The sequence below is a fragment of the Pacificoceanicola onchidii genome (genome assembly GCF_004804335.1).
Lineage (GTDB): Bacteria > Pseudomonadota > Alphaproteobacteria > Rhodobacterales > Rhodobacteraceae > Pacificoceanicola > Pacificoceanicola onchidii.
Genome location: NZ_SRXY01000005.1, coordinates 110,945 through 167,110, shown reverse-complemented (window position 1 = coordinate 167,110; position 56,166 = coordinate 110,945). Strand labels below are relative to the sequence as shown.

Here is a 56,166-nt window from a genome sequence, read left to right as displayed (position 1 = left end):
CGATGAGTGGCAACCTGTGCCGCTGCGGCACCTACCCGCGCATTCGCGCCGCGATCAAATCCGTCAGCGAAGGAGCATAAGACATGGCCAGCATCGGAAAAATTGCCCGTCGCACCTTTCTGTTCGGATCGCTTGCCGTTGTGGGCGGCGCGGCCTTTGGCGCGTGGTATGTGAGCCGCCCTGCCCCGAACCCGCTGAAACCGGGCGCGGATGAGGCCAGCCTCAACCCCTTTGTCATGATCACCCAAGACGGCATTCACCTGATCGCGCCGCGCGCGGAGATGGGGCAAGGCACGCACACCACCTGGGCCGCGCTTTTGGCCGAGGAACTGGATGTGGAACTGGAGCAGGTCACGGTGATCCACGGCCCGCCCGCCAAGGCCTATTACAACAGCGCGCTGCTCGCTGAAGGGCTGCCGACCAAAGGCTATGATGCCAGCGGTTTCATGCATTCTCTGGGCGAGGCCATGGGACATCTGGGCAAGGTCTTTGACATGCAGGTGACGGGCGGGTCGAGCGCGATGAAAGACGGCTTCGAGCGCATGCGGGTCATGGGCGCAGGCGCGCGCGAGATGCTGAAGGAAGCGGCGGCGCGGCGGCTGGGCGTGGATCGCGCCTCGCTGAAAACCGCGCGCGGCGTGGTCATGGCCCCGGATGGGACCGAGATCGCCTATGCGGATCTGGCCGGAGAACTGGAGGGGATCGAGGCGCCGAAGGTGCGGCTCAAGAACCCGTCGGAGTGGCGGCTTCTGGGCAATGCGCAAAAGCGCATCGACATTCCCGGCAAGTCCACCGGCACCGCACAGTTCGGCATCGACACGCGCCTGCCGGGGATGAAATACGCCGCCGTGCGCATGGCACCGACGCGCTCGGGCATGAAATCCTTTGACGGGTTTGAAGCGGGGCGCATGGCCGGAGTTGAAAAGGTCGTCGACCTTGGCGACGGGGTGGCGGTGATTGCAAGCAACACATGGCTGGCGATGCAGGCGCTGGAGGCCATCGACATCGAATGGCTGCCCGCGAATTACCCCAAGACCACCGAAGACGCCTATGCCGCGCTGGAGGCCTCGTTTGACGAAGAGGCGGATTCGCTCATGCGCGACGACGGTGCGCCGGATGACATGCCGGAGGGGGCCACAGAGCTGGCGGCGGAGTATCGCGTGCCTTTCCTGTCCCATGCGCCGCTTGAACCCATGAACGCAACCGCCTGGTTTGATGGGGAAAAACTGCGCCTGTGGTGTGGCAATCAGGGGCCAACCTTCCTGCAGGCCGCCTGCGCCGATGCGGCCGGGATCGACCCGGAGGATGTGGAGGTCAATGTCACGATGATGGGTGGCAGCTTTGGCCGCCGGGGCGAGTTTGACTATGCGGTTATCGCGACGAAGGTCGCCGCCGCCCTGCCCGGCACGCCGGTGAACGTGACGTGGTCACGCGAAGAAGACATGACACATGATTTCTACCGCCCGCCCGCCATTGCGCGCATGAAAGGCGCGGTCAAGGACGGCATGCCGGTGGTTTTCGACGGCAAGATCGCCTCTCCATCGATTGCGGCGCAGGCGATGAACCGCTGGATGGGCTTTACGCCTGCCGGGCCGGATCGTTCGATCGTGGATGGCGCGTTTAACCAGCCTTATGGCATCCCCAACTACCGGATCGCGGGTCACCGGCCAATGATCGAGCCGCCGCTGGGGTTCTGGCGCGCGGTGGGGGCGAGCTTCAACGGTTTTTTCCATGAGAGCTTCATGGATGAGATGGCCGTAGCGGCTGGCGAGGATCCGATGGAGATGCGACTCAAACTGACGCGCGATGAGTGGCTTCCGGCGTTTTACTGCCTTGAGGCGGTGCGCGACATGAGCGGCTGGACCGGCGAGACGCCGGAGGGCGTCGGGCGCGGGCTGGCCATGGTCTACAGCTTTGGCACGCCCGTGGCCGTGGTGATCGAGGTCAAGGATACGGAAGACGGCATCCGCCTGACCGGCGCATGGATGGCGGCGGATGTGGGCGTTGCGCTGGATCCGGGCATTATCGAGACGCAATTGACGGGGGGTCTGGCCTATGGGCTGTCTGCGGCAATGGGTGAGGAGATCACCTTTGACGGCGGCGTGGTGCAGCAGCAGAACTATCCCGACTATGAGCCGCTGCGCATGAGCCAGATGCCCCCGGTTTCGGTGAAAATCCTGCAAAATCAAGAGCGTCTGAACGGAATTGGCGAGCCGGGCACGCCGCCTGCGGCCCCGGCGCTGGCCAATGCGATCTTTGATCTGACCGGGCAGAGACACCGTACGTTGCCGCTTGGCAAACACGTGGATTTCTTTGTGTAATCCCCTGAGGCGAGCCAGTCGTCGAACCGCTGGTTCGCCTCCTTTTACACCCTGAACCCACCCCTGTTTCAGGCCGGGAAATCCCGGCCTGTTTCCCCGTAAACCCGGGCAATTTTCCGCAAATTTGCCACAATTGTTGGCTAATCCTGCACCAATCTCTGCGTTCCGCTTTTGAAATCAAGCACTTCAGGGCATGATCGCAGAAAGAGGTTCAATGCCTGACCGGGAAAACCCCGGCGGGTGCTCTGTCACCGGTCTACGCACCGGTCCTGACGAGGCAGGAGTAACGGTATGCCCAGCGGGTATCTGGTCACCCTTGGTGACAACAGTCTGGATTCCGGCGATGTGATCAGCGGCGCGCTGATCACCTTTACAACCGACACCAATCTTGGTGCCGGGCAATGGATCTGGTCCGGCACGTGGGGTGGCTCGACCTTTACCGATGTGCAGGAACCGGGGGTTTATTACCTCGGCACGGACGGCAACGTCTATTTCGTGCCGGACTTTGGCCCGGTTGATACGCTGACCTCATCCTCGGTGGTGACCGCCCCGACCTACGTTGTCCCATCCGATGGCATCGTCACCGGCACCAGCGGCGATGATGTCATTGATCCCGATTTCGTGGACGGCGACGGCGACAGTCCGGACAGCGCGGGCAATGCCGATGATATCCGCTCCGGCGCAGGCAATGACACGGTCACCGCCGGGCAAGGCGGCGATACGGTGGACGCGGGCGCGGGCGACGACCTCGTTTACGGCGATTACGGCAATTACACGCCCGGCAACGTGGACGAAACGCTGGACTGGTCCGCTGAGGGCGGCAACGGCACAGATTTGTCTGCCGGATTCACGCAGGACACCGGCAGCATCGACGTCACGGTGGGCTTCACCAACACCGGCAACAACAACCCGACCTTCGAAGTGGACACCGGCACCACGCAATATGCGGTGGGCGGCTTTGATCCCAACTCCGCGTTGTACCTGTTTGGCCAGGGCGACGGCGCGACCTCCACAACCACGATCAACTTCTCCTCAAGCTCCGAAGGAGAGGCCGAGGATGAGGTGGAGAACGTCGAATTTCGCATCAACGACATCGACTGGGGCAATGCGAACCACACCGATGTTGTCACGGTCAACGCCTATGACGCGGACGGAAATCCGGTTTCGGTCACCTTTACCTTGGGCGGGGGCGATACGCTTGTCGGGAACACGATCACCGCCGAGACGGTGGCCGAGAACCCCAACCAGGTCGGTGGCTCCGTGCTGGTGCAGATCGCGGGCCCCGTGTCCGAGATCGAGATCATCTATGGCAACGCGCAGGGCAACACGCAGGCCATCTGGGTCACCGATCTGAGCTTTGAGGCCGTGCCCGTCGCCTCCGGTGATGACAGCCTGATCGGCGGCACCGGCAATGACACGCTGTTTGGCGAAGGCGGCAATGACACGCTGGAAGGCGGCGCGGATGATGACAGCCTGAACGGCGGGCTGGGGAATGACACGCTGGACGGCGGCACAGGCGACGACACGCTGGAAGGCGGCGTGGGCGCGGATACGCTGACCGGCGGCGCGGGGCTCGACTTTGCCACCTACGAGAATTCCGACGCGGCGGTAACGATCAACCTCGGCACCAACACGTTCAGCGGTGGCCATGCGGATGGCGACGTGGACGGCGGCGGTGTGGAAGGCATCATTGGCTCCGATTTCGGCGACAGTCTCACCGGCTATGACGGGTCGGGCGCGACCGGGACCAACGTCTTCTACGGCGGTCTGGGGGATGACACTCTGGACGGCGCGGGTGGCGACGACTCGCTCTATGGCGAAGAAGGCGCGGATTCCATTCTCGGCGGCGCGGGCGCGGACTACATCGACGGCGGCTCCGAGAACGACAGCCTGGATGGCGGGTCGGGCAGTGACACGATCCTTGGCGGCAGCGGCGATGACACCATCGCGGGCGGCCTTGGCGCGGACAGCCTGAGCGGCGGGACCGGCAATGATACGATTATCGCGGGTGTCGGCGATACGGTCTTCGGCGGCGACGGGGACGATGTCATCCAGATCACCGACACCGGCGAAGCGCCGGGCGTGATCACCATCGAAGGCAACACCACCGGCCAGACCGGCGGCGATACGCTGGACCTGAACGGGCTGGCGGATCGCTCGACCATCACCATCACCGACAACACCGGCGGCGAGCTGACCGGGACGGTCACGCTGCTCGATGGCACGGTGGTGAATTTCTCCAATATCGACAGCGTGATCTGCTTCACCCCCGGCACGCGCATCCTCACAGACACCGGTCCGCGCCCGGTGGAAACACTGGCCCCCGGCGATCTGATCATGACCCGCGATCACGGGCTTATGCCTCTGATCTGGACGGGCGCACGGCGGATGCTGGCCCGGGGCGAAAACGCCCCTGTTTCCATCGCACCGCACCTGTTTGGCGGGGCGCGGCCTCTGGTTGTCTCGCCCCAGCACCGCATGCTGATCGAAAGCCCGGAGGCAGAGCTGTTGTTCGGCGCGCGCGAGGTCTTTGCAGCGGCGCGCCACCTGATCGACGGCGAGACCGTGACGCGCGGGCGGGCTGGCGAGGTGACTTATCACCACCTGCTGCTGCCCTGCCACGCGGTGATCTATGCCGAGGGCATGGCGACCGAGAGCTTCTTTGCAGGCGACACCGGGCTGGAGGCGCTGGACGCCGCGTCTCGCGAGGCCCTGTTCACCGCCCTGCCCGACCTGCGCAGCGATCCCGGCAGTTACGGCGCGGCGGCGCGGGTTTGCCTGCGCGGCTATGAGGCGCGCATGTTGCGGAACGGCATGGGCAGCCGGATTGCTTCGGTGGCGTGAGGCCCGCCGGGCATCTCGACCCGTCCCCAAAGCGCACCCTGAGGTCAGACCCTGCCGTTACTGCTGGCTTTCCTTCAGCACCAGCGAGACCGGCACCAGAGCCACCGTCGACGCCCGGTCCTGCAAACCCCAGAGCATCAGCGCCGAGATCGTATCCGCGCGCAAACGCCCGAGCATGATCGCGGAGCCGTCCTGCCCGGAGCGGAGCGCGGCCTGGTTGAGGAACCGCCGGATCACGGTTGCATCCTGCCCTTCCCCGTCGAAATCGCGGAACAGCGTGGCCGAGGGCACGCCTGCCTTGGCCGCCAGCTGCTGCGCGGTGTTCAACCCTTTGGGCAAGGTTACAAGCCCGTGGCCCGTGGCCGCCAGAACCGCCGTCACCTGATTGGAGATCGCGCGGTCACTCTGCAGGCTGCCGTTCGGGTTTTCGATCACCCCGATCGCCTCGGGCACCGCGTCGAGCGTCCCGGCGAGGATCACCTCCACGTCCGCAGCCTGCGCGCCGTCCGGCACGGCGGCCATGGCCATGACTTCGAAGCCAAACTTGCGATAGGCCCGCGCCGCATTGGCGGCATCCGGGTGGCTCGGCGCGATGGCAAAGGTCACCGGAAACGGGAAGGATTCGAGCGCATCCGGCCCCAGTGGCCCGCTGCCGTCGTCGATCAGCACAATCGCAAGGCGCGGCTGGTCGGGGTCAACCTGAACCTTTGCGCCGTATTGCACCAGCGGCCCGTCCGCCGCAGGGCTTGCCGCTGTCTCCTCGGCCTCCGGCGCATCGCCAATACTGGCCAGACGCCCCTGCGGCACCGCCGGGCTGCGGCTGAGCAGACCGGGTGCAGGTGTGCCCGGACCGTCCTCGGAGGCCGCAGGCGCGGAGTCGCGCGGCGACTCGGCCGCCTGCTCTACCGGCTTTGGCTCTGGCTCGGGCAGCGGTGCCGGGGTCTCGGAGACCTGCGGCCGGGAATCTGTTTCAACCGTTTCGGCCACCGCCTCCGGCGCATCGGTACGCACCGCCGTATCGGCAGTCACCGGTGCAGGCGTCGCCCCTTCTTCCTCGAAGGCGGGCAAAGGCGCTTCCGGGGCCTCGCCAATCTGCGGGGCCGGTGTCGGGCGCGCATCCGGGGCCGGAGCCTCGGGGCTGGCAGGCTGGTCCAGCGGCTCTGCCTCTGTCGTTGCAATCTCGCGGTCCGTTTCTGGCGCAGGCTGTGCGGCGCTGTCCTCAGCGCTCGGGGCCGGTTCCGGCTCTGGCGCGGTGTCCACGGTCTCGGGCTCTGGCGGCGGGCTGGCCTCAGCGAGCCCCTCGGGCGCGGCGTCTTCCTGCGGTTTTTGCATCGGCGCAGGGGCGGTCTCGGAGACCGGCGCGTCCTCGCCTGCAACCGGCGCTTCGGGTGCGTTGGCCGTCTCGGGCGGCGATGCAAGAGCCCCGCCCTGAACATCCGGGCTGGGTTGCACGCCTCTGTCCGGCGTGCCCAACATCAGCGACATTGCCCCGGCCCCAAGGCCCGCAACCACTGTTCCCCAGAGCGCTCCCAACACAAATCCGCGTGCCATGTCCGATCGATGCCTCTCTGCCTGACCCTGCTCCGCTTAACGGTTGCAAAAGGGTCTGTCTGCCGCATGCGGGGTGCCTCACCTCCCGGTGGTCTTGACGCCAGCGGGCCCGCCTGCGCATGTATACCGCGACCCGGCCCCGCGCCGCCACCCCTGAGTAGAGAGCCATGCCGCAACTGCATCAAATTTGTGTCTGTTTGTCGCGGCCTGCCTCGGAAACCCTCCCCCAACGAAGAGCCCCGGCATGAGCACAGACATCAAACCCCTGATCGGCGCTGCCGCCGACCGCCCGCTGACCCGCGCCGAGGCTGAAGACGCCTTTACGATCCTGTTCAACGGCGAAGCCACACCGGCCCAGATCGGCGGCCTTCTGATGGCGCTGCGCACACGCGGCGAGACGGTGGATGAATATGCCGCCGCCGCCGCCGTGATGCGCGCCAAGTGCAACGCCATTACCGCCCCAGATGGCGCGATGGACATCGTTGGCACCGGGGGCGATGGCAAGGGCACGCTGAACATCTCCACCGCCACCGCCTTTGTGGTCGCAGGCGCGGGCGTGCCGGTGGCCAAACACGGCAATCGCAACCTGTCGTCCAAATCCGGCGCGGCGGATGCTCTGGGGCAGATGGGCATCAACGTGATGTCTTCGCCCGAGGTAGTGGAAAAAGCACTCGCGGATGTGGGCATCTGCTTCATGATGGCCCCCATGCACCACCCGGCCATGGCCCATGTCGGCCCGGTGCGCACGGAGCTGGCCACACGCACGATCTTCAACATTCTCGGACCTTTGACCAACCCCGCAGGCGTCAAGCGCCAGCTGACAGGGGCCTTCTCCCGCACCCTGATCCGGCCCATGGCCGAAGTGCTGGGCCAGCTGGGGAGCGAATGCGCATGGCTGGTACACGGCTCGGACGGCACCGATGAGCTGACCATCACAGGTGTCTCCTGGGTGGCCGCGCTGGAAGAGGACGGCAGCATCAAGGAGACCGAGATTCACCCCGAAGACGCGGGCCTTCCAGTGCATCCGTTCGAAGCGATCCTCGGCGGCACTCCGGAAGAAAACGGCAAGGCGTTCCGCGCGCTGCTGGACGGCGCGCAAAACGCCTACCGCGACGCGGTGCTGCTCAACGCCGCCGCCGCGCTCTGCATCGCGCGCAAGGCCAGCACTCTGCGCGAAGGCGCTGAGATGGCACGCGAAAGCATCGACAGCGGGGCCGCCCTGTCAAAAGTCACGGCTTTGGCCAAGGCTACAAATCCTTAACGCACAAGGACCATCGAGTTGGATATCGTTTTCTGGTTGTTTAACCGCAAAAGCCCCTACATCGCCCTGTTTTTTCTCGCGCTTTCCCTTTGGTTCACCTTTGACGGTTACCAAACGCTGCGCGAACGGAGTTTTCTCGACCGCGAAGGCCTGATCGCGACAGCAACGGTCACAAACCGCTATATCAAACCCGCAACCTGCCCCGGTGAAACCGGTCTGACGGCGGCCCTGTGCAACACAGACTTGCCCTATGCCGATTTCACCTTTGAGGTAGACGGCGTGACTATTGAGGGCAGCAAGAGCACCAGGGCCGTGTTCAATTTCATGGAAACCGACGACACCTTTGATGTGACCTACGCCCCCGGCAATCCAGAAAACTACCGGGTCGAAACCGGCCAGCCGCGCGAAAGCGGGTGGATGCACTGGCCGCTCGGGCTTGCCTTTGGGCCGATTCTGATGGCAGTTTTCCTGGCTCTGTTCTGGCGCAAAGGTGGCTTGGTCAAGCTGCGCGGCACAGCGTAACAGACCATGACAGCGCTTGCGGACCTCAACGGCTGGCAGACCCTGCCGTTCTTCTCGCGGATCTGGCCTGATCTCAGTGCCGCCATTGCCGCCGACACCCGTCAGATTCTGCCTCCCGAGCCGCAGCGCTTTGCGGCACTGGCGGCTTGCCCACCGGATCAGGTGAAGGCCGTGATCCTCGGGCAGGATCCCTATCCCACACCCGGCCACGCCCACGGCCTTGCCTTTTCGGTGGAGCCGGACGTACGCCCCCTGCCCCGCTCTTTGAAAAACATTTACAAGGAGTTGCAGGAGGATCTCGGCGCCACCCCGCCCAATGGCGATCTGCGGTTCTGGGCGGCGCAGGGTGTTTTGCTGCTGAACACCTGCCTCACCGTCCCCGCCGGTGAGGCCAATGCCCATGCCAAGCTTGGCTGGAAACACCTGACCGCCGATGTGCTGCAAAAGCTCTCGGATCGCCCCCGCGCCTTCCTGCTCTGGGGCAAGCCAGCACAGTCGTACGAGAAACACATCACCGGCCCGGATCACCTGATCCTCAAGACCGCCCACCCCTCGCCGCTCTCCGCCCGGCGCGGCTTTTTCGGCTCGCGCCCCTTTTCGGCGGTGAACGAGTGGCTTAAAGCCAATGGGGACACGCCCATCAACTGGACGACACCGACATGACCACGACCATTCTGGACAAGATCAAGGCCTACAAACTCGAAGAGGTCGCCGCCGACAAGGCGGTGAAACCCTATGCGGATATCGAGGCCGAAGCCAAAGCCGCCGCGCCCATCCGCCCCTTTGGCGAGGCGCTCTTCAAGGCCGCCGCCGCAGGTTATGGGCTGATCTCCGAGGTCAAGAAAGCCTCCCCGTCCAAAGGCCTCATCCGCGCCGATTTCGAGCCCGCGAAACTCGCCAAAGCCTATGAGATGGGCGGCGCAACCTGCCTCTCCGTTCTCACCGACACGCCGTCCTTTCAAGGGGCCAAAGACTTCCTCGTTCAGGCCCGCGCCGCCACCAACATGCCGGCGCTGCGCAAGGATTTCATGTACGACACCTATCAGGTCGCCGAGGCCCGCGCGCTGAATGCGGACTGCATCCTGATCATCATGGCATCGGTTTCCGACGCCCAGGCCACCGAACTGGAGGCCGCCGCTTTTGAATGGGGCATGGATGCGCTTATTGAGGTACATGACGGCGAAGAACTCGACCGGGCGCTTGAATTGAAGTCAAAGCTCATCGGCGTAAACAACCGCAATCTCAAGACCTTCGAGACCACTCTTGAGACAACACGTGAACTGTCGAAACGCATTCCCGAGGGGCGGTTCCTGATCTCCGAGTCCGGCCTCAACACTCCGGAAGATCTTGCCGACATGGCCGCCCACGGCGCGCGCGCCTTCCTCATCGGCGAGAGCCTGATGCGCAAGGAAGACGTCACCGCCGCCACGCAAACCCTTTTGAAAAACCCGGTGCCCGCATGAGCGATCTGACCCATTTCGACGCCTCCGGGAACGCCCACATGGTGGACGTCTCCGAAAAGGCCGTGACCTCCCGCATCGCCACCGCCGCGGGTTGGGTCAGGATGGCCCCCGAGACTTTTGCCCTGATCACCGAAGGCCGCGCCAAGAAAGGCGACGTGATCGGCGTCGCTCGCCTCGCGGGCATCATGGGGGCCAAGAAGACCCCCGAGTTGATCCCGCTTTGCCATCCCTTGCCCGTGACCAAGGTCACTGTCGATCTGACCCAGGACCCGGACCTGCCGGGCCTGCGCATCGAGGCGACGGTCAAGACCACCGGCCAGACCGGGGTTGAAATGGAGGCTCTGACAGCCGTCTCCACCGCTGCGCTCACCGTCTATGACATGGTCAAAGCTGTTGATAAGGCTATGGAAATCGGCGGCATCCATGTGACTTTGAAGGACGGCGGCAAATCCGGGCGGTACGAGGCGGAATGATCACCGTCACAGACGCCCTCGCCCGACTGTTCGAACTGGCCCCGGTGCTGGAGATCGAAGAGGTGCCGCTTTTGGAGGCCTCTGGCCGGGTGCTGGCGCAGGACGTGTTCAGCACGCGCGATCAACCGCCCTTCCCGGCCTCCGCCATGGATGGCTACGCGGTTCAGAACGCCGCCCCCGGCGACCGCTTCACCGTTATCGGCGAAAGCGCAGCAGGGCATCGGTTTGACGGCTCTGTCCATGCGGGTGAAGCGGTGCGCATCTTTACCGGCGCGCCGGTGCCGCAGGGCGCAAATCGTGTGGTTATTCAAGAGGATGTCATCCGGGATGGCGAGTCGATCACGGTTCAGGAGGGCCTTGATCCGAAACCTTATATTCGCCCCGCCGGGAATGATTTCCAGACTGGCAGCAGCCTGACTGCCCCCCGCGTCCTGACCCCCGGCGACATCGCGCTTCTGGCGTCCATGAATATCGCCCGCGTGCCTGTGCGCCGCCGTCCCATCGTGGCGCTCATGTCCACCGGTGACGAACTGGTCATGCCCGGCGAGACCCCCGGCCCCGATCAGATCATTGCCTCCAACACCTTCGGCCTGCACGCGCTGCTGAGCGGTATCGGCGCAGAGCCGCGCATGCTGCCTATCGCCCGCGACAATGCCGCGTCGCTCAAGACCGTGTTTGGCCTGATTGATGATGCGGATCTTGTGATCACAATTGGCGGGGCGTCGGTGGGCGATCATGATCTGGTTGCGCCGGTCGCCGCTGAGCTGGGCATGCAGCAGAGCTTTCACAAGGTCGCCATGCGCCCCGGCAAGCCCCTGATGTCAGGGCGGCTGGGCGAAGCCATGATGATCGGACTGCCGGGTAATCCGGTGTCCGCCATGGTCTGCGGGCATGTCTTTGTCGCGCCGGTGATCCGCGCGATGCTGGGCCTCGGTGCAGAGCCGCAGCCGCGCCTGACGGCGCCGCTCACCAAGCCTCTGGGCGAGAATGGCCCGCGCGAACACTACATGCGGGCAGTTTGCACCGATGCGGGCATTCACGCGGCGGATCGGCAAGATTCAGTGCTTCTGAGCGTTCTGGGCGCATCAAATGCGCTTCTCGTGCGGCCCGTGCGCGACCCCGCGCGCGACGTTGGCGAGAGGGTCGAGTACATCCCGCTCTAAGCCGCCTCTGAACAGCAAGAGTTCGTAAACCAAGATGAAGGGACACCCTTTTCATCCAGTCACCGCGCGCCTTACCCAGAGGAAATTGTTGACACAAAACGTGAACAGGCGTAGAACAAACGTTAACAAATAACCTCCCGAGGGGACGAGCATGCTGACTAAGAAACAACTCGATCTGCTGGATTTCATTAACAAGCGGATGATCCGCGACGGGGTTCCGCCAAGCTTTGACGAGATGAAAGACGCGCTGAACCTGCGTTCGAAATCCGGCATTCACCGTCTGATCACCGCGTTGGAAGAGCGCGGTTTCATTCGCCGTCTGGCGCATCGGGCGCGGGCCATCGAGGTGGTCAAACTGCCCGAAAGCCTGGGTGGCCGCCCCGCCGGGTTCTCGCCTCGGGTGATTGATGGCGACCGTCCCGATCACACACCGGCCGCCGCGCGGGACTTCCAAAGCGAAGCGAGCGAGCTGCCGCTGATGGGCCGCATCGCCGCCGGTGTGCCGATCGAGGCGATCAACGATTCGCCCCCGATGATTTCCGTCCCGCCCGCCATGCTCAAAGGGCAAGGCAAGCATTATGCGCTTGAAGTCAAAGGCGATTCCATGATCGAGGCCGGGATCAATGACGGCGACGTGGTGATCATTTCCGAGACCAGCGTGGCGCAGGAAGGCGACATCGTCGTGGCACAGGTCGAAGGTTATGAGGCGACGCTGAAAACCTTCCGTCGCAAGGACGACATGATCGTTCTGGAGGCGGCCAACCCCAAGTATGAGCCGCGCATTCTGCCCGCCGGGCAGGTCAGCGTTCAGGGCAAGCTGATCGGGCTGATCCGCACCTACTGAGCGGCGGCCACGTCCCTCGGCGCGGGTCTTGTCCCGTGCCAGAGCCTGTGACCGGAGGCCTGCGCGGCTGTGAGCATGCGCGGGCCGTCCTCTCCCATCCAGAGCGCGACGGAGCCGCTCGCCTTGAGTGCAACCGGATCAAATCGCGTACAAGGCCCTTTCAACGCAAGATCGACGCTTGAGATGATGATCTGGCGCGGGCGGCACGCGTTCCAGGCCCTTGCCGCGCGTTTGCCTTGCAGGTGCACCACCTCGAAATCCCCGAACTCCGCGCGCCGCGTGCGCCCACCCTCTCCCGGCCAAAGCGCCCCGGCGCTGGCCTGCGTTGCCCCCTCGCCGTCGTTTTCAAGCCAGGACCCGGCGACAAAGCCGGACCCTTTCGGGCGGGAGAGCGCGCGGCCTTCCTCTGTCATCAGCCCCACAAGTGCACCATTGTCCGCGATCAGCAGCGCCGGGCGTTCGGATTGGGTCCAGACAAGGGTGGCGAGCGCCATGGGCACGAGGCCCACCGCCCTTCCCCATCCGCGCCAGATACACAGGATCAGCCCGCCCATTGCCAGCACCGGCAAGACCCATGCGGGGGGCGCAATGATCGGGCGCACCGCGCCGGGCCAGCCTGCGATGGTCTCTGCCACGCCAAGGATCCAGTCGAGCCCCAGCCCCATGGCCCAGAGCGGAATCCAATCAAGCCCGAAGGGCATCAAAAGCCCCGCAACCACGCCCATCGGCACCACGATCAGCCCCATGACCGGGACCGAGATCAGGTTGGCGATCAGGCCGAAGGTGGCCGATTGGTTGAAATGCGCCATGCCAACGGGGGCTGTGGCGAGGCCCGCAACAGCGGAAGAGATCACCAGCCCAATGACGGGCCCCGTCCAACGCGGCAGATCGCGGCCCACGGCGCGCCAGCGGTTCACCGCCTCGAACACCGCCACAAGCGCCGTTGTCGCCGCAAAGGACATCTGGAAGCCGGGGCTGAACAGCGCCTCGGGGTGCAGGATCAGGATGATCAGCGCCGCCATGGCCACCGCGCGCAGGGAGATCGCCCGCTTCTCGAAGATCAAAGCACAGAGCGCCACCGCTGCCATGACAAAAGCGCGTTCGGTCGCCACGTTGCCGCCCGAGAGCAGCAGGTAGCCGAAAGCCGCGAGCAAGGCCCCGCCTGCTGCCCATTTCTTCACCGGCGCATGGTAGCGAAAGCGCGGGACAAGCAGCAGGCCGACGCGCAGGACGGCAAAGACAAACCCGGCGAGCAGCCCCATGTGCAGACCGGAGATGGCCAGAAGGTGCGCGAGGTTGGTGTCGCGCAGGTACCCGAGCGTCGTCTGCCCCATTCCGGAGCGATCGCCGGACATGACGGCAGCGGCAAAGGCCCCGGCTTCTCCGGGCAAAGCGCTTTGCACGCGGGAGGACAGCCACATACGCGCCTTGAAGACCCAGAGCCCGCGCGAGGGCGGCTCAAGCAGCAGGACCGGCGTGCGGGTATAGCCGATGCCGCCGAGGTGCAGGAACCATGCGTGGCGTTTGAAATCAAACCCGCCGGGCTCCACCGCGCCGCCGGGGGCATTGAGATGACCGGTGAGGATCACCGTCGCCCCGGGTTTCGGCTCGATAAACCCTTGCTGGCCATGCAAGGAGACGCGCACGCGATGCGGTGTGTCGGCGGGGTTCATCCGTTCGAGCACCACCCGGTCCAATGTCAGCCGAACCGCATCCGAGGCGGAGCGGTCGATCTTGACGATGCGCCCTTCGATGCTGCCGTAATAGCGAAAATCGAGCACTGGCCCCGCCACCCAATGCGCCTTGGCCCCCGCGAGGCCAAAGCCCGCGGCGATCAGGGTGAAGGCCACAAAAAACGGCCCGAAAACATCGCCCGCCAAACGCATCAGGAAAAATCCCGGCACCAGTGCCAAAAGCCCCAAGGCCAGCAGCCACACAGGCGGCTCCACCCGCAGTCCGAAATAGAGACCAATTCCCAGCGCAAGGCACACCGGCGCCCACGGGAAAAGGAACCCGCGCTGCATCAGCACCGTATTCGCGGCCATGGAAAAGAGGCCTGCCATCGCTTGCCCCGCGCCCTAGGGGTAGATAAGGAACGGCCCAAGCTACCCTCGCCACCGTTATCAAAAGGTTAACCAAGATGACCGAAGTCGTAACCCGTTTCGCCCCCTCGCCCACGGGCTACCTGCATATTGGCGGCGCGCGCACCGCTCTGTTCAACTGGCTGTTTGCGCGTGGTCGCGGCGGCAAGTTCCTTTTGCGCATCGAAGACACGGACCTCGCCCGCTCCACGCCGGAGGCCACGGCGGCGATCCTGAAAGGCATGGATTGGCTTGGCCTTGATCACGATGGCGAGGTTGTCAGCCAGGCGGCGGGGGCCGAGAGGCACCGCGAAGTGGCGCTGGCTCTGCTGGAGAAAGGCGCGGCCTACAAGTGCTTCTCGACCCAGGAGGAGATCGAAGCCTTCCGCGAGGCGGCGCGGGCCGAAAAACGCTCGACCCTGTTCCAGTCGCCCTGGCGCGATGCGGATTCGGCCACGCACCCGGACGCCCCTTATGCGATCCGCCTCAAGACCCCGCAGGACGGCGAGACGGTGATCGACGATCAGGTTCAGGGCAAGGTGACGATCCGCAACGATCAGCTGGACGACATGATCCTGCTGCGCTCGGACGGCACGCCGGTGTATATGCTTGCGGTTGTTGTGGACGATCACGACATGGGTGTGACCCATGTGATCCGGGGCGACGATCACCTGAACAACGCAGCCCGCCAGATGGGCATTTACATCGCCATGGGCTGGGACCTGCCGGTCTATGCGCATATCCCGCTGATCCACGGGCCGGACGGCAAGAAAATGTCGAAACGCCACGGCGCGACCGGGGTCGAGGATTACCAGACGCTGGGCTATCCGGCGGCGGGCATGCGCAACTACCTCGCCCGGCTTGGCTGGAGCCATGGCGATGACGAATTCTTTACCGATGATCAGGCAAAGGAATGGTTCAATCTCGAAGGAATCGGAAAATCGCCGGCGCGGTTCGATTTCAAGAAACTGGACAACATCTGCGGTCAGCACATTGCCGCGGCGGAGGATGCTGCACTGCTGCAAGAACTGGAGGAATTCCGGGCTGCCAAGGGGGAAGATGCGCTCACAGTGTCGCAGCGCGACGGCCTGTCGCGGGGCATGTATTGCCTCAAGGAACGCGCCAAAAACTTCCCGGAACTGCTTGAAAAAGCGCACTTTGTTATGACAGAGCGCCCGATCGAGGTGGAAGAGAAGGCCGCGAAACACCTTGATCCGGTATCCCGTGGTATACTGGATACATTGACGCCGCATCTGCAAAATGCTAGCTGGTCGCGTGAGGAACTGGAGGCGGTCATGAACCGCTTCGCTGAGGATCAAGGGACCAAGTTCGGAAAGCTGGCTGGACCGCTGCGGGCGGCCCTCGCCGGGCGAGCTGCAACCCCGAGCGTCTTTGACATGATGCTCGTTCTGGGCCGGGAGGAATCCCTTGCCCGCATCAACGCGGCCGGAGGCGCGGACTAACCGCACCGTCGGCCATCGCGACATAGAATGGTGTGGGCCGCCGCGCGGCCCCGCCCCACCGTATATAAAGGGATGATATGCATGGCTGACACAACAAAAACCGCGACGCTCACGATCGACGGGACCAGCTACGATCTACCGATCCATTCGCCGACCGCTGGCCCCGATGTCCTCGACATCCGCAAGTTGTACGGTCAGGCCGGTGTCTTTACCTATGACCCGGGCTTCACCTCCACCGCCTCCTGCGACAGCACCATCACCTTTATCGACGGTGACAAGGGTGAACTTCTGCACCGTGGCTACCCGATCGACCAGCTGGCGGGCAAATCGCATTACCTCGAAGTCTGCTTCCTGCTGCTTTACGGCTCGCTCCCGACCGCGGCCGAGCTCGAAGAGTTCGAAAGCACCATCACCCGCCACACCATGATCCATGAGCAGATGCACAACTTCTTCCGCGGCTTCCGCCGGGATGCGCATCCGATGGCAACCATGGTCGGCGTCGTGGGCGCCATGTCCGCCTTCTATCACGACAGCACCGACATCGCCGATCCGCGCCAGCGCGAGGTTGCCTCGCACCGCCTGATCGCCAAGATGCCCACCATCGCGGCGATGGCTTACAAGTACTCCATCGGTCAGCCGTTTGTGTATCCGCGCAACGATCTCGATTACGCGGCCAACTTCCTGCACATGTGTTTCGCGGTTCCGGCCGAAGAATACCACGTGAACCCGATCCTGAGCCGCGCGATGGACCGAATCTTCACCCTGCACGCGGACCACGAGCAGAATGCTTCGACCTCCACCGTGCGTCTGGCCTCCTCCTCCGGTGCAAACCCGTTTGCCTGCATCGCGGCCGGCATCGCCTGCCTCTGGGGTCCGGCCCACGGCGGTGCGAACCAGGCCTGCCTCGAGATGCTCAAGGAAATCGGCACCCCGGACCGCATTCCGGAGTACATCGCCCGCGCCAAGGACAAGAGCGATCCGTTCCGCCTGATGGGCTTTGGCCACCGCGTCTACAAGAACTTCGACCCGCGCGCGACGGTGATGAAGCAATCCGCCGACGAGGTGCTGGATCTTCTGGGTGTCGAGAACAACCCGATCCTCGCCACCGCCAAGGCGCTGGAACAGGCTGCGCTGGCCGACCCCTACTTCTCCGAGAAGAAGCTCTTCCCGAACGTGGACTTCTACTCCGGTATCATTCTCGAAGCGATGGGCTTCCCGACCTCCATGTTCACCCCGATCTTCGCGCTGTCGCGGACCGTCGGCTGGGTGTCCCAGTGGAAAGAACAGCTCGCCGATCCGGGCCACAAGATTGGCCGTCCGCGTCAGCTTTACCTCGGCGAGACCGAGCGCGATTACGCGGATATCGAAACCCGGTAAGCCAACGGCGCACCGCGCGAATCTCAAAGGGCCGCCCCAACCGGGCGGCCCTTTTTCATGCCCGTGCCACATTCGGGCGGGTCCCGGCCCGGCAACAATAAACCCTGTGGGAACAGACTGTTAAAGAAGAGGTTAACAAAGCCGGGGCAATTGTGGCGCAAAGAGGGCCGAAACAGAGTGTTTCCGTCAAAAGCCGGGTGCTTGCGGCGAAAACAAGGCAAAAACCGGACGAACCGCCTGACGTTTAACGAATTCATTGGAGCCCACCCATGTCCACCACCGGCAGCACCGAGATCCTTCTCGGGACAAACCCGCAGGTCCGCCTTGTCATCACCGAAGATGGCGGCAATCTGGTTTTTCAGGTCTTTTCCGAAGACCCGGACAACACGGACATCGATGCGCTCTTTTTCAACTACAATGACCCGGCGCTGGCGGACACGCTGACCATCTTCCCCGAGTATGACGAATCCATCGGCTCCAACGGGCAGAACGTTACCGGCTTCGACGTGACCACCGGCACGATGAACCAGACCAACAACGGTGCGCAGATACAGGACACCTATGATGTGCGCATGGAGTTCGGCACGGTGCCTTATTCCTCGAACGGCGACGTCGATCAGGCCATGGTCACCATGTATATGGATGGCGGCGATTATAACCTGTCGATTGCAGATCTTGACCTGTCGAACTTCACCGCCGTGGTGAACACCGAAACCGGCAATGGCCTTGCCCTGACCGGCGGTATCGGCGGCGAGCCGGAGGTGGTCTATCAGACCGTCACCGCGATCAGCGAAGACATGAGCGGCATGGGCCGCTGCGGCTATGGGCAAACCAATGAGAACATCGTCGAGAACGATTTCTTCCAGTATTACGGCGAGTTGCTGACCAATGGCCGCTATGACGGCAACCTGCAGCTGGCCGAAGTGGAAACCGACGGCCCGGTGACGCTGAGCTTTGACGCGCGCACCTATAACATCCACGAGTTCGAAAACTCCGGCCATTACGCGGATTCGCTGGAGGTGCAGGTGCGTCTCGACAATGGCGAGTGGATCACTCTGGACACCTTCCGCGTCAACGACGAAGGCACCGAAATGGTGGGCGATCAGACCGGCCAGACCTTCGGCAATCAGAGCGAGACGCTGGAATATTCCGGCGGCGTTCTGGATGGCGCGTCCGGGACGGCCGAGTTCCGCATCGTCTCGGACATTTCCGCCTGCAACGAGTACATCCTTGTCGATGACATCGAAGTGACCGTGACCGAAGCGGTCGAGGCGGAGACGGGTGAGAACCTGCTGGTCAACGGCAGCCTTGAGTCGGACACCGCCGATCACACATGGCAGGCCAACGGCAATCCCGAAGGCTGGACCAACGACAATGGCGGCATCGAGACCTGGGGCAACGGGTTCCTGGGCTACGACACCGCCGATGGCGGCAGCTTTGTCGAGCTGGACCGCCACGCGGGCGGCGAGGTGGACAACCTTTACCAGGACGTCCAGACCACCGCAGGCCAGTCCTACACGCTCGAATTTGACGCCGCACAGCGCGGCATGGACAACGAGAGCATCGAGATCTACTGGAACGGCACGCTGGTGGATACGGTTTCACCCGAAGATGACGACTGGGAGACGTTCAGCATCGAGGTTGTCGGCACCGGCGGCGAAGATCGCATCGAGTTCCGCGAACTGGCCTCCGAGAACGACAGCCTTGGGCCGATCCTCGACAACGTCACCCTCACGGCCACCGAAGCCGGAGAGGCAAACCAGGGCCAGTACGCGGTTGTCTACGACGATGTCATGGTTCAGCAGAACCAGAGCGAAGAAGAGCAGAACGCGGATCAGACCGACGAAGAGGACGATGGCGCAATGGCCATGGCCTGATCCCCGGCGCTCCGGACCCATGAAAAAGGCCGCCCCGTTTGGGCGGCCTTTGTCTTGTGCAGCGTTCGATTTGGGGGCCACGCGCGCTCTGCGCGCGGCAAAAATTTTCCAAAATTTTTGTCCGGGGCGCTGCCCCGTCGCGGCAGGGCCGCGACTCCCCGAGGTATTTACCGGCCCAAAGAAGCAGGGGGCGGTCAGTTTCCTTCGTAGGCCGCCGGGCGTTTTTCGAGGAAAGCCATCACGCCTTCCTTGAAGTCGCGGGTTTTGCCGCATTGCCCCTGCAGTTTGGCCTCCACCGCCAGCTGCGCCTCGAGGTCGTTCTCGAAAGCGCCCCGCAGCGCCACCTTGAGGTTCTGGTAGGCCACCGTCGGTCCGTTGGCCAGATGTGCCGCGCGGCTGCGCCAGTGGGCGTCAAAGCCGGCGTCCGGTACCGCCTCCCAGATCATGCCCCAGTCGTCCGCCTGCTGCGCCGTGATCTTGTCGCCGAAGAGCGCGGCGCCCATGGCTTTGGCCAGACCCATCTGGCGCGGCAAAGCCCATGTACCGCCTGCGTCCGGGATCAGGCCGATGCGGGTGAAAGCCTGCAGGAAGAAGGCGCTTTGCGTGGCGATGACCACGTCGCAGACCAGAGCAAGGTTGGCCCCTGCCCCGGCCGCGGCGCCGTTGACGGCGGCGATGACGGGCACCGGGCAGTCCGTGATGGCCTTGAGCATCGGCACGTATTCCTCGCGCAGCACCCGTTCGAGATCGAGCGTCTCGACGCTGCCCGCGTCCCCGAGGTCCTGGCCTGAGCAAAAGCATCCGCCCGTGCCGGTCAGAACCACCGCGCGCGCCGCCTTGCCCGCGCGGGTCAGAGCATCGGTCAGCTCGGCCCGCATCTGCGTGTTGAGCGCGTTCATCACGTCGGGGCGGTTCATTGTCACCACAGCGACCCCATCGGTCACGTCAAAGGTGATGGTTTCATAGATCATGGCGGCCTCATTCCTGATTTGCCGCCATGAAATACCGCCTTGCCGGGAAAGGCAAAGCGAAACGCGGCGTCACGGTTTGAGGATGCGTTTGATCAGGGCGAGCCCTTCCGTCTCCGGCTTCTGTTCGCGCCGCAGGTAGACCGATCCGTCGCGCGCGCGCGTGACCATGCCATGCTCGACCAAGGCCCGCCGGATCTGCGCCGCATCCCTGAACGCGGCCAACGCGTCGATGCGGGCGCTGATCTGGCGTTCGGTCAGAGGCTCTTTGGGCAGTTGCGCCCAGAGCACCCAGAGGCAGAGGCGCTGCACCGCCGTTTTACCGGGCCAGCGGGCAAAGCGGGCCTCGCCATCGAAGTGCCGTGCGGCGCGGTCGACCTGTTTGAGGTCGGGCGCGGCGGCTGGCGCGTCCGAGAGCCGCGCGCGCATATGCTGCCAGTTGCGGTAGCCCGCAGACCGGGCAATCAGGCCGAGCATCTCCACGTGGGAGGGCGGCGCGGAAAGCTCCGCACGCAGGCTCTTGGCAAACCCCGTGACATCGGGAATCGTCAGGGACAGTGTTTCTTTGGACATCAGTTCAGGTTCCTGCATCAGGATACCGCGCCCCGGGAAGGGGTAAGGAGGTCCGCCCTTGTCCTTTGGGTATCGCTTTTCAGGACAACCAAAATCCGATGAATGGCAGGTTTAGCACGTGGCGGAGCCTGGGTGATCTGCCGACCCTTCGGGCACTGTCACACAGCAGCCCGGCAGGATCAAGCCTGACCCGGGCCTTACCCTTTGAGGATTTCCTCAAGCCGCTTGCGCTCTTCCTCGCTCAGCCCTTCCTCGGTGACCGGGGCTGCCGTGGCCCGGCGCCGCAGGTAGACAGCCGCCATGGCGATGGCCATCAGGAACAGCACCGGCCCCGTGGCCCAGAGCATCCAGTTCCAGCCGCCCGTGGTTGGTTTGAGCAGGACAAACTCGCCGTAGCGGTCCACCACGAAGGCCACCACTTCCTCGTTTGTATCGCCTTGCGTGATCCGCTCACGCACAAGGATGCGCAGATCGCGGGCGAGCGAGGCGTTGCTCTCGTCGATGCTTTCGTTCTGGCAGACAAGGCAGCGCAGCCCGGCAGAGATGTCGCGCGCCCGCGCTTCCTGCGCCGGGTCGGGCAGGATTTCATCCGGCTCGACCGCCATGGCCACTGTGCCGACCACCGCCAGAAGCGCACCGATCATGTAGGCCGGGGCTTTGACCCGGCACCGCGCCAGAACACTCATTCCGCCGGAACTCCTTGCAGTTTCGAGGACTTCCGCGCCCCCGCCGCGACGCGGTAGCGCCGGTCGGTCAGGCTCAGAAGTCCGCCCAGGGACATGATGATGCAGCCCGCCCAGATCCAGTTCGCCAGCGGTTTGATATAGGTCCGCACAACCCAGCCGCCGCCGTCCTGCGCATCGCCAATCACCAGGTAGATGTCGCGCATGATGCGGTAGTCGATGGCCGCCTCGGTTGTCGGCATCTTGGCCACCGGATAGTCGCGTTTCTCCGGGTAAAGCCGGGCGATTTCCGCTCCGTCCTTGCGCACGATAATATCGCCTTGGGTGGCAAACCAGTTCGGCCCCTGCACCCGTTGCACATCGACCAGTTCGATCTCGAAACCGCCCACGTCATAGGGCTGGCCCGGCTGTGCCACGCGGATGTCTTCCACGTCCCAGGCCGTCAGCCCGGCGACGCCCAGCATGGTGATCCCGAGCCCGGCATGCGCCACCGCCTTGCCCCATTCGGCGCGCGGCAACCGCCACAAACGGCTTATCTCACGCTTTTGCCCGGTGCGGGACCAAAGGTCGGTGAGCGCCCCCGCCACCAGCCACGTGCCAAGGAACACGCCCACCGGCCCGAGCAGTGAGCGTTCGGTCTGCATCGCCCAGATCAGCCCGGCCACAGCCACGGCCAGAACAAAGGCCGGCACCAGCGCCCGGACAACCCGGTCCAGCTTGCCGCGCTTCCAGCCGATCATGGCACCGACCGGCAGGATCAGCCCCAGCACCACCATGAACGGCGTGAAGGCCATGTCGAAAAACGGCGCGCCGACGGAGAGTTTGCGGTCAAAGGCCATCTCCGCCACCAGCGGCCAGATCGTGCCGACAAACACCACAAGCGAGGACACCGCGAGCAGGATGTTGTTCACCACCAGCGCGCTTTCGCGGCTGACCACACCAAAGACGCCCTTGGCCTCCATCACATTAGCCCGCGCCGCAAAGAGCGTCAGCGCCCCGCCGGTAAAGAAGACCAGAATGCCGAGGATGAACACGCCGCGTTCCGGATCATTGGCGAAAGCATGCACCGAGGTCAGCACGCCCGAGCGCACGATAAACGTGCCAATCAGCGAGAAACCAAAGGCGAGGATCGCCAGCAGGACGGTCCAGCTTTTCAGCGCCTCGCGCTTTTCCACCACGATGGCCGAGTGCAGCAGAGCGGCCGCAAAGAGCCATGGCATGAAAGAGGCGTTTTCCACAGGGTCCCAGAACCAGAAGCCGCCCCAGCCCAGCTCATAATAGGCCCACCACGATCCCAGAGCGATGCCGATGGTCAGGAAAATCCACGCCGCCAGCGTCCAGGGTCGCACCCAGCGCGCCCAGGCCGCATCCACGCGTCCTTCGATCAAAGCCGCCACGGCGAAGCTGAAGCAGATCGAGAGCCCCACGTAGCCGAGGTAGAGAAACGGCGGGTGGAAGGCGAGGCCGGGATCCTGCAACAGCGGGTTGAGATCCGTGCCGTCCATCGGCGCCACGGCCATGCGCAAAAACGGGTTCGAGGTGAACAGCGTAAAGGCAAGGAAAGCCACGCCCACCGCCGCCTGCACCGACAGAACGCGCGCCTTGAGAGAGGGCGGCAGATTGCCGCCAAACCAGGCTGCCATGGCGCCGAACAGTGCCAAAATCAGGCACCACAGCAGCATCGAGCCTTCGTGGTTCCCCCAGACACCACTGATCTTGTAGAGCATCGGCTTGGCCGAATGGCTGTTCGAATAGACCAGCTGCAGCGAAAAGTCAGAGGTGACAAAGGCATAGGTCAGCGCCGCAAAGGCAATGCCGACAAGCGCAAACTGCGCCGTGGCCGCCGGCTCCGCCACCGCCATCCAGCGCGGTTTGCGCAAAAAGGCCCCTGCCATGGGAACGATCATCTGAATGGTCGCCACGAAGAACGACAGGATCAGGGCGAAGTGTCCGAGTTCTGTAATCATGAGGTTTCTTATAGGGCGCGCGGGACCATGGTCCAACGAGAATTGAATGTGTCCCGCGATCACATTGTCGCAAGACAGGCCATCAGATGGCCTCACCATGAATGGCCAGAGTAAACCCTTCGTCCGGGACTGGCTTCTCAAAGTGTTTCGAGATCGCCTCGAACTGCGCGTCCGTCACCTCGAATGGATGCTCACCCGACGCATTGCGCGCATGCAGCCGCGCCAGCAGAACGTCATCCGGCAAGTCCAGAACATGCAGCAGATGCTCCGCCCCGCTCCTATCCAGAACGTCCTTCATCCAGGCCCGCTGCGCCCGGGTGTTCGCCGGAAAGTCCAGCACCACGTCCACCCCCGTCGCGAGCAGCGCCGGAACATGCTCCACCATGACGCTCTGCAAGGCGCGAGAGCAGCGCCCGTAATCCGCGATGGTTTTCATCTGATCGCCGTAAAGCTTTGACAGCCAGTCATCTTCGCTGATCAGCACAGCACCGGGCTGCGCCGCCAGCCGGGTGGCCAGTGTCGACTTCCCGGCACAGATCTTTCCGCACAGCATGTGCAACATGGCTCTGATCCTTCTCTCCAGACCGCCGAGTCGCCAAACCCGGCCTGATGAAACAGGCCGGGTATACGCTGTGCGCATCCGAATTTCACGCGGACAATCGCCCGGTAGGCCGGGGCTTTGCCCCGGCGCCGCTCAGCGTCCGATGCGCCAGTCCTGCAAGGCCGCATTGTCGCCGCTGCTCTCGGAGGCAACCGGCCCTTGCACAGGCGCATCCGGAGAGACATCGCGCAGCGCTTCCACGTCGCGCACCGTTTGCACCACGCGCGGCACCGCTGCCATGCTCGCCGCCACCTCGCGCTGGAACTCCTGCCCCTTCGCCTGATGGCGCGCGCCAAAGTAGAAGCTGACAATCGCCCCAAGCAGCCACCAAAGCGGCTCCGGCACCAAAGCTATCCCCGCCATACGCGCCGCAAACCAGACCGGATCGACCATGGCCGCCACAAACAGCCCCATAGTCCCCAGCGCCATCGCCGGGCGGGGCACGCGGTTGAGCGCATCCATCAGCCGGTCAAACCAGCCGCGCCGCACCACGCGAAACTCGCGTCCGAACTGCTCCAGAGCTGCCGATTGCAGCACAGCACCGCGCGCCGCGTCTTTCTCGGCATTGCTGCGAAAGACCTCGGCGGTCTCCACCACCACGTTGCGCCCGCCGCCGAACAGCAGGCTCAGAATGCCGTCAATCATCCCCATGCCGACACCCGCTTGGCAAACTCCGCATCGCTCATGTGATAGCGCGTGGAAATGAACTCTTCGGCGCGCTTGATCCAGCCGCCTTTGCCGCCGGCGCGTGTGCGTGCGTATTTGCGCGAGGCCGGACGGCCATCTGCAATGCGGAAGTAATAGTTGCGCCGGGCGATCCCGTAAGCATCCACCATATGCGATGATGCCTTGGCCCAGGCTCGCGCCGCAGCCGCAATGGTGCGCGGCCCGATCGCGCCGTCCACGCTGACACGCTCATCCATGTCATTGAGCAGCCGTTGCAGGATCTTCACCGCATTGCTGCCCGCGTTGACATACATGTCAAACACGGTCGCATGCAGCGCCTCCGGCAGTTCCGCGATGCGCGGACCCAGGAAGTAATGCTGCAGGAAAATCTCCACCGCCTGCTCGCGGCTGAGCCGTTTCACATCCGCCGGTGTCACCCGCCCGTCGCCGGTCAGGTCAATCCCAAGCCGCCGCATGGTGTGGATCGTGACCCCGTATTTCGTTGCACCCCCGGGATCATCCGGGTCATTGACATAGCCCCCCTCGCGGGCGACGATTTCCTCGGCCATCTGCCGTACGCTCTGTGCCATTTCATGCCTCCTGCTCGAAGCGGTTTTGCGTGGCACGAGAATTCGCCTCAGACGTTAACCAAAGTTGAGCCGAGCGTACGGTGCTTCAGGCAAAGGATGAGAAACCCCATGCAAGCTGATGAGATCATTTCTCTTCTTGAGCTTTCGCCTCACCCGGAAGGTGGACACTACAAGCAAACCTGGATCGCGGAGAACGGCGAAGAACGGTCCGCCGGGACCTGCATCTATTTTCTGTTGAAAGGCGGCGAGCACAGCCACTGGCATCGCGTTGACGCCGCTGAGATCTGGCATTTCTACGCCGGTGCACCTTTGGTTCTGTCGCTGTCGGAAACGGACGCAGGGCCCCGGCAGGACATCGCGCTAGGACCAGACTTGCTCGCCGGTGAGCGCCCGCAGGTGATCGTACCGGCAAACCATTGGCAAGCAGCGCGCAGCACCGGCGATTGGACCCTCGTCGGCTGCACCGTCAGCCCGGCGTTCCAGTTCGAAGGGTTCGAACTGGCACCGGTGGGGTTTGATATTCCGTGAGGGGAAACGGCTTGGGCGGCTACAAAACAAACCCGTCCCGGATTTGATCCGGGACTTTTGGGCCTGTGCACAAGCCGCGCCCGTGGTGAAGGGAATGCCCCCTTCAGGCCAAACGCCCCTACCCCCGCATCCCCTGCACAAAGCCGATCAGCTGCGCCGTTGAGCCGTCTTTACCCGTCACAGGCTCTTCGCCCGTGACCATCGGCCCTAAAGCCGTGGCCAATTCCTTGCCAAGCTCCACACCCCATTGGTCATAGGAGTTGATGTTCAGCATCACCCCTTCGACAAACACCCGGTGTTCATACAAGGCAATCAGCTTGCCCAAAGTCTCCGGGTCCATCTTCTGGTAAACCAGCGTCGTCGAAGGCCGGTTCCCCGGGAACACCCGGTGCCGCGCCTGCCGTTCCAGCTCATCGCCCTCGAACTTGCCCGTAACCTTGCCGCGCGCCTCGTCCAAAGACCGCCCGCGCATCAAGGCCTCCGACTGCGCCAGACAATTAGCCACCAGCAGGTCGTGATGATGCGCCAGATCCGGCTCATGCCCTTCGGCGGCGATCATGAACTCGCAGGGGATCACCCGCGTGCCCTGGTGGATCAGCTGATAAAACGCGTGCTGCCCGTTGGTTCCCGGCTCGCCCCAGACAACCGGCCCGGAGTTATAAGCCAGGGGCGTGCCATCCATGGCCACGCCCTTGCCGTTGCTCTCCATTTCCATCTGTTGCAAATACGCCGGAAAGCGCGCCAGACGGTTGTCATAGGGCAGCACCGCGCGCGTCGCATGGCCCAAACCCTGGTTGTGCCAGATCCCCACCAGCGCGAGCAGCACCGGCATGTTCTCTGCCAAAGGCGCCTCAACAAAATGCCGGTCCATCGCCTGCGCGCCCGCAAGGAAGGCCCGGAAATCCGCAGGCCCCACGGCGATCATCAGCGACAGGCCGATCGGCCCCCACATGCTGTAACGCCCGCCAACCCAGTCTTCGAAGCCAAACACGCGCTCGGGCGGAATGCCAAAGGCGCCGGCCTTCTCCACGTTCGAGGACAGCGCAATGAACTTACCTTCGCCGCTGACGCCTTGCCCGGCCAGCCACGCCTTGGCGGTGGCGGCGTTGGTCATGGTCTCAATCGTGGTAAAGGTCTTGGACGCCACGATAAAAACCGTCCGCTCCGGATCGCAGTGCTTCAGCGTATCGGCAATATCCGCGCCATCGACGTTGGAAACAAAATGACAGCGCGGTCCGTCGTGATACGGCGCGAGCGCCAGCACGCCCATGGCCGGACCAAGGTCCGAGCCGCCGATCCCGATGTTGACCACATCGCGCACATCGCTGTCTCGCAGCTCTGCGGCAAGGCTCTCCATCCGGCTCAGCGTGTCCAGAACGCCCGGCATCACATCCGCGCCGTCCACCTCGACGGGGCGGGCCTCAAGGTTGCGCAGCGCCGTGTGCAGCACCGCGCGCCCTTCGGTCTCGTTGATCTTGGCCCCGGCAAACATCGCATCGCGCCGCGCCGCAACGCCCGCCTTTTCCGCCAGCCCCAGCAACTCCCCCAGAATGGCCTCATCGAGCTGCGTCTTGGAATAGTCGAACAGCATGCCCAGCGCGGTCAGGCTGAACGCCGCCGCCCGGCCTTCATCGGCAAACAGATCCTCTATGCGGCGATCCCCAAGCGAAGCCGCCTTTTCCTGCAAAGTCTCGAACATGGCTTACTCCGCCCAGTGAACGATGGCGCCCGAAAGCACCGCGTTGATCGGCGCTTCCAGCGCCGGTTTGCCCTTGGCCGCTTCCAAAGCATCGCGCTTTTCGGCCCCGAATATCAGAACATGTTTGGCCAGCGCGCCGTTGAGCACAGGCGCGGTCAGCGTGATGCGCGGCTCCGGCGCGCCCGGCGCGCGCATCGGCATCAGAACCGGCGCTTTGGGGCTCAGAGCCTCCGCCAGCCGGTCCGCCCCGGGAAAGAGCGAGGCCGTGTGCATATCCGCCCCCATGCCAAGCAGAACCACCGCCAGCGGCATTTCCGCCGCGATGGGTTCCGCCAGCGCGTCCAGCGCCCCTTCCGGCTCCGGATGCGGCGCATAAAGCGGCAGGTAGCCCGCCGCCGCCGCCCGCTCGATCAACAAGCGCTGGCGCAAGAGCCGCGTGTTGGAGCGTTCGTGATCCTCAGGGACCCAGCGCTCATCCGTCAGCAGCACATCCACCCGATCCCAATCGAGCTTCGCCGCGCACAGATCGTCAAACACCGGCCCGGGAGACGTGCCACCCGGCACGGCGAGCGCCACGCGCTCGTTATGCGTCAGCGCCGCCACCAGATCGCCCGCCAACTGGTTCGCCAGATCAACCGCCAATATCTCGCGGTCGTCATATTCGATGAATTCGTAGCTCATGCCCTGCCCCCTCAACAGATCCGCGTTACGCCCGGATATCCCGCCACTTGCGCCCGTCACGGTGCAGCAGCATCAGGCTGTCATCCGGCCCGGAGCTGCCCACGTCATAGGGCTTCGGCACCTCGCCGCGCGCCTGCCAGCCTTCGATGATCGGATCGGTCCAGGCCCAGGCTGCTTCCACCTCGTCGCCGCGCATGAACAACGTCTGGTTGCCCCGGATCACATCCATGATCAGCCGCTCATAGGCGTCCGGCGCCTCTTCCGCGTCCGGGCCCAGCGCCTCGGCAAAACTCATGTCCAAAGGCACGTCGAGCAGACGCATCCCGCCCGGCCCCGGCTCCTTGATGGTCACGCCCAGCTCCATGCCTTCGTTCGGCTGCAGGCGAATGGTCAGGATGTTGCGGTGACGGCCCGCATCCTCGGGGAAGATCGAATGTGGTGCGTCCTTGAAGACCACGGCAATCTCGCTCGCCCGCGCCCGCAGCTTCTTGCCGGTGCGCAGGTAGATCGGCGTGCCTGCCCAGCGCCAGTTCGACACGTGGCACTTCATGGCGATGAAGCTTTCGGTAGTCGAGCGTGTGTCGCCCGCATCCTCGCGGTAGCTCGGCGCATCGCCGTCCGCATCATACTGTCCGCGCACGATGTGATGCGGTTTGACCGGCTCCAGCGCCCGGATCACCTTGAGCTTTTCGTCGCGCACCGCGTCCGGCTCGAACCGCGCGGGCGGCTCCATGGCAATCAGGCACAAAAGCTGCATCAGGTGGTTTTGCACCATGTCCCGCATCGCGCCTGACTTGTCGTAATACTCACCCCGTCCGCCTACACCGACGGTTTCGGCCACGGTGATCTGGATGTGATCGACGTATTGCGCATTCCACAGCGGCTCGAACAGCACGTTGCCAAAGCGCACCGCCATCAGGTTCTGCACCGTCTCCTTGCCCAGATAATGGTCGATCCGGTAGATCTGCGTTTCATCGAAATGCTCAGCCAGCGCCTTGTTCAGCGCACGCGCCGTGGCCAGATCGTGACCAAACGGCTTTTCGACCACCACCCGGCTCTCATCATCCGCCAGACCAAAAGTCCTGAGGCGCTCCGCCAGAGCGCCAAAGAGCGAAGGGCCAACGGAGAAGTAGAAGGCGCGTACATAGCCGCTCCGCAGCCGCCCCTTCAGCGCCTCCCAGCCGCCCGTGCCCATGGCATCGACCTGCTCGTAAAAGACGTGATTCAGAAAGGCCTCCAGAGTGCCGTCTTCGCAGGCGCGCCCGCCGCCGAATTCGCGAATCGCGTCAGCAATCATCTCGCGGAAGCCCGCATCGTCCATTTCGGACCGGGCCGCACCGATGATGCGTGCCTCTTCCTGCATCTGGCCGGAGCAGAATCGCCGGAACAGGCCGGGGAAAATCTTGCGGCGGGCCAAATCGCCTGTCCCACCAAAGATTACCAGATCAAACGGATCCACCGGAATGACGCGAGAAACCATATGTCTATCCTATTGCCCTGTGTCTCGATACACTATTCGGCCCGTCCGAACAGCACGCGCGAGAACCGTTAGCGCTAACTTTGCGCGCCTTCTAACGCAGGTTTTCACAGAAGTCTAACCTTGATGTGATGCTTCACAATGGCGTCAGGCGATCCTACGGCACTGGAAGCCTCGCTAACTTTCCGGCACGTTGCGAAAAAATGCAGGAGCCACCCATGAAAGACAGCCTTTTGGCCAACAGCGGCAAATTCGTTGAACCGTCGGTGACGGCGGATGGCTCTGATCGTGCGCGGGTGTCCCTGACCAATGCCCAGACGCTGTGGTTCAACACCGGCACGCTGTGCAACATCACCTGCGCCAACTGCTACATCGAAAGCTCGCCGGACAATGATCGGCTTGTCTACTTCACCGAAGCCGAGCTGGTGGATTACCTTGATCAGCTTGAGGCGCGGGACTGGGGCGTGACGGAAATCGCCTTTACCGGCGGTGAGCCTTTCATGAACCCGGAGATGATTCCCATGGCGCGCGCGGCTCTCGCCCGTGGCTACGAGGTTCTGATCCTCACCAACGCCATGCGTCCGATGATGCGTCCGCGCGTCAAGGACGGGCTGCGCACCCTTGTGGCGGATTACGGCGACAAGCTGACCCTGCGCATTTCTCTCGATCACTCGGACCCGGTGGTGCACGACGGCGAGCGCGGCAAGGATGCCTTCGAGCGCACGCTGGAAGGTATGCGCTGGCTGCGGGACGCGGGGATTCGCATGGCGGTGGCCGGACGCAGCCTCTGGCACGAATCTGACGCGCAGGCCCGCGCCGGCTATGGGGCGCTGTTCGCGCGCGAAGGCTTTGACATCGACTCGAACAACCCCGGCATGACCGTGCTCTTCCCGGAAATGGACGAAACCGTCGAAGTGCCGGAGATCACAACCGCCTGCTGGGGAATCCTGAACAAATCCCCCGACAGCGTGATGTGTTCTTCCTCGCGTATGGTGGTCAAACGCAAAGGGGCCGAACGCCCTGCGGTTCTGGCCTGCACCCTCCTGCCCTATGATCCGCAGTTCGAACTGGGATCAACGCTGGAAGAAGCCGAACAGGACGTGTTCCTCAACCATCCACATTGTGCGAAATTCTGCGTTCTCGGCGGGGCGTCCTGCTCCGCCTGACGTCACAGGTATCCTGTATAGCGCGCAGCGCCATAACCGATCAGCCCGGCCACGATCAGCCAGACCCACCAGCGATTCCAGAGCGGCGTGGACCGGAAGCAATAGCCACAGGTTCCGGACCCGAACCGGAGGTTATGATTGCACGCGCGACATTGAAAAAGACGGACCTTCATTCCGTCTATAGACCGCTCATTTTTTGAGCACGCAAGACAAAAACGGTTTACCTTTCGGCAACTCAACCGCGCGGCGAGCATCGGGCTCGGCGCCGTCTTTCGCCTGTCCTGAGGCGCACAATCGCTTGAATGCGCCAAATTCACGTGGCATCCCGGTGCTCTGCAACCTTTGGAGGCGATATGAACCCGGCCAAGATCATCATCGATACGGACCCCGGTCAGGACGACGCGGTGGCCATCCTGCTGGCGCTCGCCTCTCCCGAGGATGTGGAGGTTCTGGGCATCACCTGCGTCGCGGGCAACGTGCCTCTGGAGCTCACCGCCCGCAACGCCCGCATCGTCTGCGAGCTGGCGGGCTTCCCGCAAACCAAAATCTTTGCAGGCTGCGACCGGCCGCTCGGGCGCACCCTTGTCACGGCCGAACACGTGCACGGCAAAAGCGGCCTCGACGGGCCGGTGCTGCCGGAGCCGACCATGCCGCTGCAGGACACCCACGCGGTGGATTTCATCATCGACACCCTGCGCGCCGAGCCAGCCGGAACGGTTACACTCTGCCCGCTCGGACCCCTGACCAATATCGCCGCCGCCCTGCAAAAAGCGCCCGACATCGCGGAGCGGATCAAGCAGATCGTGCTGATGGGCGGGGCCTACTTCGAAGTGGGCAACATCACACCCACGGCGGAATTCAACATCTACGTCGATCCCGAGGCGGCGCGCATCGTCTTTGGCGCAGGCGCGCCTTTGGTGGTCATGCCACTCGATGTCACCCACAAGGCGCTGGTCACCACGCCGCGCAACGACGCCTTCCGCGCGCTTGGCAACGCCACCGGCATTGCCGTCGCCGAGATGACAGACTTCTTCGAACGCTTCGATCTTGCGAAATACGGCTCCGAAGGCGCGCCGCTGCATGACCCTTGCGTGACCGCCTACCTGATTGCGCCGCACCTATTTTCGGGGCGGCACATCAACGTCGAGATTGAATGCGACAGCGATCTGTGCCGGGGCATGACCGTGGCGGACTGGTGGGGCGTGACGGACCGCAAACCCAACGCTTTGTTCATCGGCGACCTCGACGCGGATCATTTCTTTGCCCTGCTGACCGACCGTTTGGCGCGGTTGCCCTAAGGGTTTGAAAATTTTGCCGGGACAAAATTTTGTTCGGGGCGCTGCCCCGGACCCCGGGATACTTTCGGCACAAAGAAACAGGCGGGCGGAGCGTCGGGCGAGCGGCTTTCTGCCGTTGTGGTTGCGCCTTGTGTAGGAGGTGCATAGGGTTCGCACAGAGTGATTATGCGTCGGATCCAGCCTCATGAAATCCCTTCATCTCGCCGCGGAAGCGGATGCGGAAAAGCTTTTGCCGCTTGTCGCCGCTTTCCATGCGGAACGCGGGTTTGGCAGTGATGCCGATCATATCGCCGGGGCGGTCGCGCCCTTGCTGGCCGGCTCCCCGCACGGGGCGATCTGGCTCATCGGTCCGCGCCGCGCTCCGGTGGGTTATATCTGTGTGACCTTTGGCTGGAGCCTTGAGTTTGGCGGGCTCGATGGAATCGTCGATGAGCTTTACATCCGCCCCGCCGTACGCAAGCGCGGCATGGGGTTCGAGGCGTTGAACGGCATTGCCAAGGCGATGAAGGACGCCGGGGTCAAGGCGTTGCATCTTGAGGCGGCGCGGTCAGACGAGCGGCTGATCGGCTTTTACCGGCGCGCGCGATTCACGCCGCGCGACGATCAGATGTTCATGAGCCGGGTTCTGTAGCTTTTCCTCTGGTCCTGAGGCGCGCGCGCCCCTACCTAAGGTGCATGAGCCTGCACATACCGTTTGATAACAGTTATGCCCGCCTGCCCGCCGGATTTTTCGCCGCGCAGGCCCCAGTTCCCGTCAGGGCGCCGTCGCTGATCGCCTTCAATCATGCTTTGGCTGAAGAGCTGCAGATCCGGGGGGTGGATGATCCCGATCTGGCCTTGCTGCTGTCCGGCAACGGCGTGCCTGCCGGGGCGTCGCCTTTGGCGCAGAACTACGCGGGCCATCAGTTTGGCCAGTTCAACCCGCAGCTGGGCGACGGGCGCGCGGTTTTGCTCGGCGAAGTAGTGGATCGCAACGGGCAGCGCAGGGACATTCAGCTCAAGGGCTCCGGCCCCACGCCTTTTGCCCGGCGCGGCGATGGCCGGTCGTGGCTTGGCCCCGTGCTGCGCGAATATGTCGTCAGCGAGGCGATGCATGCGCTTGGTGTGCCAACCACCCGCGCGCTGGCCGCCACACGCACCGGCGAAGAGGTGATCCGCGAGCGCCCTCTGCCCGGCGCGGTGCTGACCCGCGTGGCCGCCAGCCATATCCGCGTGGGCACATTCCAGGCTTTTGCCGCGCGGCAGGATTACGACAGCCTGCAGACCCTGTTTGATTATACCCAGGGCCGTCATTATCCGGAGGCGCACACCCCCGCTGATATGCTGGGCGAGGTCTGTGACCGGCAGACGCGGCTCGTGGCGCAGTGGATGTCGCTCGGCTTCATCCACGGCGTGATGAACACCGACAATTGTACGCTGTCGGGCGAGACAATTGACTACGGTCCCTGCGCGTTCCTCGATGCCTATCATTCGGAGAAACGTTTTTCCTCGATCGACCGGTTCGGGCGCTACGCCTATGCAGCGCAGGCGGACATCATCCTGTGGAACATGGCGCAGCTGGCCACGGCACTGGTGCCGCTCGTGGGTGATGAAGACAAGGCGATCAAGGATTTCACCGAGATCATCCACGCCAGCGCCGACACCCTGCGCGCCGAATGGACGCGCCGGTTCGCCGCCAAGCTCGGGATTTCGGAGCCTGAGACGGGCGACGGTGCGTTGATCAGCGATCTGCTCGGGTTGATGCAGAGCGGCGGCTCGGACTTCACCAACACGTTCCGCGCGCTGGCCGAAGGGGACGCGCGCGATCAGATCGCCGACCGTGATGGGTTTGACGCCTGGCATGCGCGCTGGCGCGAACGTATCGCGGGAGAGCCGGAGGCGGAGGCGTTGATGCAGCGTTCCAGCCCGGTGCTGATCCCGCGCAACCACCGGATCGAAGAGATGATTGCGGCCTCGGTCTCCGGGGACGACGCGCTGTTCCACCGGCTGAATGCGGCTTTGGCCCGGCCTTTTGAGGCGGTTGCCGATTATGAAGACCTGCGCAGGCCGCCCACAAAGCAGGAAGAGGTCACGGCGACGTTTTGCGGAACGTAAGCGGGTGCCGGGGTCTTGATCGGGCATTGAGCCCGTCCCGGACTGGATCCGGGACCTCAGCGAGCACCCAGTGTGTCTGAAAACAAGACGCGTCATCGACGGGCCGGGGCATGGCGATCCGCCCTTAGAGCCCCTTGATTTATCCCAGCCACTGGCGCGCTAGGCTGGTGTGGCACACAGCACCAACCCAATCGCCGTGCCGTCACGCCAAAGGCGTGCCGAAACCATGTGGGCGCACCTCCGGTGCGACGGGACGGCCCGTCATGTCGGAGACATGCTTCCAGCATGATTGGCGCGGCGGCCTGCGGCCTTTGCTCCGCGCCTGAGGTGAGGTGAACGGCCGTTACCGGCTCTCTCCCTCACCGCCTCCGCCGCACATTGATCAGCACAATCCCCACGGCCACAAGTCCCAGCGCGCCCAGGAACCCCGGCCCCACCGGCTCTCTGAGCAAGGCCCAGCCGAACCCCACCGCAAGCACCGGTGACAAGAAGGAAAACGCGGCAATGTCAGACGCCGGATAGATCGCCATCAGCCGCAGCCAGAACAGGAACCCGAGGCTCGCCACCAGAACCGCCTGATAGGCCATGCCCGCCCAATGCAGCCATGTGGGCGCGCGCAAAAGATCGCCAAAGAGCGGCGCTACAGCCGTCAGGACCACCGCCGACACCATCAACTGCCAGAAAAGCTGCGTCTCTGCGGACAGCTTGGAAACCCGCGTCAGCCGCACCGTCAAGGCAATCCCCGCCCAGCAGAACGCCCCGCCCAAGGCCAACGCATCCCCCCAGAGGTTCCCCGCTGACAGGCTCGCCGGGTCGGCCAGCGCCCAGACCACTCCGGCCATCGCCAGCACAAGCCCGATGCCGCGCCTCAGAGACAAGCTCTCTCCCGGCAGCGCGACATGCGCGATCAGCGCCAGCCAGACCGGCATGGAATAGAACAGGATCGCCGAGCGGGAGACGGTGGTGTAATCCAGCGCCAGAAACAGCAGGATGAACTCCACGCTGAAAAGCCCGCCAAGCAGCAGCCCGGACCACAGGCTCTCGCGCAAGCCCTGGATGGGCCGCCCGGTCCCCCATACCCAGATAAACAACACGCCAAGCGCCAGAACCGAACGCAGCCCGGCCCCGAAGATCGGGCCAAACCCGTCGTTCGACACCTTGATCACCACCTGGTTGAGCGCCAGCATGGCAGCGAATGTCACCATTCCCGCCGCGCCCATCAGGTCCATGCTGTCCTTGCGTTCCATGCCGTCCAAGGACACCGGATTGCACGAAAGGTCAATCAACCCTGTGACTTCGCGGAAAAACCTGCCAATCTGTACAAGATCGGAATGTGTATCAACGGGAAGGAGACCGACATGGGTTTGATGGGGACACTGGCAAAGATTGCAATTGGCTACGCGGCGGCGCGCGGCGTGGACAAGCTTTCCGGCTCCGGCGGTCTGCTCGGCGGCGGTGCGCAGATCAAGGGGGAACACCCGGCCAGCGCGGCTCAGGCGCAGATGGGTCAGGCTCTGTCCGGCCAGATGCCGGACATGCCGCAGATGCCGGACAACCCGCTCAACGACATGATGGAGACCTTCAAACAAGGCGGCCTTGGCGCGATGATGGGCGGCATGGGCAGCGCAGGCGCCAACCCCATGGCCGAAATGATGGAAAAGCTTCAGGGAGGCGGCATGGATCTTTCGTCCATGATGGGCGCCTTTGGCGGCGGCTCGTCTTCGGGTGGCGAAGGCTCCGGTCTGCTCAGCCAGCTGGGCACCGGCGGCGCGGGTCTCGCGGGCCTTCTCGGCGCGGCTTCCATGGCTCAGGGCAAAGGCGCGGGCGCCATGCTTGACGCTTTCAACACCAAGGACATCAACCCGCAGGGCGAGGAAATGGCCGCGCTCATGCTGCGCGCCATGATCCAGGCCGCCAAGGCCGACGGCGGCATTGACGAGGCCGAAAAGGCCAAGATCATCGAAACCCTCGGCGATGATGCCGATGCCGAGGACATGGCCTTTGTCCAGGACCAGCTGGCCGCGCCGGTGGATGCCGCGGGTCTCGCCGGAGACACGCCGGTGCCCATGCGCACGCAGGTCTACAGCGCCTCGCTCATGACCATCCGCGTCGACACCGCCGCCGAAGCGCAGTACCTCGACAGCCTCGCCAAGGCGATGGCGCTGGATGAACCCACGGTCAACACGCTGCACATGCAGATGGGCCTGCAACCGCTCTACGCCTGACACAGCGCGTGACGCAGACATCCCGCCGGGGTCTGGGGCTGGCGCTCTTTGGCGCTTTGATCCTGACCCCGGATGCACTTTTCATGCGGCTGTCCGGCATGGACGGCTTCCAGATGCTGGGCTGGCGCGGGCTGTGTATGGGCAGCCTGTTCCTGCTCGCATGGCTTGTCACCAGCCGCACCCGCCTGTCTGACCTCGCCGCGCTCCTCAGCCTGCCCGGACTGACCATCGTCTGCTGCCAATATGCCAACGCCATGCTCTTCCCTCTGGGCATTGCCGCCGCGCCCGTGGCACCCGTTCTGCTTGGCATCGCCACGGTGCCGATCTGGAGCGCCCTGCTCGCCCAGATGCTCTATGGTGAGCGCACCCCGCCCGCCACATGGCGCACCATGCTTTTCGTGCTGATCGGCATCGCGCTGGCCGTCTCCGGAAAATCGGGTTTCGGCACCGGCGGCACTGCCCTGATCGGGGCCACCTTCGGGCTTGGCGTTGCCCTAGCCCTTGCGATCAACTTCGTCACCCTGCGCCACAACCCACAGCTGCCGCTTCTGGCCGGGATCGGCCTTGGCGCGCTCTGCTCCGGCCTCACTGGCCTGTGGATCACCACCCCCGCCGCCATGACCGCCGGCAATCCTGCCGCGATCCTGCTCACCGGTCTGGTGTTCCTGCCGCTGGCCTTCTTCTGCCTCAGCGCCGCCTCTCGTCATGTCCCCGCTGCCACGGTCTCGCTTCTGATGCTGCTGGAAACCGTGCTTGGCCCGCTCTGGGTCTGGATCGGTTTTGGCGAGGCCCCCACCCTCCGCATGTTGCTTGGCGGCGGCATCGTCATCCTGAGCCTCGCGCTCTTCCTGCTCCGGCCCCGCGCCCCCTTGGCCTCGCCCTCCAGTTTTGGCAAAACGGATGAAACCGCGAAACAGGCCCGCCCATGAGCAACACCATTCTCGATCGCTGCCGTGACAAGGGCCTGCGCCTGACCGGCCAGCGCCGAACCATCGCAGAAATCCTCGAATCGTCCCGCGATCACCCGGACGCCGAAGAACTGCACGCCCGCGCGGCGGCGGTGGATCCGGGCATCTCGATTGCCACCGTCTACCGCACCGTCAAACTCTTCGAGGAACGCGGCATCCTGGAAAAGGTCGACTTCGGCGACGGCCGCGCCCGCTACGAAGACGCCAAACGCGAACACCACGACCACCTGATCGACACCACCACCGGCACGGTCATCGAGTTCGTTGATCCCGAAATCGAAGCTCTTCAGGAAAAAATCGCCCGCAAACTCGGCTATCGCCTCACCGGGCACAAGCTGGAGCTCTACGGGGTGCCGCTCAAGAAACCCTGAAACGCTTTGCTTAGGTGAGACCTGAAGCGGACCTCCCCCTCAACACCTTTGAGCCAATCCCCAAATGCGTCGCCTCGCCATTTGCAAACACGGCGCTTCCCCCGGACGCGCCCCAAGCGCGCGGTCGCGCTCCTTTTGATAACTCGCCCCCAGTCCTTCAACCGCTCGTCATCCCCGCGATCATCGCGCCCAGTGCAACGAGATGGACAAGCATCAGGGCCTTGTCATTCCACAGCGCCCCAACGGCGAACCATCCGACCACGCCGACGAGAAACAGATAGAGGTTCCACGGCGTCCAGCCGAAGCCGGTTGCCGTGTATCCCATGATCTGAACCGCCGATGCGCCCCATTTGACCGCAAACACGAGCCGCTCGCGCGACGGGCTCTGCACAACCATGTCAGACGGCACGGGTCAGCCCTCCGTCGATGCGCAGGTTCTGGCCTGTCATGTAGCCGCCATCCTGCGAGGCGAGCCAAGAAATCAGCGAAGACACCTCCCCCGCCGCGCCATAACGCCCCATGGGAATGCGCGCCCTGCGGTCTTCGGTTTCGGGCAGACTGTCGATGAAGCCCGGCAGAACGTTGTTCATCCGGATGTTGTCCGGCGCATATTTGTCCGAGTAGAGCTTGGTGAAGGCCGCCAGCCCGGCGCGGAACACGCCGGAGGTCGGAAAGAGCGGATCCGGCTCAAACGCGGCAAAGGTCGAGATATTGATGATCGCCCCGCCACCCTGCGCCTGCATCAGCGGCGTCACCAGCCGTGTCGGGCGGATCACGTTCATCAGGTAGACCTCCATGCCCTGATGCCAGTCCTCATCGCTGATCTCAAGAACCGGCCCCTTCGGCCCGTGACCGGCAGAGTTCACCAGAACGTCGACACGGCCCCAGCGCGCTTTTGCGCCGTCAACCAGTTCGCTCAGCGCCGCGCCGTCGAGGTTGGAGCCTGTCACGCCAAACCCGCCCAGCTCCTGCCCAAGCGCCTCGCCCTTGCCGGAGGCGGACAGGATGCCAACCTTGAAGCCATCCGCCGCCAGTTTGCGCGCCGCATCCGCGCCCATGCCGCTGCCAGCCGCCGTGATCAAGGCTACCTTTTCTACTGTCATTGTTCGCACCCTTCTGTGAATTGACTCTATATTGCCCCTTTCTCCCCGTGGTGCGATTGAGAATTGATACTCCATGACAATAGAAATACTATTGCAGAATGACCGAACTTCCGCCTCTCAACAGCCTGCGCGCCTTTGATGCCGCAGGTCGCCGCCTCAGCTTCCGCGCCGCTGCGGACGAGCTGGGTGTCACACAAGGGGCCGTGGCCCAGCAGGTGCGCCAGCTTGAGGCGCATCTGGACGTCAAACTGTTTGACCGGGTGCCCAAGGGGCTGGCCTTCACATCCGCCGGGCGCAGCTATCACAGCCGGATCGCGCAGATCTTTGCGCAGTTGCGCGCCGCAACGGACGAGCTGAAACCGGAGCCGAACAAGGTGGTGATCAGCGTCACCCCGACCTTTGCGGCGAAATGGCTGATCCCGAACCTGCCGGACTTCATGGCCGTCTGTCCAAACGTCGACCTGCGGATCATGGCGACAGAGAAGGTCTCCAGCTTTCACAGCGACGGGATTGATCTTGCGGTGCGTCAGGGCGCGCCGCCTTTCGGGGCCGCGCTGGAGACAACGCTGCTGTTCCGGCAATCCCTGATCGCCGTGGCCGCCCCGGCGCTTGTCGGGGATACGGGCCATCCGGTTGCGCCGGAAGCCCTGGCCAAACTGCCGAAAATCCATGACACCCATGACCACTGGCCGCGATACCTTGCCTATCTCGGCGTGCAGACGCAGTCTCTTCGTGGCCTGCGTTTGAGCCAGACCGCCCTGGCGGTCGATGCGGCCATTGCCGGGCAAGGTGTCGCCCTCGTCAGCCGCTTTCTGGTGACCCACGATCTGGACGCCGGTCGTCTGATCGCGGTTGGCCCGATGTGGGAGACGGACGGGAATGACTTCTACGTCCTGATGCCCCGCAGCGCGAAAAGCAACGGCGCAGTGGTTGACGTCGTGAACTGGCTCAAGACACGCTCCGCCGCCGGGTCCGAATAACGCTCGCGTCATCCGGCGTTGCAGCCAGTCGCCTCAAAATGACATTGAACTTGTCAAGTTGACATGTATAGTGTCAATATGAAAGCTGAACACCTCCACCGCCTCGTCTGGATGTCCCGCCCGCTGATGCAAGCGGCAGAAGCCTGCGTCGAAGCGGGTCTGGCCGGAACCGGCCTGACCGTCCGAATGCGCGCCGTTCTGGAAATCTTGCACCAGAGCGGCGAACAGACCGTCCCGGAGATCGCCGCCCGGCTCGAAATCAAACGCCAATACGTGCAGGTCATGTGCAATGAAACTCTAGCCTCCGGCTTTGTCGAGCAGCGCCCGAACCCGCGCCACAAACGCTCGCCCTTCCTGGCCTTGACCGATCAGGGCCGCAGCCTGATCGAACAGATCATCTCGAAGGAACTGGCGCTCATGGCAGAGCTTGGCGCCGATCTGGACAGTCAGGACATTGCCCGCGCGCTGGATGTCGTCTGCGCGGTCACGGACAGGCTGCGCAAACAGGGGAGCCCCGAAGAATGACTATTGCCTATGTTTTGGGTGCCGCGACCCTCCTGATCCTGCTCTGGCTCGGCAATGGGATCCGGCGCATCGGTGCTGTCAGCACCGGAGACAGGATCGCGGATCGCACCGGCTCCGCCCTTCTGCTGATCGATCTCCAAACCGTGTTCTGGGACCACGGGCCTTATTCGGAAGACGCCAAGTCCGCAGCCGCCGCCGCCATTCTTGCCGAAGCCTCCGCCGCGCGGGCGCAGAACGTTCCTGTCATCGCCCTGCGTCAGGAATGGTCAATCCCATCGACCAAGATCCTCGCCCGGCTGACCATGAAAGGTCAGGCCCTTGAAGGCACGGACGGGACCGAGCTTGCGCCCCCCTTCGCGCCTCTTCCCGATCATGTGCTTGTCAAACGGGTGCAGGACGGGTTCGAAACCGGCGCGCTCGATACCCTTCTGGCACGACTTGACGTTGGCGCGCTGCGCCTTGTCGGGCTGGACCTGAACTATTGCGTGCTGAAAACCGCCCTCGCCGCCCGCAACCGGGGCTATCACGTGCAGATCGTCAAATCCGGCACGCTGGCCGCCGCCGCAACCGATCGCGCCGAACACGCGCTGACGTCATCGGGCACAGAACTCTGCTGACAAACCCTGCCGACCCGTCCGGTATCAGGCAGGGCGACCTAGAGCGCAACCGCACAGTCAATCGCGCGCCTGCCGTCAGATGACAATCGGTGCGCTCTGGCGGAAAATCCGGTCCACAACACTCATTGCAGCCAGCGCAGAGGTGCGCGGCGTATCCGGCAGGCTCTCGCCGGATATGGTAAAGGTGAACGATCCAAAGGCCCCGCTGGCCGAGAGAGTGTGCGTGTTTCCCTGCGCCTTCGGATCCGCGATCAACCGCGCCTGCGTCTTGTCGAACCCGACACCTGCCAGCGCCACGGCAGCGGCGACATTGGCATTCTTGGGATAGCGCAGCGCGGCGTCTCTGGCCGAGCCTTCAAAATGGGTCATCGCCTCGTCCAGTGCCTCGAGGCAGCCCCCCTCCTCCGCCGGCGTGCCGCGCCAGCTTTGCGGCGGCTTTCGGCCGGTGTAGACCACATCGCTCAGCCCACCAATCCGCGCGGCAGACAGCGCATCCAGCGCACCAATGGCCCCGGACGCCAGTTGCAGCTGCGTCTTGCCGCTTTCCGCCGCCTCCTGCAGCGCCTGATAGGTCTGCGCATCCGCCAAAGCGCCGAGCGAGGCGCTGACCACCGGAACACCGCGCCGCAGAAACGCAGCCCCATGCGCCTTCAGCCCCTGATGCCCTGCGCAATCCACCACAAGATCGGGCACAGCGCCCAGATCATCCGCGTCATAAGCCACCGTGACATCCGCGCCAATCGCAGCCCGCGCCGCAGCCTCCCGCCCCTTGCGGGCAATGCAATGGGTCAAGGCCCATGAACTGCCCGCCAGATGTCGCGCCACATAGGCGGCCATCGCGCCATATCCGATAATGCCAACTGTCTGCATCGCGCCCTCACCCCAAATGCCCCCTGGATCGGGGATTTGCCTCTGGTTACCAACAAACCCGCCTTCGGGACCAGCCCCTGAGCCCTTCGGCGCACAGCCGATCGGAGGGTTCTGTCTGCCGTTGATTGCTTCCCGCCCGATGTCGGCTTTTTTCCTGTTTCGCTTGATTACCCCCTGGCGGGCAAGGGCCGCAACAAGGCCTGCCTACGGGCATTTGGCGATCAGCGTTGCAAAAACCTGATAGCCGTAGAGTGTCCCTTCCCGCGCACGACGGCGGTATTCGGCAACCAAACCGGTGTGCAAAGCCTCGCCGATTTCTCCTCGCTTCATCAGCAGCTTACCGGTTTCTTCGACCCATGGCAGCATTTGATCATTGTCCAGTACGCTCCGACTCTGAAAGCTGATGTCGTGGATCGAAAAGCCCGCGTTCGTCGCAAGCCCTTGCAGCTTCGCGACTGCATGTGGATCGGTGACGAATTCACTGACAAAAATCTTGGCGCAAGCATCCAGAGGATCGTTCGGCATATTGCCCAACGATGCCTTGGAAAAGTCCGCATCACACACAACCAGGAACCCACCCGATTTGAGAACGCGACGGGCCTCATTCAAAAGCGGCGCCGGGTATTCAACGTGCGTCAGCACCGTGTGCATGATGAGGTTATCGACAGACCCATCTTCCAAGGGCAGCGAGGCACCATCGGCAACCTCAAACGCCACATTATCGCGCCCTCCGACCCGTGCTTTTGCTTCATTTACAAAACCCACGGAAGGCTCGAAGCCGATGACCCGACCGGGATAGGCTTTTTCGGCGATCCGCCGCGTGACGGCGCCCGCACCGCACCCGACTTCAACCGTCAAACCGTCTTCGGAAAACGCCAGTCTCCCAAGGTACTTTGAAACGATTTTCTCCATCGTGGGGTCTGATTGGCGTTCATCCATGGAATCCGCAAACGCAGAAATGAACTCTTCTCCTGCAGCATCCACATCTTGAAACGGATCAGCCATGGCAGCGTCCCTCCAGTAATTCTGGAAATCTTTTCACATCGACCGTAGCATCACCAAAGGTTCATGCAAATTGTATCATTAGGTGTCTGCGGCTGGAGCACCGGGTACGGCAATTTAGGCTTTGGGAGCGGCGAGTATGACAAAAACGATCTCCGGAGGATGCAAATGCGGCGCGATCCGGTACCTGGGAGTGGCTTCCGATGTCACCGCTTTCAGATGCTATTGCCGCGATTGCCAGCGCCTCACCGGAACCGGGCACTCGGACATGTTTCCATTGGTTGCCGAGACCTTCCAGCTTGTTGGACCCTTTTCGGAATACCAGATGACCGGTGGATCGGGCCGATCCACCTGGAGTGTTTTTTGTCCGACCTGCGGTTCACCTTTGACACGCCGAAGTGAGCGTATGGCGCATTGTGTGTACGTCCATGCTGCATCGCTTGATCAGCCGGAAGTCTATGTTCCGAGCCGATCCATCTATACCGAAGCCGCACAGCCATGGGACGCGCCAAACCCGGACCACTAGCCGGGCAAATCGAGCAGCATCCACCCGCCACCCCAAAAACGCCTTTGCGCAACAGAGGTGAGGGCGCACTTTGCCCCCTGCCCGGCACGATGCCGCTCCCGCGGTTCCGTCTGCCGTTGTTTTATCGCTCTCGAAACCTTGGCACTTGCCCAGCTTTGCCATGACACCCTTGTACGCGGGCGCCCCAGGCTGACGATGGCATGGCACCGGAGCGCTTGAACGCAGCCCGAACCTGTTTTGGTCTGGTGCACCATAGAGCAGGTCAACGGATGACGCTGCCTTTGACCCAATAGGCGTTTTATGCCCAAACTGCGCGCCGCACGCCCACAGCCACGCCCAAACGGGCTGAAGATTGTCTTGGCGCCAGGGGAACTCCACCAAATTAGTTAACAAATTTTTGGAGCTTCAGATGACGTTTAAAGGATTAAAGCCTGCAGCCGCAGGGTTCGTGTCAGCCGTAATGCTCTTTGCAGGTGCCACCGCCTCGCAGGCCGCCACGCTGTTCACGCAGTCTTACACCGGAGCCGAGCTCGCAGCTTTTGCAACCGATCCGGCCAATGTCGCCATCACCGGCACAGCCGCGGATTTCACCGTGACAACCGCGTCGCAAGGCACGTCCTTGATCACATTGGACATTCTGCGCGCTGCGGAACGCGGCGATTTGATCCTGTCGCTGGATGTGGATTTCATCCGCCTTCCCGGATCGATTACCGACAATGGTCCGATTTTCGCGTTTTCAAACCCGACGAATGCCATTGGCACGCAGCGTCAGAACAACAGTGGTGGCAGCCATGTTTTTCGCGGAGCCGGTGCTGCGGTCACCGCGATGACGGGTCTTGGCGCGAACAGCCCCTTCTCCATGTCGCTCTATGTGGGCGATGAAAACGGCCCGACCACCGGCAGTGTCACGGAAGGCAGCAACAGCGCGTCCAACATCCTGCTGCCCTACACGCTGGATACGGATGACATCCTTGGCTTTCGCCTTTTCGCAAGCAACGCGGGTGAAGGCTATCGCCTGAACAGCCTGACGATCACAATCGAAGACCTCGCACCTGTGCCGTTGCCAGCCGGATTTGCCTAGCTTATTTCCGCGCTCGGACTTCTGGCCGTGTTCCGTAGAAAATCAGCGGCTTAGAGCTGCGCTTAGGCACGCCGCTCCCTGACAAACCGTCTGCTTCGCGCTCTCGGCGTTCCGGATTGGCGCTTGGCGGCACTGACGCAAGACCGTTCTCCTCACCCCAGGCGCGGAATCAAGGCCGCAGGCCGCCGCGCCCATCGCCGGGCCGGGACGCGGTCAGTCGGCCAATCTCGCCAGGTACTCAGCCGCCGCAGCGCTCATCGCCCGGTAGTCATGTCCAACCCCGTCAATGACGTCGATCTGCCAATGAAACGCCGTCTCGATCCGAGCCGCCTCATCCCGCGCGTGCTCGAAAAAGCTTTGCCCGCGATCCAGACGCCCCAGCCCCTGTAAGCGGTCAATGTGCGGTGTGTGCAGCAAAGTCCCGCCAGCCGCGTCGTCATTGTCGAGCGCCCCCAGCATCACCACCAGACGCGCACCAAACGCCCGGCTCAGATCCGCCTCTGTCAGGCCAGTCCCCTGCAGCCCGGTGGGCAAGGCCTGTGAAAAATCGGGAAATGTGTAGAACCCGGCGTTTGCGGCGATGATCACGCGCGCTTTGGATTGCGGGGCGAACAGCGCAAAGCGGTGCAGGATCTGTCCGCCAGCAGAGTGGCCAAAGACATCGTATGTGTCCTGCTCGGAGGCCGTTGCCTGAACCAGATGCTCAAACACGCGGTCAAAATCATCGAAAATCCAGTCCGCGCGCTGCGTCACCGCATCAAACCGAATGTCGGCATCCTCAAGCGTGATGGTTGTTGCGTTCTCGGACACGCGGGCAAAGCCGGGCTCATCGAACTGCAGGTTCGCGATTGTGCCGCCCATGTTGTATGCGGCGAAGTCATACTGCTCCTCAGGATACCCAAGCGCCGCCACCAATGCCCCCGAAGCACAGGCCGCCTCGATCCAGGCATCTCTGTAATCACCGCTATTGCGCCCTGCCCCGGGAAGGACAAGCAGGATTGGCGATGTCGACGAAAAGCCTGCAGGACGCGCGTAATGCACGGTAAGACCGGCCGCTCCAAGGTCCGGCATGTCGAACACGCCGACACCTGTCGGCAGGGTCTCGGGGCTCTCACCCAAAGCGTGATGGACCGCGGCAGTCCCGTCAAAGCAAGACGCGGCGTCCTGCCCAAGCGCAAAGTTCGGCGCGATCAAAAGCGCAAAGCCGAGAGCCATTGAGCAACCCAGGCGCCTTCCAAGTGTTTCGGGCACGGCGGCCTCCTTCTTGTCTGAATGGCTGCCAGAGCCTGATGTCCCTGGCCAAAAATCTGCTTTCGGGAAATTCGGTCAAGGCCCGGTTGTACTGCCGCTTGCAGAAGGCTTTCAAGGCTTCTTTGCCGGGACGAGACGCCCATGCTCTACGGCTTTGTTGGCAGTGACCTCTTGTCCTTTTCGGCTGCGGACCTTTGCAATCGCCCGGACACCGGCCTGCTTCTGGCCGTTTTTGCTTGCATCCACGCCCCTCAGGCTAAGCGTTGCATGGCCCGGTTCCAACCTATCGTCGCCCCTTGCACGATCCATCGCCGTTATGGACTGGCCACTCCAGCTCGGCAAAACTGCTCCCGGCCCCAACCTGCGGTCTGAACAACCCACGCTGCAGCCCGCCGAACCTGCCATTTGCTGCGACGGCAAAGCCGACAATCTGATGGTTGGCTGTTCGTACAGCAAGGACGAGCAATTTGCTTTCCGGTCTATCGGAAACCAAGAGTGTCGCTGATAAGCTACGAAGTCGCTTCCACCTCTTTGATCCTTCCAATGACGCGGCGCATGTAGCTCAGGAAAGCCTCGGTTTCTGCGTCAGAGAGGTCTGCGAGCACCTCTTCGTTGATCTGCGCAGCTGCCTTGTAGGCCTCGTCACGGATTGATCTCCCTTGATTGGTCAGATGGATCGTGCGTGCGCGTGCATCTGCCGGGTGCTCCTTACGGGTGATAAGCCCATCCCTCTCCATCCGCGTCAGCGTATTTGCAAGGGTCGCCTGTTCAATATCGACCAAAACAAGCAGTTCTTTCTGGGTCAGGCCATCCTTTTCCCACAATGCAAGCAGAGTCGGAAACTGGCCAGGCACAATGCCCAGTGGGGCGATACGCTTGCGAAGCACCTCCACAAGCAGGCGGGCCAGGTTGTTCACGAGGTATCCCGCTGAGTTCATGCGATCAAATTCCATAGCTCACAAATAGCATTGCATAGCAAACTATGTAATATTATATAGCTTGCTATTCAAATGGAATCAGAAGGAGTAATGAGATGAAGACGCTGACAGCGACCTGTGCGCTACTTCTGGCTCTTCCCGTTTCGGCGATTGCGCAATCAGAAGCGCCGACCCCGGGTCGACAACTGGCTGAAGTGATTTTCGGTTCGATTGAAGACAACCCGGAAGGCGCAGCCGACATGGGTGAGTTCGTCAAATTCGGCCAGGAAATCTTTGTTTCCATGGACTACGACGAGGATGGCTCCGTCGATCTGGGCGAATTCACGGATTGGGACTTCGGCTTCAACTTCATTGCTGAGGATGAAGCCCAAGAGCGCGCCTACGAGACAGCGCAGAAAACCCTGTTTGCGATTTGGGATCATGACGGAAACGGCGAGATTGGACGTCAAGAATACCACAAATCGATGATGTGGGATTTCAGGCGCGCCGACACCGACGATAACGCACTCCTGACCCGCGACGAGTTCCTGAGCGGCTACGTGGTCAATCTCGCCTACCGCGCAGCAATCACCGGCCGATAGGTATGACCCAAGACCCCGGAGGCAACATCATGAAGAGCTCCCCAACCCAATATGGATCGGTCGCAGTTGCAATTCACTGGCTGAGTGCGATCTTCATTCTTGCGATGCTCGGGTCCGGTTTTCGAGCAGCATCCATAACGGAAAGCCCGGCCAAGGAAGCAGTGTTGATGCTCCATGTGCCGCTCGGCGTAGTGATTTTGCTACTAACGCTCCTGCGCCTGTTCTGGTGGTGGCGCGTCGATCAGAAACCCCGACCGGTCGCGGGAGACCCAGCCTGGCAGACCCTGTCCGCAAAGGTCATCCATGTTCTGTTTTACGGTGTCATCCTGGGTATGGCGGCGAGCGGGATTGGGATCATCGTGCTTTCCGGGGCGGGAAGCATCCTGTTTGGCGATAGCGCAATACCTTTGCCTGACTTCTCTGAAGTCCTGCCACGTATCCCACATGGGCTTGGCGCACGGCTGATGGTGGCGCTCATTGTGCTCCATGCAGGTGCCGCGCTCTACCACCACTTCATCAAGAAAGACGGCCTGATCTGGCGCATGTGGTTCGCCCGTCGCGAAAACGGAGCCGGGTCATGATCAAGACAGCGTTCAACATTCTGACCATCTGTGGCGCTGCTGGTTTTGCAGGTGTCATGCTCAGTATCGGCGTCACGCTTGGCGGATATTGGCAAAGCCTTTCCACGCGGGAATTCCTCGACTGGTTCGCGGCCAACAACCAATTCGTCTCCCGTTCCATCCCGCTGATCTTCATGCCGACTTTGATCGGCCTGATCGGATCGGTTTGGCTGTATTGGGGCCAGCCAGAACTGAAGTACTGGCTACTCAGCGCGGCTTGTATCCTTGTGGTGGCCGTCCTGACTTTCGCGTTCTTCGTCCCAACCAACACAGCGTTTGCCAGCGGCACAATGGATGAAGCGACCGGCGCCGCGAAACTGAACCAATGGCTGACCGTCCACAATTTCCGGATCGGCTTTGGCATGGCCGCTGCCGTCGTCGGCTGCATCGCGATCAAAGCCTGACATTCCGCGTCTCATTCACAGGAGGACTTCCCTATGAAAACCCGCATTCACGCCATTGCAGGCGCTATCGGCCTGTTGATGATCCTACTCTTTTGGACCTCGACCATTGTGTCCGAACTCTTCGGCTCACATGAGACAATCGCCTCCGTTAAGGGCTGGATCCTGTCGGGCATGTTCATCCTGATACCCGCCATGGCCATCGTCGGTGGCTCGGGCATGTCACTGGGCAAAGGCCAGTCCGGGAAACTCGTATCCGCCAAACAAAAACGGATGCCGATCATCGCCGCCAACGGGCTTCTCATCCTGGTACCGATGGCGTTCATACTTGAATCCAAAGCCTCCGCCGGCACCTTCGATACGGTGTTCTACGCGCTGCAAGGTGTTGAATTGATCGCAGGGGCCACGAACCTCACGCTGATGGGGCTGAACATGCGGGATGGGCTGAAACTGACCGGTCGGACAAGCCCCGCCGCGACGGTCACGATCCTTGAACGCGAGAGGGTTGCAAATGACACGCTGGCCATCCGCTTGACGAAGCCCGCCGGGTTTTCATTCACGCCGGGACAGGCCATCCGGCTGACCATCCCCGCTGGTGCGTCCAACGGCGCAGGAGAAGCACGGGTCTTCTCCATCGCCAATGCGCCCCACGAGACCGACCTCCAAGTGGTGACCCGCCTGCGCGACAGCAGCAGCTTCAAGCAATCCTTGAAATCGATGCCGGGCGGCGCTGCGCTCCAGATCGCGGGACCGTTGGGCAGCTTCACGAAAGACACGAATTCCGCCCGCCCAACCGTGTTTCTGGCAGGCGGCATCGGCATCACGCCCTTCCTGTCCATGCTCCGCGACGCAGATCACAGAAACGGGCTCACCCAAACAACCCTGTTCTATTCCAACCGCAGCCCAGACGACTCCGCGATGTTGGCGGAACTGCAAGAGCTGGATGAGGCCAACTCGGAGTTTGAGCTTGTTGCCACGATGACAGAGTCCGACGCTGATACGACTTGGAAGGGAGAAACGGGATACATCGACGCCACAATGCTTGCCCGTCATTTGAGTGACGTCAAACGTCCGATCTACTACTGCGTCGGCCCCGGCAAGTTTGTCTCTGCAATGTCTGAGATGCTGAAATCGGCAGGTGTCGATGCCGCTCGCATCCGGGTTGAGCAGTTCGGTGGCTATTGAAGTCCATTCACACCGCGCGCTGCGCAATAGGTTTCTGCGCCTGCTCCGGCAACTGCCGTAGCGCAGCCCAAGCCAATGCCAGAAGCAGCACCCGTGACCACGACCTTTCCCCGGACAAGTCACAGGACGGGGTGCGCGTGGTCGGACGGTCAAATTTTCAGTCATTGGCGCACATTTACGGCCCCTTACGAGGTCACGTTGACTTCGGCCCGTCAGCGTTGCGTGGCGAGAAAAGGCTGTAGGCTGGCCATAAACGCATCGATGAAATCCAGAACGATGGGCGAGGTTGGGCCTGACGCGGGTTGAAGGATTGACAGTCGGTGGAAAATGTTTGGTCGAAACGGACGAATGACAATCCCGGAGGAGCGGAAGGCCTCGGCGTCGATTGCGCTGACAACGGCCGCTCCCAGGCCTTCCTTCACCATCGTACAGGCCGTTGTGAACTGTCTTACTTCGACCAGACTGTTAATCTCTTCACCGTACTCTGTAAAAGCCCGCGAGAGATGCTTGTAGAACTGGCTGTCTCGCCTTGTGTGGATCATACGTTCAGCCGCCAGGTCGTTCGGGGAAATCTCGTCTTTTGCGCCAAGCGGATGATCCTTGGGAAGGATACAGGCAGATTTAATGTATAGATCTTGGCTGTGCGTTGCCGGGTGGCCAAGAAACCCATCGGTAATGCCGCAATCATATTGCTCGCCGATGATCCACTCCAGAATTCTTTCCGGGCGGTCGGGTTCAAGTGACACCGTCACTCCCGGTCTTTCCTTCAGAAACTGCACGAGAACGCCCGGCAGGTGGTTGGTGGCAAAACCCGGCAGGCAGGCAACCCGAATGTGTCCTCTGGTGCGTTCGGTCAGATCGCGGCGGAGATCGTCAAGGTGATCAAGGCTATCAAGTATGCGCCGGACTTCTGCGAGCAGGTAACGCGAATCGCTTGTCGGCTCGAGTCCCCCCCGGCTGCGCGTAAAGAGTTCAAATCCAACGGATGCCGAAAAGTCTGAGAGCAATCGGCTCACCGCAGGTTGCGAAACATCCAATCTTTCCGCGGCCTTTGTTACACTCCCCGTCTCGGCAACAGCATGAAACGCTTCGAGTTGTCTTAGCTTAAACTTCAATAGCTTAGCTCCTTGTAGCGTTTTCCCGAGCATTGACTGACTTCCACCATCGCATAACAAAACATTATAATGAATGTCCATAAAAATTAACTTGAATTATTTTGCGCTTTCTCGAATGCTGCCTTTCACAATGTTTGAATCCTGACAGGGAGGAAGGGATGACAATGAAGAAAATGCTCCTCGCGGGCACGGCTGCCTTTGCTGTTTCAGCAAGCGCCGCTGCGGCACAAACCGAAATCAGCTGGTGGCACGCCATGGGCGGCACCAATGGTGAACGGGTCAACAAAATCGCTGCTGATTTTAACGCAAGCCAAAGCGACTACGCCGTCGTACCGACCTACAAAGGTAACTATACCGAAACGATGACCGCTGCCGTCGCCGCGTTCCGCGCAGGCGAACAACCGCATCTGGTGCAGGTGTTTGAGGTTGGCACAGCCACCATGATGGCAGCCAAGGGCGCCATTTATCCGATTGAACAGATGATGGCAGATGCCGGTGAACCCTTTGACGGTTCCGACTACCTTCCTGCGGTTGTGTCCTACTATCAGACGCCCGAAGGTGAATTGCTGTCGATGCCATTCAACAGCTCGACCCCGGTTCTGTGGTACAACGCCGACGCTCTGGAAGCGGCAGGCGCGGCTGTCCCGGAAACATGGGACGATGTTAAAGCAGCGGCACAGGCGCTTGTCGATAATGGCATGGAATGTGGTTTCTCGTTCGGTTGGCAAAGCTGGGTGATGATCGAGAACTTCTCGGCGTGGCACAACATGGAGATGGGAACCAAGGAAAACGGCTTTGCCGGCTTCGATACCGAGTTCACATTCAACAATGACAAGGTTGCCGCACGTCTTCAGGACATCGCAGACATGCAGGGCGACAAACTGTTTGTCTATGGTGGTCGCCGTGGCGACTCGCTGCCCATGTTCACCAATGGTGAATGCGGCATGTGGATGAACTCTTCGGCCTATTACGGTTCAATCAAGTCTCAGGCGAAGTTCAACTTCGGTCAGACTATGCTGCCGCTTGATACCACTCTTGCTGACGCTCCGCAGAACTCGATCATCGGCGGTGCAACGCTTTGGGCCCTGCAGGGCCACGAAAGCGACGAGTACAAAGGTTTGGCCAAGTTCATGACCTATCTGTCCTCGGCCGAAGTGCAGGCATGGTGGCACCAGGAAACCGGCTATGTTCCGATCACCACCGCTGCAGGTGAACTGAGCGCCGAGCAGGGGTTTTATGAAACGAACCCGGGCACGGATACTGCCATCAAGCAGCTGAGCCTCAACACGCCTACGCCGAGCTCGCGAGGACTTCGTTTTGGCAACTTCGTTCAGATCCGTGACGTGATCAACGAAGAGATGGAAGCTCTGTGGGCTGGCAACATCTCTGCGGCCGAAGCTCTGGACAACGCCGCCGAACGCGGCAACGCCCTGCTGCGCAAGTTCGAGCGTACAGCAAAATAAACTCTCCCGCGCTGGCGGTTCCCTACGCGGAGCTGCCAGTTCGTTTCCGCTCTCCAAACAAATTGCGATGTTCAAATGCTAAAGCGCGTCCATTTTCCGACGTCTCTGCTGCCTTATCTTCTTGTGGCGCCGCAGGTGATCATTACGCTGGTCTTTTTTGTCTGGCCGGCCAGCCAAGCTGTCTACCAGTCCTTCTTGATCGAAGACGCGTTTGGAATTTCGACTGAATTTGTCTGGTTCGAAAACTTCACCTATCTCGCTGGTGACGAACAATATCTTGGCAGTTTTGGCCGCACGATCTTTTTCTCGGTTTGCGTTGCTGTCTTGTCTATGTCTGCAGCGCTTGTGCTGGCAGGTTTCGCGGACCGCATCGTTCGGGGGGCAACGACCTATCGCACCTTGCTGATCTGGCCATATGCTGTTGCGCCGGTTCTGGCGGGTGCGCTCTGGGTGTTTATGTTCAACCCAACCCTGGGGATTTTCCCCTATATTCTTGAGTTTGTCGGTGTCGACTGGAACCATTACCTCAACGGATCTCAGGCTATGGCGCTGGTTGTCTTTGCCGCGGCTTGGAAACAGATCGCCTATAACTTCTTGTTCTATCTTGCCGCGATGCAGTCGATCCCACGGTCGCTGATCGAAGCTGCTGCAATTGACGGGGCGGGTCCGATACGCCGCTTCTGGGATCACATATTCCCACTGGTGTCGCCCACCACCTTCTTCCTGCTGGTCATCAACGCGGTCTACGCCTTCTTCGATACGTTCGGCATCATCCACGCCGTGACCCAAGGCGGTCCCGCAAACGCGACAACGATCCTTGTCTACAAAGTTTACAACGATGGTTTTGTCGGTCTCGACCTCGGTGGATCTGCGGCACAGTCGGTGATCCTGATGGTCCTCGTCATTGCCATGACCGTCGTTCAGTTCCGCTATGTTGAAAGAAAGGTGGAATACTGATGATCGAGAACCGCCCAATCCTCAACATGGTCAGCCATGCAGTGCTGATTTTCGGTGTCATCATCGTCGCCCTGCCGATCTGGATCACCTTCGTTGCATCGACCCATGATCCGGTCCGCATGACACAGGCGCCGATCCCGATGCTGCCCGGTGGCTATTTCTGGGAGAATTTCAAACAGACGCTATTCGGCGGCGGCCTTTCGGGCACTGAAAGTGCACCGGTCTGGCGCATGCTGATTAACTCTCTGATGATGGCGCTGATGATCTCATTCGGCAAAATCGCGATTTCGCTCTTGTCCGCCTTTGCCATCGTCTACTTCAAGTTCCCGTTCCGCATGGGCTTTTTCTGGTTGATTTTCATCACCCTGATGTTGCCGGTCGAAGTGCGCATCCTGCCGACGTTCGAAGTGGTGGCGGATCTGGGCATGCTCAACAGCTATTGGGGCCTGTCGATCCCGCTGATTGCGTCGGCCACGGCGACGTTCATGTTCCGTCAGGTGTTTCTGACCATTCCTGACGAGATGCTTGAAAGCGCGCGTATCGACGGCGCTGGTCCCTTGCGGTTCTTCTGGGACATTCTAATCCCGCTGAGCCGGACCAATATCGCGGCACTCTTCGTGATCCTCTTTATCTATGGCTGGAACCAGTATCTCTGGCCGCTTCTGATCACGACCGAAACCGACATGACCACCATCGTTATGAGCATCAAGCAGATGCTTGAGGCTGCGGAGCAATCGCCACAGTGGAACATCATCATGATGACCGCACTGCTGGCCATGATCCCGCCGGTCTTCGTGGTGGTCGCAATGCAACGGCTCTTTGTGCAGGGCCTGACTGAAACAGATAAATAAACGGGGCGCACAAAATGGCATCCATCACTATGACAGACCTCGTGAAAGCCTATGGCGATGTCGAGGTGCTGCACCACATCGAAGGTGACATCCATGACGGTGAGTTCGTCGTCATCGTTGGGCCTTCGGGCTGCGGCAAGTCCACGCTGCTGCGTATGGTTGCGGGGCTGGAAAGGGTTACATCCGGCGACATCAGTATCGGAGACAAGGTGGTCAATGACCTGGAACCCGCTGACCGCGACATCGCAATGGTGTTCCAGAACTACGCGCTCTACCCGCATATGTCGGTTCGCGAGAACATGGCGTATGGTCTGAAAATCCGGAAATTCGCAAAAGATGAGATCGACCGGCGCGTGCAGGAAGCCGCGGACATTCTGGAGATCGGGCAATATCTGGACCGCAAGCCGCGCCAGCTTTCGGGTGGCCAGCGGCAGCGTGTTGCAATGGGGCGCGCGATTGTGCGCAACCCGCAGGTATTCCTGTTTGACGAACCCTTGTCGAACCTCGACGCGAAGCTGCGCGTGCAGATGCGGCTTGAGATCCGCAAGCTGCAAAAACGACTGGGCGTGACCTCGATCTATGTGACCCACGATCAGGTCGAAGCGATGACCCTCGGCGACCGGCTCATGGTGCTGAACGGAGGTTATGTCGAACAGTTCGGCACCCCGATCGAGCTTTACGATCGTCCCGCGACTTTGTTTGTGGCTGGTTTTATCGGCAGTCCGTCGATGAATTTCCTGCCTGCGACCGCGAATAGCGGAACCCTGACACTTGGCAATGGTGCAACGGTGTCCGGTGCAGCTCATGCCAGCGGATCGGTCACTCTGGGCATTCGTCCCGAACATCTTGTGCGCGATGAAAACGGACCTGTCCGCATCTCGGCCCAGATGTTCGAGCAACTGGGCGCCAACACGCTTGTGCATGGTGTTCTAGAAGGGACCGACACCGATGTGGTCGCCAGCCTGCCCGGTCATGTCACCGCAGAAGCGGGTTCCGTGATGAGCTTCAAGGCGTCCGCAAGCGATTTGCACATTTTCGATTCCACTTCGGGTAAACGGATCGAAGAATGACGGATTTCCCTCAACTCGACGGTTTTCGCGGTGCACCGGGTGTCGTTCGCCTGATCGGCCACCGGGGGGCCCGTGGCGTGATGCCGGAAAATACGATGGAAGGGTTTGCCTTTACTCTGAAGGTCGGGGTGCGGGCGATGGAGTTCGATGTCGTTCTGACGCGCGACCGAACTCCGATCATTACGCATAATCACCATCTGCTGAATGCTGCAACGCGGGGATCCGATGGGAACTGGTTGACAGGTGCCGAATTGAAGGTCTCGGACCTTTCCCTGACCGAAGTAAAGCAGTTCGACGTTGGCGGGCTCGATGGGAGCACGGTGTACGGCAAACGTTTTCCGGACCAGGTTTTCATGTCGGGTGTCCAGGTCCCCTGCCTCGCCGAGCTGCTGGATTTCGCACTTCAGCCGGAAGGTCGGGACCTCCTGCTGTTGCTTGAGATGAAATCGGAACCAGCCTTGCCGGATCAGCGCGGCAACCCCCTCGAGATCGTGCATGAAGTCATCGAGGAAGTGCGCTCCAGAGGGTTGGAGCAGCGCACCATCCTGCACAGTTTTGACTGGTCACTTCTTGAAGAATGCGCCCGTTTGGCCTGTGACATCCCACGATCATACCTGTCGCAACTGCCTGAAAATGACGATGATCCCGGCGAGGATTCCCAAAAGTCCGTCGCCCCTGATTTTGATGTGCTGGGTGTTTCAATCCCTCAGGCTGTCGCCAATGCAGGCGGCAGCCTGTGGTGCCCGTATTTCATGGATGTCACGCCGGAACTTGTGGCCGAGGCCCATGAGCTGGGGCTTTTGGTGGAAACCTGGACCGTGAATGAGACGGACGACATCAACGCCATGATCGACGCGGGTGTGGATGGGATCATCACGGACTATCCGGGCCGGGCTCAGCGGATTTTATTGTCGCGTGGACTGACCTGGTAAGGCTACCCGTTCCCGTTAGGAGCCAAGAGCATAATGTATTCTCACGACGCGCAAATCGGGCCGGAATGGGCCTTTGAGCGTTACGAAACGATCCGTCCCCGACTGCCACAGGCCGACTTTGACGGAACACCCGGTCATGCGGCAAATCTGGCCGAGGTTGCGGCACATTTTGATGGGTTCATTCTGGATGCGTTTGGCGTGCTCAACCGTGGGGAAACGGCCATCGAAGGCGCCGTTGACCGCATGGAGCAGCTGCGCGCGATGGGCAAAAAGCTGATCGTTCTGACCAACGCGGCCAGCTAT

The 56,166-nt window shown here is 62.2% G+C and carries 56 protein-coding genes (2 of these 56 only partly in view); 36 read left to right on the top strand and 20 right to left on the bottom strand.

Annotation, left to right across the window (positions count from 1 at the left end):
- From E4662_RS14360 to E4662_RS24430, 3 genes are all read left to right on the top strand, one after another.
- Nucleotides 1-80, top strand: partial view of a (2Fe-2S)-binding protein gene (locus tag E4662_RS14360; protein WP_136442283.1) — the 3' portion only. It extends 373 nt beyond the left edge of the window; 80 of the gene's 453 nt are visible here — the last part of the coding sequence; its start codon lies off the left edge, out of view; it ends in the stop codon at nucleotides 78-80.
- A 3-nt stretch (nucleotides 81-83) separates the two neighbouring features.
- Nucleotides 84-2,321, top strand: a complete 2,238-nt coding sequence (locus E4662_RS14355; RefSeq protein ID WP_136442282.1) for a xanthine dehydrogenase family protein molybdopterin-binding subunit — start codon at nucleotides 84-86, stop codon at nucleotides 2,319-2,321.
- A gap of 291 nt (nucleotides 2,322-2,612) precedes the next feature.
- On the top strand, nucleotides 2,613-5,165 hold the full coding sequence (locus tag E4662_RS24430; RefSeq protein WP_136442281.1) for a Hint domain-containing protein: 2,553 nt from the start codon (nucleotides 2,613-2,615) through the stop codon (nucleotides 5,163-5,165).
- A 57-nt stretch (nucleotides 5,166-5,222) separates the two neighbouring features.
- On the opposite strand, the gene E4662_RS14345 is transcribed toward E4662_RS24430, so the two are convergent.
- Nucleotides 5,223-6,716, bottom strand: coding sequence for a divergent polysaccharide deacetylase family protein (locus E4662_RS14345; protein ID WP_136442280.1), 1,494 nt, complete (start codon nucleotides 6,714-6,716; stop codon nucleotides 5,223-5,225).
- A gap of 244 nt (nucleotides 6,717-6,960) precedes the next feature.
- On the opposite strand from E4662_RS14345, the gene trpD reads away from it, so the two are divergent.
- The 7 genes from trpD to lexA all read left to right on the top strand — a co-directional run bounded on the left by trpD (nucleotide 6,961) and on the right by lexA (nucleotide 12,442).
- Nucleotides 6,961-7,977 carry an anthranilate phosphoribosyltransferase gene (gene trpD / locus E4662_RS14340; RefSeq protein WP_136442279.1) on the top strand — a complete coding sequence of 339 codons (1,017 nt, stop codon included), beginning with the start codon at nucleotides 6,961-6,963 and terminating at the stop codon, nucleotides 7,975-7,977.
- Between the two features lie 18 nt (nucleotides 7,978-7,995).
- Nucleotides 7,996-8,499 carry a hypothetical protein gene (locus E4662_RS14335; RefSeq protein WP_136442278.1) on the top strand — a complete coding sequence of 168 codons (504 nt, stop codon included), beginning with the start codon at nucleotides 7,996-7,998 and terminating at the stop codon, nucleotides 8,497-8,499.
- 6 nt (nucleotides 8,500-8,505) lie between these two features.
- A complete protein-coding gene (locus tag E4662_RS14330) occupies nucleotides 8,506-9,162 on the top strand; it encodes a uracil-DNA glycosylase (RefSeq protein ID WP_136442277.1) in 657 nt (218 codons plus the stop codon).
- Entirely contained in the window at nucleotides 9,159-9,962 is an 804-nt protein-coding gene (gene trpC / locus E4662_RS14325) for an indole-3-glycerol phosphate synthase TrpC (protein ID WP_136442276.1), read from the top strand. Before E4662_RS14330 ends, trpC begins: the two co-directional genes overlap by 4 nt.
- A complete protein-coding gene (moaC, locus tag E4662_RS14320; RefSeq protein WP_136442275.1) occupies nucleotides 9,959-10,435 on the top strand; it encodes a cyclic pyranopterin monophosphate synthase MoaC in 477 nt (158 codons plus the stop codon). The genes trpC and moaC overlap by 4 nt, the downstream gene beginning before the upstream one ends.
- On the top strand, nucleotides 10,432-11,598 hold the full coding sequence (locus tag E4662_RS14315) for a molybdopterin molybdotransferase MoeA (RefSeq protein ID WP_136442274.1): 1,167 nt from the start codon (nucleotides 10,432-10,434) through the stop codon (nucleotides 11,596-11,598). Before moaC ends, E4662_RS14315 begins: the two co-directional genes overlap by 4 nt.
- A gap of 151 nt (nucleotides 11,599-11,749) precedes the next feature.
- Complete coding sequence (lexA, locus tag E4662_RS14310; protein ID WP_136442273.1) at nucleotides 11,750-12,442, top strand: transcriptional repressor LexA; 693 nt, start codon at nucleotides 11,750-11,752, stop codon at nucleotides 12,440-12,442.
- Here lexA and E4662_RS14305 read toward each other — a convergent pair.
- Nucleotides 12,436-14,505 carry a ComEC/Rec2 family competence protein gene (locus E4662_RS14305; RefSeq protein ID WP_136442272.1) on the bottom strand — a complete coding sequence of 690 codons (2,070 nt, stop codon included), beginning with the start codon at nucleotides 14,503-14,505 and terminating at the stop codon, nucleotides 12,436-12,438. The two genes, lexA and E4662_RS14305, sit on opposite strands and share 7 nt — an antisense overlap.
- Nucleotides 14,506-14,582: 77 nt before the next feature.
- On the opposite strand from E4662_RS14305, the gene gltX reads away from it, so the two are divergent.
- The 3 genes from gltX (at nucleotide 14,583) to E4662_RS14290 (ending at nucleotide 19,240) form a co-directional block, all read left to right on the top strand.
- On the top strand, nucleotides 14,583-15,986 hold the full coding sequence (gene gltX, locus E4662_RS14300; protein ID WP_136442271.1) for a glutamate--tRNA ligase: 1,404 nt from the start codon (nucleotides 14,583-14,585) through the stop codon (nucleotides 15,984-15,986).
- Nucleotides 15,987-16,067: 81 nt separating this feature from the next.
- A complete protein-coding gene (gene gltA / locus E4662_RS14295; RefSeq protein WP_136442270.1) occupies nucleotides 16,068-17,363 on the top strand; it encodes a citrate synthase in 1,296 nt (431 codons plus the stop codon).
- Nucleotides 17,364-17,632: 269 nt separating this feature from the next.
- Complete coding sequence (locus E4662_RS14290; RefSeq protein ID WP_136442269.1) at nucleotides 17,633-19,240, top strand: DUF642 domain-containing protein; 1,608 nt, start codon at nucleotides 17,633-17,635, stop codon at nucleotides 19,238-19,240.
- A 194-nt stretch (nucleotides 19,241-19,434) separates the two neighbouring features.
- On the opposite strand, the gene E4662_RS14285 is transcribed toward E4662_RS14290, so the two are convergent.
- The 7 genes from E4662_RS14285 to E4662_RS14255 form a co-directional block, all read right to left on the bottom strand.
- Nucleotides 19,435-20,211: an enoyl-CoA hydratase-related protein gene (locus E4662_RS14285; protein WP_136442268.1), complete on the bottom strand. Its 777-nt coding sequence runs from the start codon at nucleotides 20,209-20,211 to the stop codon at nucleotides 19,435-19,437.
- 69 nt (nucleotides 20,212-20,280) lie between these two features.
- A complete protein-coding gene (locus E4662_RS14280; protein ID WP_136442267.1) occupies nucleotides 20,281-20,781 on the bottom strand; it encodes a DUF2087 domain-containing protein in 501 nt (166 codons plus the stop codon).
- A gap of 197 nt (nucleotides 20,782-20,978) precedes the next feature.
- Nucleotides 20,979-21,467, bottom strand: a complete 489-nt coding sequence (locus E4662_RS14275) for a cytochrome c-type biogenesis protein (RefSeq protein WP_420819267.1) — start codon at nucleotides 21,465-21,467, stop codon at nucleotides 20,979-20,981.
- Entirely contained in the window at nucleotides 21,464-23,431 is a 1,968-nt protein-coding gene (locus E4662_RS14270) for a heme lyase CcmF/NrfE family subunit (RefSeq protein WP_136442266.1), read from the bottom strand. Before E4662_RS14270 ends, E4662_RS14275 begins: the two co-directional genes overlap by 4 nt.
- Nucleotides 23,432-23,513: 82 nt before the next feature.
- Nucleotides 23,514-23,993, bottom strand: coding sequence for a P-loop nucleotide/nucleoside kinase family protein (locus E4662_RS14265; RefSeq protein ID WP_240705202.1), 480 nt, complete (start codon nucleotides 23,991-23,993; stop codon nucleotides 23,514-23,516).
- 132 nt (nucleotides 23,994-24,125) lie between these two features.
- Entirely contained in the window at nucleotides 24,126-24,683 is a 558-nt protein-coding gene (locus tag E4662_RS14260; protein ID WP_136442265.1) for a holin family protein, read from the bottom strand.
- Nucleotides 24,674-25,288: a holin-associated N-acetylmuramidase gene (locus E4662_RS14255; protein WP_240705201.1), complete on the bottom strand. Its 615-nt coding sequence runs from the start codon at nucleotides 25,286-25,288 to the stop codon at nucleotides 24,674-24,676. The genes E4662_RS14260 and E4662_RS14255 overlap by 10 nt, the downstream gene beginning before the upstream one ends.
- A 108-nt stretch (nucleotides 25,289-25,396) precedes the next feature.
- Between E4662_RS14255 and E4662_RS14250 the strand changes: the two genes are divergently transcribed.
- Nucleotides 25,397-25,816 carry a cupin domain-containing protein gene (locus E4662_RS14250; RefSeq protein ID WP_136442264.1) on the top strand — a complete coding sequence of 140 codons (420 nt, stop codon included), beginning with the start codon at nucleotides 25,397-25,399 and terminating at the stop codon, nucleotides 25,814-25,816.
- 118 nt (nucleotides 25,817-25,934) lie between these two features.
- On the opposite strand, the gene pgi is transcribed toward E4662_RS14250, so the two are convergent.
- From pgi to zwf, 3 genes are read right to left on the bottom strand one after another with little or no spacing between them, the layout of a single operon-like run.
- Nucleotides 25,935-27,515: a glucose-6-phosphate isomerase gene (pgi, locus tag E4662_RS14245; RefSeq protein ID WP_136442263.1), complete on the bottom strand. Its 1,581-nt coding sequence runs from the start codon at nucleotides 27,513-27,515 to the stop codon at nucleotides 25,935-25,937.
- Nucleotides 27,516-27,518: 3 nt separating this feature from the next.
- Nucleotides 27,519-28,196, bottom strand: coding sequence for a 6-phosphogluconolactonase (gene pgl, locus E4662_RS14240; protein WP_136442262.1), 678 nt, complete (start codon nucleotides 28,194-28,196; stop codon nucleotides 27,519-27,521).
- Nucleotides 28,197-28,221: 25 nt separating this feature from the next.
- On the bottom strand, nucleotides 28,222-29,676 hold the full coding sequence (zwf, locus tag E4662_RS14235) for a glucose-6-phosphate dehydrogenase (protein WP_136442261.1): 1,455 nt from the start codon (nucleotides 29,674-29,676) through the stop codon (nucleotides 28,222-28,224).
- A 215-nt stretch (nucleotides 29,677-29,891) separates the two neighbouring features.
- Between zwf and E4662_RS14230 the strand changes: the two genes are divergently transcribed.
- The 4 genes from E4662_RS14230 (at nucleotide 29,892) to E4662_RS14215 (ending at nucleotide 34,231) form a co-directional block, all read left to right on the top strand.
- Complete coding sequence (locus tag E4662_RS14230) at nucleotides 29,892-30,839, top strand: radical SAM protein (protein WP_136442260.1); 948 nt, start codon at nucleotides 29,892-29,894, stop codon at nucleotides 30,837-30,839.
- Between the two features lie 353 nt (nucleotides 30,840-31,192).
- Nucleotides 31,193-32,137: a nucleoside hydrolase gene (locus tag E4662_RS14225; RefSeq protein WP_136442259.1), complete on the top strand. Its 945-nt coding sequence runs from the start codon at nucleotides 31,193-31,195 to the stop codon at nucleotides 32,135-32,137.
- 184 nt (nucleotides 32,138-32,321) lie between these two features.
- Complete coding sequence (locus tag E4662_RS14220) at nucleotides 32,322-32,768, top strand: GNAT family N-acetyltransferase (RefSeq protein WP_136442258.1); 447 nt, start codon at nucleotides 32,322-32,324, stop codon at nucleotides 32,766-32,768.
- A 44-nt stretch (nucleotides 32,769-32,812) separates the two neighbouring features.
- Nucleotides 32,813-34,231, top strand: a complete 1,419-nt coding sequence (locus tag E4662_RS14215; protein ID WP_136442257.1) for a protein adenylyltransferase SelO — start codon at nucleotides 32,813-32,815, stop codon at nucleotides 34,229-34,231.
- A gap of 359 nt (nucleotides 34,232-34,590) precedes the next feature.
- On the opposite strand, the gene E4662_RS14210 is transcribed toward E4662_RS14215, so the two are convergent.
- Nucleotides 34,591-35,517, bottom strand: coding sequence for a DMT family transporter (locus E4662_RS14210; protein ID WP_338113513.1), 927 nt, complete (start codon nucleotides 35,515-35,517; stop codon nucleotides 34,591-34,593).
- A gap of 72 nt (nucleotides 35,518-35,589) precedes the next feature.
- Here E4662_RS14210 and E4662_RS14205 point away from each other — a divergent pair, with 72 nt between their 5' ends.
- The 3 genes from E4662_RS14205 to E4662_RS14195 are packed head-to-tail and all read left to right on the top strand — an operon-like array spanning nucleotide 35,590 to nucleotide 37,795.
- The gene (locus E4662_RS14205) at nucleotides 35,590-36,456 is read left to right on the top strand and encodes a DUF533 domain-containing protein (protein ID WP_136442256.1); all 867 of its coding nucleotides are present in this window, start codon (nucleotides 35,590-35,592) and stop codon (nucleotides 36,454-36,456) included.
- Nucleotides 36,457-36,464: 8 nt separating this feature from the next.
- A complete protein-coding gene (locus tag E4662_RS14200) occupies nucleotides 36,465-37,385 on the top strand; it encodes a DMT family transporter (RefSeq protein WP_136442255.1) in 921 nt (306 codons plus the stop codon).
- Nucleotides 37,382-37,795, top strand: a complete 414-nt coding sequence (locus E4662_RS14195) for a Fur family transcriptional regulator (RefSeq protein WP_136442254.1) — start codon at nucleotides 37,382-37,384, stop codon at nucleotides 37,793-37,795. The genes E4662_RS14200 and E4662_RS14195 overlap by 4 nt, the downstream gene beginning before the upstream one ends.
- A gap of 157 nt (nucleotides 37,796-37,952) precedes the next feature.
- On the opposite strand, the gene E4662_RS14190 is transcribed toward E4662_RS14195, so the two are convergent.
- Complete coding sequence (locus tag E4662_RS14190) at nucleotides 37,953-38,192, bottom strand: DUF6552 family protein (RefSeq protein WP_420819269.1); 240 nt, start codon at nucleotides 38,190-38,192, stop codon at nucleotides 37,953-37,955.
- 1 nt (nucleotide 38,193) lies between these two features.
- Complete coding sequence (locus E4662_RS14185) at nucleotides 38,194-38,898, bottom strand: SDR family oxidoreductase (RefSeq protein ID WP_136442252.1); 705 nt, start codon at nucleotides 38,896-38,898, stop codon at nucleotides 38,194-38,196.
- A gap of 98 nt (nucleotides 38,899-38,996) precedes the next feature.
- Between E4662_RS14185 and E4662_RS14180 the strand changes: the two genes are divergently transcribed.
- From E4662_RS14180 to E4662_RS14170, 3 genes are all read left to right on the top strand, one after another.
- Complete coding sequence (locus E4662_RS14180; RefSeq protein ID WP_136442251.1) at nucleotides 38,997-39,878, top strand: LysR substrate-binding domain-containing protein; 882 nt, start codon at nucleotides 38,997-38,999, stop codon at nucleotides 39,876-39,878.
- A gap of 63 nt (nucleotides 39,879-39,941) precedes the next feature.
- Entirely contained in the window at nucleotides 39,942-40,403 is a 462-nt protein-coding gene (locus E4662_RS14175; protein ID WP_240705200.1) for a MarR family winged helix-turn-helix transcriptional regulator, read from the top strand.
- Complete coding sequence (locus E4662_RS14170; protein ID WP_136442250.1) at nucleotides 40,400-41,020, top strand: cysteine hydrolase family protein; 621 nt, start codon at nucleotides 40,400-40,402, stop codon at nucleotides 41,018-41,020. The genes E4662_RS14175 and E4662_RS14170 overlap by 4 nt, the downstream gene beginning before the upstream one ends.
- Nucleotides 41,021-41,095: 75 nt before the next feature.
- On the opposite strand, the gene E4662_RS14165 is transcribed toward E4662_RS14170, so the two are convergent.
- A complete protein-coding gene (locus E4662_RS14165) occupies nucleotides 41,096-41,890 on the bottom strand; it encodes an aspartate dehydrogenase (protein ID WP_136442249.1) in 795 nt (264 codons plus the stop codon).
- 204 nt (nucleotides 41,891-42,094) lie between these two features.
- Complete coding sequence (locus E4662_RS14160) at nucleotides 42,095-42,895, bottom strand: class I SAM-dependent methyltransferase (protein WP_136442248.1); 801 nt, start codon at nucleotides 42,893-42,895, stop codon at nucleotides 42,095-42,097.
- Between the two features lie 136 nt (nucleotides 42,896-43,031).
- Between E4662_RS14160 and E4662_RS24530 the strand changes: the two genes are divergently transcribed.
- Nucleotides 43,032-43,418: a GFA family protein gene (locus E4662_RS24530; RefSeq protein WP_136442247.1), complete on the top strand. Its 387-nt coding sequence runs from the start codon at nucleotides 43,032-43,034 to the stop codon at nucleotides 43,416-43,418.
- 409 nt (nucleotides 43,419-43,827) lie between these two features.
- The gene (locus E4662_RS14150; protein ID WP_136442246.1) at nucleotides 43,828-44,499 is read left to right on the top strand and encodes a hypothetical protein; all 672 of its coding nucleotides are present in this window, start codon (nucleotides 43,828-43,830) and stop codon (nucleotides 44,497-44,499) included.
- A 213-nt stretch (nucleotides 44,500-44,712) separates the two neighbouring features.
- Here the strand turns inward: E4662_RS14150 and E4662_RS14145 are convergent, their stop codons facing one another.
- On the bottom strand, nucleotides 44,713-45,714 hold the full coding sequence (locus tag E4662_RS14145) for a hypothetical protein (protein WP_136442245.1): 1,002 nt from the start codon (nucleotides 45,712-45,714) through the stop codon (nucleotides 44,713-44,715).
- A gap of 545 nt (nucleotides 45,715-46,259) precedes the next feature.
- Nucleotides 46,260-46,667, bottom strand: coding sequence for a MarR family winged helix-turn-helix transcriptional regulator (locus tag E4662_RS14140; RefSeq protein WP_338113512.1), 408 nt, complete (start codon nucleotides 46,665-46,667; stop codon nucleotides 46,260-46,262).
- 116 nt (nucleotides 46,668-46,783) lie between these two features.
- On the opposite strand from E4662_RS14140, the gene E4662_RS14135 reads away from it, so the two are divergent.
- From E4662_RS14135 to E4662_RS14120, 4 genes are read left to right on the top strand one after another with little or no spacing between them, the layout of a single operon-like run.
- Nucleotides 46,784-47,269 (top strand): CREC-EF hand family protein, encoded by a 486-nt coding sequence (locus tag E4662_RS14135; RefSeq protein ID WP_136442243.1) that lies wholly within the window; start codon nucleotides 46,784-46,786, stop codon nucleotides 47,267-47,269.
- A 29-nt stretch (nucleotides 47,270-47,298) separates the two neighbouring features.
- A complete protein-coding gene (locus E4662_RS14130) occupies nucleotides 47,299-47,850 on the top strand; it encodes a cytochrome b (protein ID WP_136442523.1) in 552 nt (183 codons plus the stop codon).
- Nucleotides 47,847-48,293, top strand: a complete 447-nt coding sequence (locus E4662_RS14125; protein ID WP_136442242.1) for an anthrone oxygenase family protein — start codon at nucleotides 47,847-47,849, stop codon at nucleotides 48,291-48,293. Before E4662_RS14130 ends, E4662_RS14125 begins: the two co-directional genes overlap by 4 nt.
- Nucleotides 48,294-48,326: 33 nt before the next feature.
- The gene (locus tag E4662_RS14120) at nucleotides 48,327-49,475 is read left to right on the top strand and encodes a ferredoxin--NADP reductase (protein ID WP_136442241.1); all 1,149 of its coding nucleotides are present in this window, start codon (nucleotides 48,327-48,329) and stop codon (nucleotides 49,473-49,475) included.
- Nucleotides 49,476-49,687: 212 nt separating this feature from the next.
- On the opposite strand, the gene E4662_RS14110 is transcribed toward E4662_RS14120, so the two are convergent.
- On the bottom strand, nucleotides 49,688-50,590 hold the full coding sequence (locus tag E4662_RS14110; RefSeq protein ID WP_136442522.1) for a LysR substrate-binding domain-containing protein: 903 nt from the start codon (nucleotides 50,588-50,590) through the stop codon (nucleotides 49,688-49,690).
- A 164-nt stretch (nucleotides 50,591-50,754) separates the two neighbouring features.
- Between E4662_RS14110 and ugpB the strand changes: the two genes are divergently transcribed.
- The 6 genes from ugpB to E4662_RS14080 form a co-directional block, all read left to right on the top strand.
- Nucleotides 50,755-52,053, top strand: a complete 1,299-nt coding sequence (gene ugpB, locus E4662_RS14105; protein WP_420819268.1) for a sn-glycerol-3-phosphate ABC transporter substrate-binding protein UgpB — start codon at nucleotides 50,755-50,757, stop codon at nucleotides 52,051-52,053.
- A gap of 75 nt (nucleotides 52,054-52,128) precedes the next feature.
- Entirely contained in the window at nucleotides 52,129-53,010 is an 882-nt protein-coding gene (gene ugpA, locus E4662_RS14100; protein WP_136442239.1) for a sn-glycerol-3-phosphate ABC transporter permease UgpA, read from the top strand.
- Complete coding sequence (gene ugpE / locus E4662_RS14095; RefSeq protein ID WP_136442238.1) at nucleotides 53,010-53,861, top strand: sn-glycerol-3-phosphate ABC transporter permease UgpE; 852 nt, start codon at nucleotides 53,010-53,012, stop codon at nucleotides 53,859-53,861. Before ugpA ends, ugpE begins: the two co-directional genes overlap by 1 nt.
- Nucleotides 53,862-53,875: 14 nt before the next feature.
- Nucleotides 53,876-54,931 carry a sn-glycerol-3-phosphate import ATP-binding protein UgpC gene (locus tag E4662_RS14090; RefSeq protein WP_136442237.1) on the top strand — a complete coding sequence of 352 codons (1,056 nt, stop codon included), beginning with the start codon at nucleotides 53,876-53,878 and terminating at the stop codon, nucleotides 54,929-54,931.
- Complete coding sequence (locus E4662_RS14085) at nucleotides 54,928-55,863, top strand: glycerophosphodiester phosphodiesterase family protein (protein WP_136442236.1); 936 nt, start codon at nucleotides 54,928-54,930, stop codon at nucleotides 55,861-55,863. Before E4662_RS14090 ends, E4662_RS14085 begins: the two co-directional genes overlap by 4 nt.
- 33 nt (nucleotides 55,864-55,896) lie before the next feature.
- A protein-coding gene (locus E4662_RS14080; RefSeq protein ID WP_136442235.1) for an HAD-IIA family hydrolase crosses the window boundary here: on the top strand, nucleotides 55,897-56,166 show its 5' portion. The gene runs 645 nt beyond the window's last position; only the first 270 of its 915 coding nucleotides appear in the window; the start codon lies at nucleotides 55,897-55,899; its stop codon lies off the right edge, out of view.

Bases quoted from the DNA above. Each gene is read 5' to 3' on its own strand.
- E4662_RS14355 (WP_136442282.1), top strand. From the start codon at position 84: ATGGCCAGCATCGGAAAAATTGCCCGTCGCACCTTTCTGTTCGGATCG.
- E4662_RS24430 (WP_136442281.1), top strand. From the start codon at position 2,613: ATGCCCAGCGGGTATCTGGTCACCCTTGGTGACAACAGTCTGGATTCC.
- E4662_RS14345 (WP_136442280.1), bottom strand. From the start codon at position 6,716: ATGGCACGCGGATTTGTGTTGGGAGCGCTCTGGGGAACAGTGGTTGCG.
- trpD (WP_136442279.1), top strand. From the start codon at position 6,961: ATGAGCACAGACATCAAACCCCTGATCGGCGCTGCCGCCGACCGCCCG.
- E4662_RS14330 (WP_136442277.1), top strand. From the start codon at position 8,506: ATGACAGCGCTTGCGGACCTCAACGGCTGGCAGACCCTGCCGTTCTTC.
- trpC (WP_136442276.1), top strand. From the start codon at position 9,159: ATGACCACGACCATTCTGGACAAGATCAAGGCCTACAAACTCGAAGAG.
- moaC (WP_136442275.1), top strand. From the start codon at position 9,959: ATGAGCGATCTGACCCATTTCGACGCCTCCGGGAACGCCCACATGGTG.
- E4662_RS14315 (WP_136442274.1), top strand. From the start codon at position 10,432: ATGATCACCGTCACAGACGCCCTCGCCCGACTGTTCGAACTGGCCCCG.
- lexA (WP_136442273.1), top strand. From the start codon at position 11,750: ATGCTGACTAAGAAACAACTCGATCTGCTGGATTTCATTAACAAGCGG.
- E4662_RS14305 (WP_136442272.1), bottom strand. From the start codon at position 14,505: ATGGCAGGCCTCTTTTCCATGGCCGCGAATACGGTGCTGATGCAGCGC.
- gltX (WP_136442271.1), top strand. From the start codon at position 14,583: ATGACCGAAGTCGTAACCCGTTTCGCCCCCTCGCCCACGGGCTACCTG.
- gltA (WP_136442270.1), top strand. From the start codon at position 16,068: ATGGCTGACACAACAAAAACCGCGACGCTCACGATCGACGGGACCAGC.
- E4662_RS14290 (WP_136442269.1), top strand. From the start codon at position 17,633: ATGTCCACCACCGGCAGCACCGAGATCCTTCTCGGGACAAACCCGCAG.
- E4662_RS14285 (WP_136442268.1), bottom strand. From the start codon at position 20,211: ATGATCTATGAAACCATCACCTTTGACGTGACCGATGGGGTCGCTGTG.
- E4662_RS14280 (WP_136442267.1), bottom strand. From the start codon at position 20,781: ATGTCCAAAGAAACACTGTCCCTGACGATTCCCGATGTCACGGGGTTT.
- E4662_RS14275 (WP_420819267.1), bottom strand. From the start codon at position 21,467: ATGAGTGTTCTGGCGCGGTGCCGGGTCAAAGCCCCGGCCTACATGATC.
- E4662_RS14270 (WP_136442266.1), bottom strand. From the start codon at position 23,431: ATGATTACAGAACTCGGACACTTCGCCCTGATCCTGTCGTTCTTCGTG.
- E4662_RS14265 (WP_240705202.1), bottom strand. From the start codon at position 23,993: ATGTTGCACATGCTGTGCGGAAAGATCTGTGCCGGGAAGTCGACACTG.
- E4662_RS14260 (WP_136442265.1), bottom strand. From the start codon at position 24,683: ATGGGGATGATTGACGGCATTCTGAGCCTGCTGTTCGGCGGCGGGCGC.
- E4662_RS14255 (WP_240705201.1), bottom strand. From the start codon at position 25,288: ATGGCACAGAGCGTACGGCAGATGGCCGAGGAAATCGTCGCCCGCGAG.
- E4662_RS14250 (WP_136442264.1), top strand. From the start codon at position 25,397: ATGCAAGCTGATGAGATCATTTCTCTTCTTGAGCTTTCGCCTCACCCG.
- pgi (WP_136442263.1), bottom strand. From the start codon at position 27,515: ATGTTCGAGACTTTGCAGGAAAAGGCGGCTTCGCTTGGGGATCGCCGC.
- pgl (WP_136442262.1), bottom strand. From the start codon at position 28,196: ATGAGCTACGAATTCATCGAATATGACGACCGCGAGATATTGGCGGTT.
- zwf (WP_136442261.1), bottom strand. From the start codon at position 29,676: ATGGTTTCTCGCGTCATTCCGGTGGATCCGTTTGATCTGGTAATCTTT.
- E4662_RS14230 (WP_136442260.1), top strand. From the start codon at position 29,892: ATGAAAGACAGCCTTTTGGCCAACAGCGGCAAATTCGTTGAACCGTCG.
- E4662_RS14225 (WP_136442259.1), top strand. From the start codon at position 31,193: ATGAACCCGGCCAAGATCATCATCGATACGGACCCCGGTCAGGACGAC.
- E4662_RS14220 (WP_136442258.1), top strand. From the start codon at position 32,322: ATGAAATCCCTTCATCTCGCCGCGGAAGCGGATGCGGAAAAGCTTTTG.
- E4662_RS14215 (WP_136442257.1), top strand. From the start codon at position 32,813: ATGAGCCTGCACATACCGTTTGATAACAGTTATGCCCGCCTGCCCGCC.
- E4662_RS14205 (WP_136442256.1), top strand. From the start codon at position 35,590: ATGGGTTTGATGGGGACACTGGCAAAGATTGCAATTGGCTACGCGGCG.
- E4662_RS14195 (WP_136442254.1), top strand. From the start codon at position 37,382: ATGAGCAACACCATTCTCGATCGCTGCCGTGACAAGGGCCTGCGCCTG.
- E4662_RS14190 (WP_420819269.1), bottom strand. From the start codon at position 38,192: ATGGTTGTGCAGAGCCCGTCGCGCGAGCGGCTCGTGTTTGCGGTCAAA.
- E4662_RS14185 (WP_136442252.1), bottom strand. From the start codon at position 38,898: ATGACAGTAGAAAAGGTAGCCTTGATCACGGCGGCTGGCAGCGGCATG.
- E4662_RS14180 (WP_136442251.1), top strand. From the start codon at position 38,997: ATGACCGAACTTCCGCCTCTCAACAGCCTGCGCGCCTTTGATGCCGCA.
- E4662_RS14175 (WP_240705200.1), top strand. From the start codon at position 39,942: ATGTATAGTGTCAATATGAAAGCTGAACACCTCCACCGCCTCGTCTGG.
- E4662_RS14170 (WP_136442250.1), top strand. From the start codon at position 40,400: ATGACTATTGCCTATGTTTTGGGTGCCGCGACCCTCCTGATCCTGCTC.
- E4662_RS14165 (WP_136442249.1), bottom strand. From the start codon at position 41,890: ATGCAGACAGTTGGCATTATCGGATATGGCGCGATGGCCGCCTATGTG.
- E4662_RS14160 (WP_136442248.1), bottom strand. From the start codon at position 42,895: ATGGCTGATCCGTTTCAAGATGTGGATGCTGCAGGAGAAGAGTTCATT.
- E4662_RS24530 (WP_136442247.1), top strand. From the start codon at position 43,032: ATGACAAAAACGATCTCCGGAGGATGCAAATGCGGCGCGATCCGGTAC.
- E4662_RS14150 (WP_136442246.1), top strand. From the start codon at position 43,828: ATGACGTTTAAAGGATTAAAGCCTGCAGCCGCAGGGTTCGTGTCAGCC.
- E4662_RS14145 (WP_136442245.1), bottom strand. From the start codon at position 45,714: ATGGCTCTCGGCTTTGCGCTTTTGATCGCGCCGAACTTTGCGCTTGGG.
- E4662_RS14135 (WP_136442243.1), top strand. From the start codon at position 46,784: ATGAAGACGCTGACAGCGACCTGTGCGCTACTTCTGGCTCTTCCCGTT.
- E4662_RS14130 (WP_136442523.1), top strand. From the start codon at position 47,299: ATGAAGAGCTCCCCAACCCAATATGGATCGGTCGCAGTTGCAATTCAC.
- E4662_RS14125 (WP_136442242.1), top strand. From the start codon at position 47,847: ATGATCAAGACAGCGTTCAACATTCTGACCATCTGTGGCGCTGCTGGT.
- E4662_RS14120 (WP_136442241.1), top strand. From the start codon at position 48,327: ATGAAAACCCGCATTCACGCCATTGCAGGCGCTATCGGCCTGTTGATG.
- ugpB (WP_420819268.1), top strand. From the start codon at position 50,755: ATGAAGAAAATGCTCCTCGCGGGCACGGCTGCCTTTGCTGTTTCAGCA.
- ugpA (WP_136442239.1), top strand. From the start codon at position 52,129: ATGCTAAAGCGCGTCCATTTTCCGACGTCTCTGCTGCCTTATCTTCTT.
- ugpE (WP_136442238.1), top strand. From the start codon at position 53,010: ATGATCGAGAACCGCCCAATCCTCAACATGGTCAGCCATGCAGTGCTG.
- E4662_RS14090 (WP_136442237.1), top strand. From the start codon at position 53,876: ATGGCATCCATCACTATGACAGACCTCGTGAAAGCCTATGGCGATGTC.
- E4662_RS14085 (WP_136442236.1), top strand. From the start codon at position 54,928: ATGACGGATTTCCCTCAACTCGACGGTTTTCGCGGTGCACCGGGTGTC.